The organism is Allokutzneria sp. A3M-2-11 16 (assembly GCF_024213555.1).
Classification (GTDB): Bacteria; Actinomycetota; Actinomycetes; order Mycobacteriales; family Pseudonocardiaceae; genus Allokutzneria.
In genome coordinates, this window is sequence record NZ_JANAVO010000005.1 from 222,042 (window position 1) to 278,024 (window position 55,983).

The 55,983-nt window shown below is 69.3% G+C and carries 57 protein-coding genes and 2 riboswitches (2 of these 59 running past the window's edge); of the genes, 27 read left to right on the plus strand and 30 right to left on the minus strand.

Annotation, left to right across the window (positions count from 1 at the left end; genetic code table 11):
- Positions 1–93: the final stretch of a FadR/GntR family transcriptional regulator gene (locus NLX83_RS27415; RefSeq protein ID WP_254238062.1), read on the plus strand. Its footprint begins 609 nt before the window's first position; only the last 93 of its 702 coding nucleotides appear in the window; its start codon lies beyond the left edge, outside the window; the stop codon is at positions 91–93.
- Here NLX83_RS27415 and NLX83_RS27420 read toward each other — a convergent pair.
- Positions 44–664: a TetR/AcrR family transcriptional regulator gene (locus NLX83_RS27420; protein WP_254238063.1), complete on the minus strand. Its 621-nt coding sequence runs from the start codon at positions 662–664 to the stop codon at positions 44–46. The genes NLX83_RS27415 and NLX83_RS27420 overlap by 50 nt on opposite strands.
- Positions 665–742: 78 nt before the next feature.
- Between NLX83_RS27420 and NLX83_RS42010 the strand changes: the two genes are divergently transcribed.
- Positions 743–1,798 (plus strand): DUF418 domain-containing protein, encoded by a 1,056-nt coding sequence (locus tag NLX83_RS42010; RefSeq protein WP_254238064.1) that lies wholly within the window; start codon positions 743–745, stop codon positions 1,796–1,798.
- On the opposite strand, the gene NLX83_RS27430 is transcribed toward NLX83_RS42010, so the two are convergent.
- The 5 genes from NLX83_RS27430 to NLX83_RS27450 all read right to left on the minus strand — a co-directional run bounded on the left by NLX83_RS27430 (position 1,789) and on the right by NLX83_RS27450 (position 5,673).
- On the minus strand, positions 1,789–2,487 hold the full coding sequence (locus NLX83_RS27430; RefSeq protein WP_254238065.1) for a bleomycin resistance protein: 699 nt from the start codon (positions 2,485–2,487) through the stop codon (positions 1,789–1,791). The two genes, NLX83_RS42010 and NLX83_RS27430, sit on opposite strands and share 10 nt — an antisense overlap.
- Before the next feature lie 43 nt (positions 2,488–2,530).
- Entirely contained in the window at positions 2,531–2,980 is a 450-nt protein-coding gene (locus NLX83_RS27435) for a TIGR03618 family F420-dependent PPOX class oxidoreductase (protein ID WP_254238066.1), read from the minus strand.
- A gap of 280 nt (positions 2,981–3,260) precedes the next feature.
- Positions 3,261–3,629: a VOC family protein gene (locus NLX83_RS27440; protein ID WP_254238067.1), complete on the minus strand. Its 369-nt coding sequence runs from the start codon at positions 3,627–3,629 to the stop codon at positions 3,261–3,263.
- A gap of 57 nt (positions 3,630–3,686) precedes the next feature.
- On the minus strand, positions 3,687–4,880 hold the full coding sequence (locus NLX83_RS27445; RefSeq protein ID WP_254238068.1) for an FAD-dependent oxidoreductase: 1,194 nt from the start codon (positions 4,878–4,880) through the stop codon (positions 3,687–3,689).
- Between the two features lie 148 nt (positions 4,881–5,028).
- The gene (locus tag NLX83_RS27450) at positions 5,029–5,673 is read right to left on the minus strand and encodes a PadR family transcriptional regulator (protein ID WP_254238069.1); all 645 of its coding nucleotides are present in this window, start codon (positions 5,671–5,673) and stop codon (positions 5,029–5,031) included.
- 238 nt (positions 5,674–5,911) lie between these two features.
- Between NLX83_RS27450 and NLX83_RS27455 the strand changes: the two genes are divergently transcribed.
- From NLX83_RS27455 to NLX83_RS27490, 8 genes are all read left to right on the plus strand, one after another.
- On the plus strand, positions 5,912–6,868 hold the full coding sequence (locus NLX83_RS27455; RefSeq protein ID WP_254238070.1) for an ATP-binding cassette domain-containing protein: 957 nt from the start codon (positions 5,912–5,914) through the stop codon (positions 6,866–6,868).
- Positions 6,865–7,614 (plus strand): ABC transporter permease, encoded by a 750-nt coding sequence (locus NLX83_RS27460; protein WP_254238071.1) that lies wholly within the window; start codon positions 6,865–6,867, stop codon positions 7,612–7,614. The genes NLX83_RS27455 and NLX83_RS27460 overlap by 4 nt, the downstream gene beginning before the upstream one ends.
- Positions 7,615–7,665: 51 nt before the next feature.
- A riboswitch (cobalamin riboswitch) is annotated at positions 7,666–7,877 on the plus strand.
- A gap of 438 nt (positions 7,878–8,315) precedes the next feature.
- On the plus strand, positions 8,316–12,233 hold the full coding sequence (locus NLX83_RS27465) for a ribonucleoside-diphosphate reductase subunit alpha (RefSeq protein WP_254238072.1): 3,918 nt from the start codon (positions 8,316–8,318) through the stop codon (positions 12,231–12,233).
- Positions 12,187–13,326 (plus strand): ribonucleotide-diphosphate reductase subunit beta, encoded by a 1,140-nt coding sequence (locus NLX83_RS27470; RefSeq protein WP_374118817.1) that lies wholly within the window; start codon positions 12,187–12,189, stop codon positions 13,324–13,326. Before NLX83_RS27465 ends, NLX83_RS27470 begins: the two co-directional genes overlap by 47 nt.
- Positions 13,327–13,386: 60 nt before the next feature.
- On the plus strand, positions 13,387–13,548 hold the full coding sequence (locus tag NLX83_RS27475; RefSeq protein WP_254238074.1) for a DUF6886 family protein: 162 nt from the start codon (positions 13,387–13,389) through the stop codon (positions 13,546–13,548).
- Between the two features lie 497 nt (positions 13,549–14,045).
- Positions 14,046–15,401, plus strand: a complete 1,356-nt coding sequence (locus NLX83_RS27480; RefSeq protein WP_254238075.1) for an AAA family ATPase — start codon at positions 14,046–14,048, stop codon at positions 15,399–15,401.
- Positions 15,398–16,123: an HNH endonuclease gene (locus tag NLX83_RS27485; protein WP_254238076.1), complete on the plus strand. Its 726-nt coding sequence runs from the start codon at positions 15,398–15,400 to the stop codon at positions 16,121–16,123. Before NLX83_RS27480 ends, NLX83_RS27485 begins: the two co-directional genes overlap by 4 nt.
- A gap of 111 nt (positions 16,124–16,234) precedes the next feature.
- A complete protein-coding gene (locus NLX83_RS27490; RefSeq protein WP_254238077.1) occupies positions 16,235–16,672 on the plus strand; it encodes a YciI family protein in 438 nt (145 codons plus the stop codon).
- Positions 16,673–16,694: 22 nt separating this feature from the next.
- Here the strand turns inward: NLX83_RS27490 and NLX83_RS27495 are convergent, their stop codons facing one another.
- From NLX83_RS27495 to NLX83_RS27515, 5 genes are all read right to left on the minus strand, one after another.
- On the minus strand, positions 16,695–17,087 hold the full coding sequence (locus NLX83_RS27495; protein WP_254238078.1) for a VOC family protein: 393 nt from the start codon (positions 17,085–17,087) through the stop codon (positions 16,695–16,697).
- 69 nt (positions 17,088–17,156) lie between these two features.
- Complete coding sequence (locus NLX83_RS27500; RefSeq protein ID WP_254238079.1) at positions 17,157–17,687, minus strand: hypothetical protein; 531 nt, start codon at positions 17,685–17,687, stop codon at positions 17,157–17,159.
- A 9-nt stretch (positions 17,688–17,696) separates the two neighbouring features.
- The gene (locus NLX83_RS27505; protein ID WP_254238152.1) at positions 17,697–18,821 is read right to left on the minus strand and encodes an APC family permease; all 1,125 of its coding nucleotides are present in this window, start codon (positions 18,819–18,821) and stop codon (positions 17,697–17,699) included.
- 56 nt (positions 18,822–18,877) lie between these two features.
- Entirely contained in the window at positions 18,878–19,366 is a 489-nt protein-coding gene (locus NLX83_RS27510; RefSeq protein WP_254238080.1) for a DUF4232 domain-containing protein, read from the minus strand.
- A 42-nt stretch (positions 19,367–19,408) separates the two neighbouring features.
- Positions 19,409–19,942, minus strand: a complete 534-nt coding sequence (locus NLX83_RS27515; protein WP_254238081.1) for a CGNR zinc finger domain-containing protein — start codon at positions 19,940–19,942, stop codon at positions 19,409–19,411.
- Between the two features lie 86 nt (positions 19,943–20,028).
- Between NLX83_RS27515 and NLX83_RS27520 the strand changes: the two genes are divergently transcribed.
- Positions 20,029–20,712: a GNAT family N-acetyltransferase gene (locus NLX83_RS27520; RefSeq protein WP_254238082.1), complete on the plus strand. Its 684-nt coding sequence runs from the start codon at positions 20,029–20,031 to the stop codon at positions 20,710–20,712.
- Positions 20,713–20,758: 46 nt separating this feature from the next.
- Here NLX83_RS27520 and metE read toward each other — a convergent pair whose 3' ends face one another.
- Entirely contained in the window at positions 20,759–22,993 is a 2,235-nt protein-coding gene (gene metE / locus NLX83_RS27525; protein ID WP_254238083.1) for a 5-methyltetrahydropteroyltriglutamate--homocysteine S-methyltransferase, read from the minus strand.
- Between the two features lie 124 nt (positions 22,994–23,117).
- Positions 23,118–23,337: riboswitch (cobalamin riboswitch) on the minus strand.
- Positions 23,335–24,369, minus strand: coding sequence for an enoyl-CoA hydratase/isomerase family protein (locus tag NLX83_RS27530; protein ID WP_254238084.1), 1,035 nt, complete (start codon positions 24,367–24,369; stop codon positions 23,335–23,337). It overlaps the preceding riboswitch by 3 nt.
- 284 nt (positions 24,370–24,653) lie before the next feature.
- Here NLX83_RS27530 and NLX83_RS27535 point away from each other — a divergent pair, with 284 nt between their 5' ends.
- Positions 24,654–25,148, plus strand: a complete 495-nt coding sequence (locus NLX83_RS27535; RefSeq protein WP_254238085.1) for a GNAT family N-acetyltransferase — start codon at positions 24,654–24,656, stop codon at positions 25,146–25,148.
- 187 nt (positions 25,149–25,335) lie between these two features.
- On the opposite strand, the gene NLX83_RS27540 is transcribed toward NLX83_RS27535, so the two are convergent.
- Positions 25,336–26,040 (minus strand): hypothetical protein, encoded by a 705-nt coding sequence (locus tag NLX83_RS27540; protein WP_254238086.1) that lies wholly within the window; start codon positions 26,038–26,040, stop codon positions 25,336–25,338.
- 50 nt (positions 26,041–26,090) lie between these two features.
- On the opposite strand from NLX83_RS27540, the gene NLX83_RS27545 reads away from it, so the two are divergent.
- The 3 genes from NLX83_RS27545 to NLX83_RS27555 all read left to right on the plus strand — a co-directional run bounded on the left by NLX83_RS27545 (position 26,091) and on the right by NLX83_RS27555 (position 28,956).
- Positions 26,091–26,975, plus strand: a complete 885-nt coding sequence (locus tag NLX83_RS27545) for a universal stress protein (protein ID WP_254238087.1) — start codon at positions 26,091–26,093, stop codon at positions 26,973–26,975.
- 357 nt (positions 26,976–27,332) lie between these two features.
- On the plus strand, positions 27,333–28,244 hold the full coding sequence (locus tag NLX83_RS27550) for a hypothetical protein (RefSeq protein WP_254238088.1): 912 nt from the start codon (positions 27,333–27,335) through the stop codon (positions 28,242–28,244).
- Positions 28,237–28,956 carry a hypothetical protein gene (locus NLX83_RS27555; protein WP_254238089.1) on the plus strand — a complete coding sequence of 240 codons (720 nt, stop codon included), beginning with the start codon at positions 28,237–28,239 and terminating at the stop codon, positions 28,954–28,956. Before NLX83_RS27550 ends, NLX83_RS27555 begins: the two co-directional genes overlap by 8 nt.
- Before the next feature lie 6 nt (positions 28,957–28,962).
- On the opposite strand, the gene NLX83_RS27560 is transcribed toward NLX83_RS27555, so the two are convergent.
- On the minus strand, positions 28,963–29,412 hold the full coding sequence (locus NLX83_RS27560; protein WP_254238090.1) for a hypothetical protein: 450 nt from the start codon (positions 29,410–29,412) through the stop codon (positions 28,963–28,965).
- A 65-nt stretch (positions 29,413–29,477) separates the two neighbouring features.
- On the opposite strand from NLX83_RS27560, the gene rnhA reads away from it, so the two are divergent.
- Positions 29,478–29,930, plus strand: a complete 453-nt coding sequence (rnhA, locus tag NLX83_RS27565; protein WP_254238091.1) for a ribonuclease HI — start codon at positions 29,478–29,480, stop codon at positions 29,928–29,930.
- Positions 29,931–29,935: 5 nt separating this feature from the next.
- Here the strand turns inward: rnhA and NLX83_RS27570 are convergent, their stop codons facing one another.
- Positions 29,936–32,653: an AfsR/SARP family transcriptional regulator gene (locus NLX83_RS27570; RefSeq protein WP_308209387.1), complete on the minus strand. Its 2,718-nt coding sequence runs from the start codon at positions 32,651–32,653 to the stop codon at positions 29,936–29,938.
- A 139-nt stretch (positions 32,654–32,792) separates the two neighbouring features.
- Between NLX83_RS27570 and NLX83_RS27575 the strand changes: the two genes are divergently transcribed.
- Both NLX83_RS27575 and NLX83_RS27580 read left to right on the plus strand, forming a co-directional pair.
- Complete coding sequence (locus tag NLX83_RS27575) at positions 32,793–33,149, plus strand: peptidase inhibitor family I36 protein (RefSeq protein ID WP_254238093.1); 357 nt, start codon at positions 32,793–32,795, stop codon at positions 33,147–33,149.
- Positions 33,150–33,204: 55 nt separating this feature from the next.
- A complete protein-coding gene (locus NLX83_RS27580) occupies positions 33,205–34,035 on the plus strand; it encodes a hypothetical protein (protein WP_254238094.1) in 831 nt (276 codons plus the stop codon).
- On the opposite strand, the gene NLX83_RS27585 is transcribed toward NLX83_RS27580, so the two are convergent.
- On the minus strand, positions 33,999–34,988 hold the full coding sequence (locus NLX83_RS27585) for a FecCD family ABC transporter permease (protein ID WP_254238153.1): 990 nt from the start codon (positions 34,986–34,988) through the stop codon (positions 33,999–34,001). The genes NLX83_RS27580 and NLX83_RS27585 overlap by 37 nt on opposite strands.
- Positions 34,988–35,677, minus strand: coding sequence for an iron chelate uptake ABC transporter family permease subunit (locus tag NLX83_RS27590; protein WP_374118818.1), 690 nt, complete (start codon positions 35,675–35,677; stop codon positions 34,988–34,990). Before NLX83_RS27590 ends, NLX83_RS27585 begins: the two co-directional genes overlap by 1 nt.
- A gap of 25 nt (positions 35,678–35,702) precedes the next feature.
- Between NLX83_RS27590 and NLX83_RS27595 the strand changes: the two genes are divergently transcribed.
- The 3 genes from NLX83_RS27595 (at position 35,703) to NLX83_RS27605 (ending at position 37,436) form a co-directional block, all read left to right on the plus strand.
- Entirely contained in the window at positions 35,703–35,882 is a 180-nt protein-coding gene (locus NLX83_RS27595) for a hypothetical protein (RefSeq protein WP_254238096.1), read from the plus strand.
- Positions 35,883–36,216: 334 nt separating this feature from the next.
- The gene (locus tag NLX83_RS27600; protein ID WP_254238097.1) at positions 36,217–36,639 is read left to right on the plus strand and encodes a DUF222 domain-containing protein; all 423 of its coding nucleotides are present in this window, start codon (positions 36,217–36,219) and stop codon (positions 36,637–36,639) included.
- Complete coding sequence (locus NLX83_RS27605) at positions 36,636–37,436, plus strand: HNH endonuclease signature motif containing protein (RefSeq protein WP_254238098.1); 801 nt, start codon at positions 36,636–36,638, stop codon at positions 37,434–37,436. Before NLX83_RS27600 ends, NLX83_RS27605 begins: the two co-directional genes overlap by 4 nt.
- Positions 37,437–37,561: 125 nt before the next feature.
- Here NLX83_RS27605 and NLX83_RS27610 read toward each other — a convergent pair whose 3' ends face one another.
- Both NLX83_RS27610 and NLX83_RS27615 read right to left on the minus strand, forming a co-directional pair.
- Positions 37,562–37,801, minus strand: coding sequence for a hypothetical protein (locus tag NLX83_RS27610; RefSeq protein WP_254238099.1), 240 nt, complete (start codon positions 37,799–37,801; stop codon positions 37,562–37,564).
- 213 nt (positions 37,802–38,014) lie between these two features.
- Positions 38,015–39,625: a C40 family peptidase gene (locus NLX83_RS27615; protein ID WP_254238100.1), complete on the minus strand. Its 1,611-nt coding sequence runs from the start codon at positions 39,623–39,625 to the stop codon at positions 38,015–38,017.
- Positions 39,626–39,780: 155 nt separating this feature from the next.
- On the opposite strand from NLX83_RS27615, the gene NLX83_RS27620 reads away from it, so the two are divergent.
- Positions 39,781–42,786, plus strand: coding sequence for an AfsR/SARP family transcriptional regulator (locus NLX83_RS27620; RefSeq protein ID WP_254238101.1), 3,006 nt, complete (start codon positions 39,781–39,783; stop codon positions 42,784–42,786).
- A gap of 4 nt (positions 42,787–42,790) precedes the next feature.
- Positions 42,791–43,663, plus strand: coding sequence for an NAD-dependent protein deacetylase (locus NLX83_RS27625; protein WP_254238102.1), 873 nt, complete (start codon positions 42,791–42,793; stop codon positions 43,661–43,663).
- Here NLX83_RS27625 and NLX83_RS27630 read toward each other — a convergent pair.
- The 7 genes from NLX83_RS27630 to NLX83_RS27660 all read right to left on the minus strand — a co-directional run bounded on the left by NLX83_RS27630 (position 43,656) and on the right by NLX83_RS27660 (position 48,534).
- Entirely contained in the window at positions 43,656–44,393 is a 738-nt protein-coding gene (locus NLX83_RS27630) for an SDR family NAD(P)-dependent oxidoreductase (protein ID WP_254238103.1), read from the minus strand. The two genes, NLX83_RS27625 and NLX83_RS27630, sit on opposite strands and share 8 nt — an antisense overlap.
- On the minus strand, positions 44,390–44,599 hold the full coding sequence (locus NLX83_RS27635) for a DegT/DnrJ/EryC1/StrS family aminotransferase (protein WP_308209391.1): 210 nt from the start codon (positions 44,597–44,599) through the stop codon (positions 44,390–44,392). Before NLX83_RS27635 ends, NLX83_RS27630 begins: the two co-directional genes overlap by 4 nt.
- 111 nt (positions 44,600–44,710) lie before the next feature.
- Positions 44,711–45,667: an ankyrin repeat domain-containing protein gene (locus tag NLX83_RS27640; protein ID WP_254238105.1), complete on the minus strand. Its 957-nt coding sequence runs from the start codon at positions 45,665–45,667 to the stop codon at positions 44,711–44,713.
- A 13-nt stretch (positions 45,668–45,680) separates the two neighbouring features.
- Positions 45,681–47,408: a DUF2339 domain-containing protein gene (locus NLX83_RS27645; protein WP_254238106.1), complete on the minus strand. Its 1,728-nt coding sequence runs from the start codon at positions 47,406–47,408 to the stop codon at positions 45,681–45,683.
- A gap of 44 nt (positions 47,409–47,452) precedes the next feature.
- Complete coding sequence (locus NLX83_RS27650) at positions 47,453–47,671, minus strand: helix-turn-helix domain-containing protein (RefSeq protein WP_254238107.1); 219 nt, start codon at positions 47,669–47,671, stop codon at positions 47,453–47,455.
- Positions 47,671–48,150 (minus strand): DUF2975 domain-containing protein, encoded by a 480-nt coding sequence (locus NLX83_RS27655; protein WP_254238108.1) that lies wholly within the window; start codon positions 48,148–48,150, stop codon positions 47,671–47,673. Before NLX83_RS27655 ends, NLX83_RS27650 begins: the two co-directional genes overlap by 1 nt.
- A gap of 75 nt (positions 48,151–48,225) precedes the next feature.
- Positions 48,226–48,534: an NIPSNAP family protein gene (locus NLX83_RS27660; RefSeq protein WP_254238109.1), complete on the minus strand. Its 309-nt coding sequence runs from the start codon at positions 48,532–48,534 to the stop codon at positions 48,226–48,228.
- Between the two features lie 23 nt (positions 48,535–48,557).
- On the opposite strand from NLX83_RS27660, the gene NLX83_RS27665 reads away from it, so the two are divergent.
- Complete coding sequence (locus NLX83_RS27665; protein ID WP_254238110.1) at positions 48,558–49,430, plus strand: LLM class flavin-dependent oxidoreductase; 873 nt, start codon at positions 48,558–48,560, stop codon at positions 49,428–49,430.
- Here NLX83_RS27665 and NLX83_RS27670 read toward each other — a convergent pair.
- Positions 49,412–51,073 (minus strand): serine/threonine-protein kinase, encoded by a 1,662-nt coding sequence (locus tag NLX83_RS27670; protein ID WP_254238111.1) that lies wholly within the window; start codon positions 51,071–51,073, stop codon positions 49,412–49,414. The two genes, NLX83_RS27665 and NLX83_RS27670, sit on opposite strands and share 19 nt — an antisense overlap.
- A 78-nt stretch (positions 51,074–51,151) precedes the next feature.
- Positions 51,152–51,943, minus strand: a complete 792-nt coding sequence (locus tag NLX83_RS27675; protein ID WP_254238112.1) for a PE-PPE domain-containing protein — start codon at positions 51,941–51,943, stop codon at positions 51,152–51,154.
- A gap of 104 nt (positions 51,944–52,047) precedes the next feature.
- Between NLX83_RS27675 and NLX83_RS27680 the strand changes: the two genes are divergently transcribed.
- Together NLX83_RS27680 and NLX83_RS27685 are read left to right on the plus strand one after the other, a co-directional pair.
- Positions 52,048–54,477: a tetratricopeptide repeat protein gene (locus tag NLX83_RS27680; RefSeq protein ID WP_254238113.1), complete on the plus strand. Its 2,430-nt coding sequence runs from the start codon at positions 52,048–52,050 to the stop codon at positions 54,475–54,477.
- Positions 54,478–54,547: 70 nt separating this feature from the next.
- Positions 54,548–54,925, plus strand: a complete 378-nt coding sequence (locus NLX83_RS27685; protein WP_254238114.1) for a hypothetical protein — start codon at positions 54,548–54,550, stop codon at positions 54,923–54,925.
- 324 nt (positions 54,926–55,249) lie between these two features.
- Here the strand turns inward: NLX83_RS27685 and NLX83_RS27690 are convergent, their stop codons facing one another.
- On the minus strand, positions 55,250–55,804 hold the full coding sequence (locus NLX83_RS27690; RefSeq protein WP_254238115.1) for a TetR/AcrR family transcriptional regulator: 555 nt from the start codon (positions 55,802–55,804) through the stop codon (positions 55,250–55,252).
- A gap of 53 nt (positions 55,805–55,857) precedes the next feature.
- Here NLX83_RS27690 and NLX83_RS27695 point away from each other — a divergent pair, with 53 nt between their 5' ends.
- Positions 55,858–55,983 carry the 5' portion of a glycosyltransferase 87 family protein gene (locus NLX83_RS27695; protein WP_254238116.1) on the plus strand. 1,188 nt of this gene lie beyond the right edge of the window, so the window shows 126 of its 1,314 coding nt (coding positions 1–126); it begins with the start codon at positions 55,858–55,860; the stop codon falls past the right edge of the window.

The following is a 55,983-nucleotide window of genomic DNA, read 5'->3' on the forward strand; positions in this document are numbered from 1 at the left end:
GCGGGCGATCCGCGTGCGGCGAGCGCGGCGATGCGCCGTCACCTCAAGACGGTCGCCCGGGTCCGGTTGCTGGACTGGACGCCGGAGGACTGAACCCCGCCGCGGGCAGGATCACTTCGTCCACAATGGACTCCAGGTACTCCCGCGGCGGTTCCGCGCCGTGGTCGACGGCGTACTTCATGGTCAGTGCCTCGCCGATGTCGAGGACGGCGGGGGTGAGCCTGCGGGCGTCGACCTCGCCGCGCTCGGCGTAGTGGCGCAGCACGGTCGCGCAGAACCGCCCGCCCGCCGGGTCGAAGACCCGCTCGTAGAGCGCTGCGACCAGCTCGGGGTTGCGGGTGCGCTCCATCAGGATCGCCTGGACCGCCTGCGCGGTGGGGTGCCTGCTCCACTCCAGCAGCCGGTGCAGCGACGCGATGAGGTCACCGCGCAGGTCGTCCCCGGAGGCACCGACGCGGTCGGCCGGGTAGGCCGCGCCGATGGCGTCGAGCAGGACCTCCTCCGGGCTCGCCCAGCGCCGGTAGAGCGAGGTCTTCGCGGTTCCGGCGCGTCGCGCGATGCCCTCCATGCTCAGCCTGCCCAGCCCGCCCTCGGCCAGTTCCGCCAGCGCGGCCTGGTGGATCGCCGTGATCAGCTCCTCGCCGCGCCGACGCGTCGGGCCCACCGCGCACCACCCCTTGTTAGCTACGGTTGCGTATCTTACGCTAGCTACGCATCCGTATCTTACATTCGAGGGGGACCCGTGCAGCTCTCCACCCGGCGCGATCTGGCGCCCGACCTGGCCAGGGGCGTGATGCTCAGCCTGATCGCGCTCGCGCACGCGCAGTTCCTGGCCGGCGGTGGCGCGTTCGGCGGTGCGACCGCGGCCGTGACGGCGCCGGACAAGCTCGTGCAGGCGCTGCTCACGTTGTTCGTGGACAGCCGCGGTTATCCGTTGTTCGCCGCGCTTTTCGGCTACGGCATGGTGCTGATCCTGCGCAGGCGCGATCCGAAACAGCTCCGGAAGCGCAGCCTGTGGCTGATCGCATTCGGTTTCCTGCACGTGGTGCTGTTGTTCCCGGGCGACATCCTGGCGTCGTACGGAATCCTGGCGCTCTGTTTCGCGGGCGCGGTGCACTGGAGCACGCGGCGCATCTTCCTCACCGCGGGGATCGGCGCCGTTCTCGGCGCGGTCGTCTACGGGCTCGTCATGTCCTCGCCGATGCCGATGCCCGAGGGAGCGCTGCCCACCGATCCGATCTCCTCGGCGCTGATGCGCGTCACGACCTTCCCGTTGCTGACCCCGTTGAACGCGATCATGTCGATCTGCCCGCTGCTCATCGGCGTCTGGGCAGCACGGGAGCGGGTGCTGGAGAACCCCGCGCTGCTGCGCCGCGCCGCGAGCATCGGCATCGGCATCGGAGTGCTCGGCGGCATCCCGCAAACCCTTGTCACGACTGGGTTTCTGGCACCTAACCTGGCCTCGGGCGCGCTGCACACGTTCTCCGGTTACGCGGTCGGCATCGGCTACGGCGCGCTGTTCACGCTGATCGCCCGCAGGCTCCGGCCGGGCCCCGTGGTCACCGCGCTCACCGCGTGCGGGCAGCGGTCGCTGACCTGCTACCTCGCCCAGTCCGTCGCGTGGTTCATCATCGCCGAGCCGTACCTGTTGAACCTCAACGGCCAGTTCAGCGTGGTCGCGGCCGCGGCGCTCGGGGTCGGCGTGTGGGGGCTGACGGTGCTGGTCGCGGCGTGGCTCGGCAAGGCAGGGCGCCCCGGACCGGCCGAGGCGCTCCTGCGGCGGCTCGCCTACAGCTGACGGAGTTCGGCGATGCGGCGCTGCTCGTCCGGTGACTCGACGCCCATGGCCTCGGCCCGGTCGAGCAGCTGCCCGACCCGCGCGTCGTCTCCGAGCCGCACCGCGAGGTCCGCGCGCAGCACCAGCGCGCGGAAGAGCACCTCGTCCGGGGTGGGCTCCCCCGCGCCGAAGGCGGCGTCGAGGATGCGCGCGGCGGACTCCGGGTCCTGGCGGGAGTCGGCCAGCATCGTCGCGGTGTGCAGCGCCCGCTCCAGCCTGGACTGCCCGGCGCGGGTCTCCTTGGTGGCCAGGCCGTTGCTCGCCGGGCCGATGGCCTGGCCGATGCGGACGTGGTTGCCGCTGGGGTCGATCACGATGAACTGCCGCACTCCGAAGGACATGTCCTTGAGCGGGTTGATCCGCGGGTAGCCCCGCGCGGGCACCTTGCCCAGCGCCGCGCGCAGGCCGCCGGTGAACGCCGCGTAGAGCGCGTCGACGTCGTCGGTGTGCACGTAGCAGGTGCTGTAGTTGTCCGAGGGCTCCTGCTTCAGCGTGAAGAAGTCGAGCACGACGTCCTCGCCCCAGCGCAGGCTGACGTAGGTGTTCGGACGTGTCTGCTGGTAGGCCACCTCGAATCCGAGTGCGGTGTAGAAGGTGACGGTCTCGGTGATCGATCGGCTGGGCAGCATTGGCCTCATCCGCTCCGGCATGCGGCTCCCCTCAAGTTTGAGTGGCCGACCCTAGCCCGGGTGCTCAAGCTTGAGCAAGGGTGGTGCCGGTGACGCTGTCCGCCTTGACGCGCAGCACCAGCCGCTGTTCGGCGACCATCTCGGCGAGGAAGGCGGCCTCGTCCGGGACCTCGCCCGCCATCGCCAGCAGCTCGCGTCCCGTCGCGTCGCCGGGCGTGGTGCTCACCTCGGAGACCTCGCCGACGCCTTCGACCACGGTAAAGGTCATGTGGTCCGGGGCGGCCACGTGCAGCGCCGCCCGCGGGTGCCGTCGCACGTGCCCCGGCTTGGCCCGGCTCGCGGTGGTGGAGATCCGCACGACGCGCTCGGCCGGGTCCCACCGGTAGAGCATCGTGGTCAGGTGCGGCGTCCCGTCCTTCTTGACGGTCGCCACCACACCGAACTGGTGTGCTGCGAGGAGTTCGTCGATCTCGGTCTCGCCGAGGGACCGTGGCTTCGGCTTGTCGTCGCTCATGCCCCAGATCCTGCGCTCCGGACGCACCGCCGTGAAGAAGGCACTTTTCTGTGACGGGGTAACACCGATGTGACCGCCCCCGTCCCGCACGCCCACCTCCACCCCCGCGCGCCTGATCCCGCGCTGAGGTCGCCAAATAACCCGTTTCGTACTCTTGTCGGGATTTGGGAGCGCTCTTTTTCCCGTTATGAGTACGAAACGGGGTTCTCTAGGTTGCGTCCGCCTCGTGTTGGGTCTGGGGGCGGTTGGGGCGCATGGGGTCAGTTTACGTGGTGGCGGGCTAGGAGTCGTGTTTGCGGCTCAGGACGCAGAACTCGTTGCCTTCGGGGTCGCCGAGCACGGCCCAGCCGGTGCCGTCCGGTTCGCGCTTGTCCTCCAGGAGCGTCGCGCCGATGCCGAGCAGGCGTTCGATCTCGGCGTCGCGCGGGCGGTCGGGGCGCAGGCACACGTGGACGCGGTTCTTCACGGCCTTTCCCTCGGGCACGCGTTGGAAGTACAGGTTCATCCCGGTGGGCAGTTCGATCACCGTCTCCTCGTCGCCGGGCCGGTCCTCCTCGTGCTGCGGATGGCCGACGACCTGTTCCCAGAACGCGGCGAGCTCGTACGGGTTCGCGCAGTCGAAAGCGACGTTGTAGACGGTCGATGCCACAGGTCCTCCCAGAGCCGGGTGGCGCGATTGTGGCGCGCCACCCGGCCGGTGTCTCGTCTATTTCGCGACGCGCGCGTCCCAGTCGATGCGGTAGTCGTACTGCCACGCGAGCTGGTCCGGCTTGGTGAACAACCGCATCATCGGCGGCATCAGCAGATCGCGCAGGACCCGCGCCACCGGTCCCGCGGCCTTGTTGCGGTTCGTGCGTTCGGCCGCGGCCGTGATGCGCTCGACGCGTTCGCGCCGCAGTCCTTCGTAGGCGGGGAAGGCGTCCTCGATCGGCAGATCGCGCAGGCACCGGGCGAGGTGGATCGCGCCTTCGATGGCCTGCGAAGCACCCTGGCCGGAGCTGGGTGAGGGCACGTGCGCGGCGTCTCCGATCAGCACGACGCGGCCGCGGTGCCAGCGCGGTGCGGGGCGCATGATCTCCAGGGTCCCGGTGGTCACGCACAGCTCGGGTGAGCTGCCGCGCAGGATCGGCACGGCCGGAGTCCTGTCCCCGGCGAAGGTCTCCTCCAGCACGCGCAGCCACGTGTCGAGGCCGACCGCCTGCGCGTCGGCGATGGTCAGGAACTCCTTGCGCGGGAGGTTGGCGAACCACCCGACACGGCCGCTGGGCGCCACGGTGTAGCTGAAGAAGGCGCGTTTGCCGAAGACGAAGTTCATCGCCCCGTCGGTGTAGGGGATCTTCGCCTCCGACCAGCCGCCGAAGCCGACGAGGCCGGTGGAGCTCGGTCCGGGTGCGGACGGGTCGATCATCGCGCGCACCGAGGAGCGGACGCCGTCGGCGCCGACGAGGATGTCCGCGGTCGCGGTCGATCCGTCCACAAAGGACGCGGTGACGCTGTCGCCGTTGTCGTGCAAGGATTTCAGGCGCGCCCCGAACTCGATCTTCACTCCGGCGCGCGTCGCGGTGTCGCACAGGGCGCGGTAGAGGTCCGAGCGCCAGACGGTGTGCATGATCGGCGGCCCGCCGGTCTCGCCGAAGCGGGCGAGTTCCTTGCCGGTCCAGCTGCGCATCACCATGGACGGGACCGGGATGCCGATGTCGCGGACCGCTTCGTCGGCGCCGACGAGGCCGAGCGCGTGCAGGCCGTTGGGCGCGAGGCCGAGGCCGCCGCCGACTCCGTCCGCCGGGCCGGGGTGGGCTTCGTAGACGGTCGCTTCGATGCCGGCTCGCTGAAGTGCCATCGCGGCGACCGGTCCGGCGATGCCGCCGCCGATCACCAGTGCTGTTCTTGCCTTGGGCATGTCTCCCCTTCACAGGTGCGCGCGAGGGGAGCCCGGCTATTGTTGCGGTTGCCACCTTGTGGCCGGTTCCCCCGCGCGGGGTTTCGGTTCGAGGTCGAGGGCTCCGGCGGCGGTGTTGCAGCACCCCCGCCGGGGCCCGTTCTTCTTGTCAGTCCTTGACGCTGCCCCTCTCGGCCATCTCCGCCAGCTCGGCGGGCAGCTCTCCGGTCTCGTGGAAGCGCCGCCACACCTCGATGCCCGCGAAGGTGCCCGCGCCCAGTTCGTCCAGCAGCGCCCGCACCCACGTGAGTTCGGCGTCCAGCAGCGCGAGTTCGTACTCGTTCTCGATGAGGAACAGCCGGGGCATCTCGCCGGAGTGGCGCTCGTGGGCGGCGCGCTTGTCGTCGGTCTCCTCTTCCAGGAGCGCGAGCCGTTGGCGCAGCAGGCGTTCGACCTCGTCGGGGGCCAGCGCGGCGAGCACCGAGAGCCCCGCCTGGAACCGCGTGCGCTCGCGCTCGGGCACCGAGATGAGCTCGCGCACCCAGTCGACCATTTCCGCGCGGCCGTCGTCGGTGATGCGGTAGATCGTGCGTTCCGGGCGTGCGCCCTGCCGCACGGTCTCCACCGCTTCGATCAGCCCGTGCTTCTCCATGTTGCGGACCACCGTGTAGAGCGAGCCCCACTTGATGCCCATGTCCGCTTCCTTGCCGCGGGCGCGCAGCATCGAGGCCATCTCGTAGGGGTGCATGGGGCGCTGCACGAGGACCGAGAGCACCGCGAGCGCCATCAGGTTGCCGACCTTGCGCCGCGCCATCCGGACCACCTCCTTACTCGTTGACGAGTATACGTCTGCGAGTACTGCTGGGCCAGTAATTTTTCTTCACCTGGGAAAACGCATTCGTGCCATCCTGTTCGCGCAGGTCAGAGCAAACATGAATGGCGTCTTCACGTTTGACAGCGGCTGCGCGGCCATTCAGGATGAATTCCTCGCCCACATAACCCCTCACCAGGGGTTTCTCGCCATGCCCAGAACCACTCGCAAGGAGGGGTAGATGATCCATGCCCGAAAACTGGCCAAGCGCTTCAAGGTCAGACGGGGAGGTGTCGTCGAGGCCGTCCGCGGCATCGACCTGGACGTCGAGCGCGGCCAGCTGGTCGCCGTGCTCGGTCCGAACGGCGCGGGGAAGTCGACCACGCTGCGCATGCTCACCACGCTGTTGCCGCCGACGTCGGGCACAGCGACCGTCGCGGGGCGCGACATCGCCACCGATCCCGCCGGGGTGCGGGATCGGATCGGCTACGTCGGCCAGCTCTCCAGCGCGGGCGAGAACTACCGCGTGCGCGACGAGATCGTCACGCAGGGGCTCGCCTACGGACTGTCTCGGTCCGCCGCCCGGCGCCGCGCGGACGAGATGCTGGACCTGCTCGACCTCCGGCCGATGGCGCTGCGCCACCCGGGCAGCCTCTCCGGTGGCCAGCGGCGGCGGCTGGACATCGCGATCGGCCTGGTGCACCGGCCGGAGCTGCTGTTCCTGGACGAGCCCTCGACCGGCCTGGACCCGCACAACCGGGCCAACGTGTGGGAGCACGTGCTGCGGCTGCGGGAGCAGTACGGCACCACGATCGTGCTCACCACGCACTACCTGGAGGAGGCCGACACGATGGCCGAACGGGTGGTGATCATCGACAACGGCCGGATCATCGCCGACGGCACGGCCGGTGGGCTCAAGAGCGAGCTGGCCGGGGACAGCCTCGAAGTCACCACGGCGACGGAGGCCGACGCGCTGCGAGCTGCCGACGTCGGGGTGTTCTTCGGTGATGTGACAAGGGAATCGACGACCGTGCGGGTCCGGGTGACCCGCGCGGACACCGCGTTGCCGGAGTTCCTGCGCGTGCTCGGCGAGAAGGACGTGCGGGCGGTGACGGCGACCTCGGCCCGTCCGACGCTGGACGACGTGTTCCTGGCGCTGACCGGGCGCAGCCTGCGCGAGGACGAGGTGGCGGCATGAAGAAACTGTTGTGGGACACCAGGACCGTGTTCCTGCGCGAGCTGATGCCCACGTTGCGGGCGCCCAGCTCGCTGATCTGGACGATGGGCCAGCCGCTGCTGTTCCTGATCCTGTTCGGGTCGCTGCTGGCCGGTTCGCAGGGCGGGGTCTCGCCGTGGCAGTGGTTCGTCCCGGGAATCCTGATCATGATGTGCCTGTCCGGGCCGATGATGTCCGGCTACACGTTGCTGACCGAGCTGATGAGCGGGTCCTTCGAACGCATCCTGGTCAGCCCGATCGACCGCTCCGCGCTGCTGTTCGGCCGCACGCTCAAGGAGTTCCTGCTGTTGCTCGTGCAGGCACTGCTGATCATCGCGGTGGCCACGCCACTGGGGTTCGAGCTGTTCCCGCTCGGCGTGCTGGCGGGGCTGATCCTGTTGGTGGTGTTCGGTTCCGGGCTGATCGCGCTGTCCTACGTGCTGGCGATCGCGTCGCGGCCGAGCGGGGAGCTGTTCTACGGCGTCACCCAGATGGTCATGTTCCCGGTGCTGCTGCTGTCGGGTGTGCTGTTGCCGGTGCAGTCCGGGCCGGACTGGCTGCGGGTGATCGCGTCGCTGAACCCGGTGTCCTACCTCGTCGACGCCGAACGGGCGTTGTTCGCCGGGAACTTCGCCGAGCCCGCCGTGCTGCACGGGGCGGTGACCGCCTTCGGTTTCGCCGCGGTCGGGCTGTTCTTCGGGACCCGGGCCATGCGCAAGGGGATATGAGCGACGACACGCGGTATCTGGGGATGAGTTGCGGAGGAGACCACTAGATGTAGTATTCCCCGCGTCGATGGTTCGCGGTCCCCAACGGGGCGGCGAGGCAACAGGGAACCCGGTGCGACTCCGGGACTGCCCCGCAGCGGTGAGTGGGAACGAACGCCGTCATGAGCACTGGGCCGCGGCCCGGGAAGCGACGGCAAGTAGGACGGCCGGTTCTCCGGTGAGTGCCCACGAGTCCGAAGACCTGCCGTCGATGGGTGCGCCGACCGGCGCGCCCGGATCCGTGGCCTCGCGGGAGGGCCGAGCGGACGACCGTCAGCCCTGCACGGGCTCGGGTCGGCCCTCTCCCCCGCGCGGCCTTCCCAGCGAACGAGGAGAGCGCCGTGCACACCGCCCCGGCCCGTCCAGGCATACCCGGCTGTTCTGCCTCGCCCCTCACTGTGGCGCTCTTCTAGTCGTCACCGGGGTAGGCCGGTCTTCAAGACCCCCGAACCCCCTCCCGCAGCGTCTTCAACCGCCCCCAACCCCGCGCGGGGTGTGTAGCGGTTAGCGACCTCTGGGACGGGGGTGCGGCGTACTTGAAGACCGGCGGACCCCGGCGTTTCGTTCGACCTCCCAACGGGTTTCGCTTGCCGACGCTGCTGTCCGGGCGCTCGGCGGGTGGCGCCTGCCCTCATCCCGGCGACCTTTCTGGAGTTCCTTCTGTGACCGTGCATTCGACGGAGCCCGTCACACAGTCCGCTGTGTCCCCCGTCGCGGTGATCCGCCGCGACGGCACCTCCTCCCCCTTCGACTCCACCAAGATCTCCGTCGCGGTGACCAAGGCGTTCCTGGAGGTCGAGGGCCGCGACGCGGGGACCTCCACCCGCGTCCACGAGCTGATCGGCGAGCTGACCCTCCAGGTGGAGACCGCGCTGCTGCGGCACAGCGGACCCGACAACCCCCTGCACATCGAGCAGATCCAGGACCAGGTGGAGCTGGCGCTGATGCGCGGCGGCCACCACAAGGTCGCCCGCGCCTACGTGCTCTACCGCGAGGAGCACGCCAAAGCCCGTTCGCGGCAGCCCGTCGCGGCGAAGCCGGTCGCCCCGGCCTTCTCCGTGCGCCACCCCGACGGCCGCACCGAACCGCTGGACACCGACCGCCTCGCGCTGGTGATCTCCGAGGCGTGCGCGGGCCTGGAGGCGGTGTCGGCCGACGCGGTGCTGGCCGAGACGCTGCGCAACCTCTACGACGGCATCACCATCGCCGAGCTGGCCATCGCGCCGGTGATGGCCGCGCGCACCATGGTCGAGACCGACCCCAACTACTCCTTCGTCAGCGCGCGCCTGTTGCAGGACAAGCTGCGCAGGGAGGCGCTGGAGTTCGTCTACGGCGGTTCGCAGCAGGCCAGCCACGCCGAGATGGACCAGCGGTACCCGGCGTACTTCGCCGAGTTCGTGCACCGGGGCATCGCGCTGGGCCAGCTCGACCCGGAGCTGGCGAACTTCGACCTGGAGCGGCTGGGCGCGGCGCTGGTGCCGGACCGCGACCTGCGGTTCCAGTTCCTCGGGATGCAGACGCTCTACGACCGCTACCTGCTGCACAGCGACCAGCACCGCTACGAGCTGCCGCAGGCGTTCTTCATGCGCGTGGCGATGGGCCTGTCGCTGCTGGAGGACGAGCGCGAGGCGCGGGCGGTCGAGTTCTACGACCTGATCTCCACCTTCGACTTCATGTGCTCCACGCCGACGCTGTTCAACGCGGGCACCACCCGCCCGCAGCTGTCCTCGTGCTTCCTCACCACGGTCGCCGACGACCTGGAGGGGATCTTCCACGGCATCAGCAACAACGCGCTGCTGTCGAAGTACGCGGGCGGCCTCGGCAACGACTGGACCCCGGTCCGCGGTATCGGCGCGCACATCAAGGGCACCAACGGCCAGTCGCAGGGCGTGGTCCCGTTCCTGAAGATCGCCAACGACACGGCTGTAGCGGTGAACCAGTGCTTCGCGCCGGACACCCCCGTCTACACCGCGGACGGCACCAAGGAGATCCAGGACATCCAGGTCGGTGATCTCGTCCTGGGGTTGAGCGGCAACTACCGCGAAGTGACCGGTGTGCTCGCCTATGACCAGACCGAGCCGATGGTCGAGGTCAACATCAAGCACTCGGTCGAGAAGTTGAAGGTCACTGCGGGGCACCCGTTCTACGCGATCCAGAACGTGCCACTCGGGCAGGAGGGCAAGCGGACGCTCAAGTGGCTCGCGGAGGACAAGGTCCGGCCCGAGTGGGTGGAAGCGGGCAAGCTCCAGAAGGGTGACTACGTCGCCCAGGTCGTTCCGAAGGAGGTCGTGCCGGTCGCGGGCTTCAGCGAGGACGACGCGAGGCTCTACGGCATCCTGCTCGGTGACGGACACCTCTCCAAGGACGGCTGGCAGTGGGGAGTCTCTGGTAACCCTGAGCTGGACGTGCACCTCGACTTCGTGCGGACGTATCTCACCGAGCGCGGCATCCACTTCTGGGAGTCCGGTCGCGACGACACATATCTCCAGATCCACTGGGCGTCCGGCCGACTCACGGGAGCGGGAGAGGCAACACTTCCCTTCACCAAGGCCGATCTCTACGACGAAAGCGGCAACAAGCGCATCGCTCGTCGGTTCACCCACCTGCCGCACACGCAGACTCGTGCGCTGCTGCGTGGTTTGTTGGAAACCGACGGTGGAGTCTCTCGTGGGGTGGAGATCTACTTCACCACGACCTCCCGTCCGCTGGCTGCGGGCATTCGGTACCAGCTGCTGCGCCTGAGCGTGCCGTCGGCCGGTCAGTACCGTGAGCGCGAGCAGGACCACACCGGACGGCGTTCGGACGGCACGGAGATCACGTTCTCCGGCGTCGTGAAGGCGTTCGACATTCGGGTTCCCGCGGTTCCAGGGCTGGCGGAGCTGGTCGGGTGCCGTCCCCTCACCAAGCGGAACTGGATCGAGCACGCCGGAATGGTGTTCTCCCGTGTCCGCGACGTTCAGGCCACGGATGTCATTCCGACAGTCTTCGACCTCAAAGTCGAGACTGACGAGTCCTACATGACGGCCGCCGGGCTCGTGCACAACGGAGGAAAACGCAAGGGCGCGGTCTGCGCGTACCTGGAAACCTGGCACATCGACGTCGAGGAGTTCCTCGACCTGCGCAAGAACACCGGCGACGACCGGCGCCGCACGCACGACATGAACACCGCGAACTGGGTTCCGGACGAGTTCATGCGCCGCGTGCGCGCCGACGGGGACTGGACGCTGTTCTCCCCCGACGAGGTGCCGGACCTGCACGACTCCTACGGGCCGGAGTTCACCGAGCGCTACCGCGCCTACGAGCTGGCCGCCTCGCACGGGGAGGTCCGGGTCTTCCGCACGGTCAAGGCGAAGGACCTGTGGCGGCGCATGCTGACCATGCTCTTCGAGACCGGGCACCCGTGGATCACCTTCAAGGACCCGTGCAACCTGCGTTCGCCGCAGCAGCACTCCGGTGTCGTGCACTCCTCGAACCTGTGCACCGAGATCACGCTCAACACCACGGTCGATGAGGTCGCGGTGTGCAACCTCGGCTCGGTGAACCTGGCGCAGCACGTGGGCCCGGACGGCATCGACCACGCGCGCCTTGAGAAAACCGTGCGCACGGCGGTTCGCATGTTGGACAACGTGATCGACGTGAACTTCTACACGATCCCCGAGGCCAAGCGCTCCAACATGCGCCACCGCCCGGTCGGCCTGGGCCTGATGGGTTTCCAGGACGCGCTGTTCACGCTGCGCGTGCCGATGGCCTCCGAGGCGGCCGTGGAGTTCGCCGACCGCAGCATGGAGGAGATCAGCTACTACGCGATCTCCGCCTCCGCGGAGCTAGCCGCCGATCGCGGAAAGTACGAGACCTTCGAGGGTTCCTTGTGGAGCAAGGGAATCCTGCCGATCGACTCGGTGGAGCTGCTGGCCGGGGCGCGCGGTGCGGACCTCGACCTGGACCGTTCGTCCACATTGGACTGGGCGGCGCTGCGGGCGCGCGTGGTCGAGGTCGGCATGCGCAACTCCAACGTCATGGCGATCGCGCCGACCGCGACCATCGCCAACATCACCGGTGTCGGCCAGTCCATCGAACCGCTCTACCGCAACCTCTACGTGAAGTCGAACATGTCCGGCGACTTCACCGTGGTGAACCCGGCGCTGGTCCGCGAGCTCAAGGAACTGGGCCTGTGGGACGAGGTGATGATCGGCGACCTGAAGTACTTCGACGGCAGCCTCGGCGCCATCGACCGCATCCCCGCGGAGGTCAAGGCCCTCTACGCCACCGCGTTCGAGCTGGACAGCCGCTGGCTGATCGAGTCCGCGGCGCGCAGGCAGAAGTGGATCGACCAGGCGCAGTCGCTCAACCTCTACATCGCCGCGCCGAGCGGCCGCAAGCTCGACGAGCTCTACCAGCACGCGTGGCTGCGCGGCCTGAAGACGACCTACTACCTGCGCTCGCAGAGCGCGACGCACGTGGAGAAGAGCACGCTGCGCGGCACCGACGGCAAGCTCAACGCCGTCTCCCCCGTCGTGCCCGACCCCGAGCCCGGTGTGGCGTGCTCCATCACCGACCCCGACTGCGAAGCCTGCCAGTAACCCTCCACAAAGGACTCAACTCACCGTGACGAACACCGAAATCGCCAGCGGACTCGGCGAGATCAACCGCGAGGGCGGGCGGGTCAGCGTCGACGACAAGCGGATGATCAACTGCCGCGCCGACGTGAACCAGCTGCTGCCGCTGAAGTACCACTGGGCGTGGGAGAAGTACCTGGCGGGCTGCAACAACCACTGGATGCCGACCGAGGTGTCCATGCAGGCCGACATCGCGCTGTGGAAGTCCCCCAACGGCCTCACCGAGGACGAGCGGCGTGCGCTCAAGCGCAACCTCGGCTTCTTCGCCGCGTCGGAGTCGTTGGTGGCCAACAACATCGTGTTGGCCGTCTACCGCAACCTGACCAACCCCGAGTGCCGCCAGTACCTGTTGCGGCAGGCGTTCGAGGAGGCGGTGCACACCCACACCTTCCAGTACATCGTGGAGAGCCTCGGCCTGGACGAGGGCGAGCTGTTCAACATGTACCGCGAGGTCCCGTCGATCACCGACAAGGCCGCGTGGGCGCTGGCCTACACCCAGCACCTGGAGGATCCGGACTTCCGCACCGGCACGCCCGAGACCGACCAGGCTTTCCTGCGCGACCTCATCGCCTTCTACGTGGTGTTCGAGGGCATGTGGTTCTACACCGGGTTCGCCCAGATCCTCTCGCTGGGCAGGCGCAACAAGATGGTCGGCATCGCCGAGCAGTACCAGTACATCCTGCGCGACGAGTCGATCCACCTGAACTTCGGCATCGACGCGATCAACCAGATCAAGATCGAGAACCCGCACCTGTGGAGCCCCGGGTTCCAGGCGGAGGTCCGCACCATGCTGGCCGAGGCGTGTGAGCTGGAGGTGGCCTACGGCCGCGACACCATGCCGCGCGGGCTGCTCGGGCTCAACGCGGACCTGTGCGAGCAGTACATGCATTTCATCACCAACCGCCGCTGCGCCCAGATCGGCTTGGCGCCGGTGTTCGCGGAGACGGAGAACCCGTTCCCGTGGATGTCGGAGATGATGGATCTGAAGAAGGAGAAGAACTTCTTCGAGACCCGGGTGATCGAGTACCAGTCCGGCGGCGCCCTCGACTGGGACTAGCGGTTGTGCCGTGGTGGCCCCGAACCCTCCCACGGGGCCACCACGGTGAAAACTGGTGCGATGCGAGCAGCGGAGGGCGAAGTACTGCATTTCTCCGAGGACCCGGACATCTCGCGGTTCGTGCCGCATGTGGCCGCGACCGCGCGCCAGCCGGAGGCGTACGTGTGGGCTGTCGACGCCGCGCGGTCACCGGACCACAAGGCCCTGCTCGCCGCCCAGTGATCCCTCGCCCACCACGCCGCGGGCGAGCACGGCGCGATGTCCGTCGTCTACGACCGCCTCCGCGCTTAGGACTCACAACGGGCAATCAGAGCCCCGCAAACCCCGTCACGAGCACGAAACTCCACTAACCCCTAAGCCGCACCCTGCAAACCATCCAAGCACTCCGCACACCAAGTAAACTCTCGCCCATGCATCACATCCGCCCGTTCACCCCATCCCCCGCGGGCGCCGTCTAGAGAACCCCGTTTCGTACTCATAACGGGAAAAAGAGCGCTCCAAAAACCCGACAAGAGTACGAAACGGGTTCTTCGGCGACCTCGGGGTGGGATGAGGGGGTGTGGGGGGTGGTGTGATCGGAGGGGTTGGGGGCGTGAATTCCCGGGAGCGGCAAAGCATTTCGCGAGTGGGCGACACGCGGGTTGCACCTCGGTTTCATTCCCGATGACACATCACCCGAAGCGATACAGTCGAGGGCGACGTCGAGCCTTGGGGACCGGATGTACATCTCGCGGGTCAGGCTGAACAACATCCGGGGGTTCCACGACTCCCGGCAGGTCGACCTGGAGCTGACGCGGCCGGACGGGACGCACGCCGGGTGGACGGTGATCGCCGGGCGCAACGGCTCGGGGAAGACCTCGTTGCTGCGGGCGATCGCGCTGGCGGTGAGCGGGCCCGCGGTGTCGCGGAACCTGGTGCCGGACTTCGAGAACTGGATCACCTCGGGGCGCGACACCGCGAACGCGCGGGTGCAGCTGGCCTTCGACCCGGACGTGGACCGGCTGATCGGGCAGGGCCGCACACCGAAGAACGAGTTCTGGGTGGGGCTGGCCTGGACCCCGCCGGAGAAGGACACGCAGGTCCACCGCGCGAGCGTGCAGCCGTCGCTGCACGAGGCGATCCCGGAGCGGCAGCGGGCGATGCCGCGGCGGGGGCCGTGGCAGGACAACCCGACCGGCTGGTTCTGCGCGGCCTATGGCCCGTTCCGCAGGCTCGCGGGTGGGGCGAGCGAAGCGCAGCGGTTGATGCTCAGCCCCGGCCCGGTCGCCCGCCTGGCCAGCCTGTTCCACGAGGACGCCTCGCTGTCGGAGGGCGTGAGCTGGCTGATCGAACAGCACCTGCGGTCGCTGGAGCGCCGCCCGGGTGCGCGGGAGCTCAAGAACACGGCGCTGCGGGTGCTCGCCGACGGGCTGCTGCCGGACTCCTACCGGATCGAGGGCGTGGACTCCGAAGGCCTGTGGGTCGTGCGCGGCGGGCACAGGTTCCCGTTGCGGGAGATGAGCGACGGCTACCGCACCGTCGCCGCGCTGGTGGTGGACCTGCTCAAGCAGATCCACGAAGCCTTCGGCAGCCTCCCGGTGGAGGGCGAGAACCCGGTGATCACCGTCCCGGGCGTGGTGATCATCGACGAGGTGGACGCGCACCTGCACGTCTCCTGGCAGAAGCGGATCGGCGGCTGGCTCAAGGAGCACTTCCCGAACATCCAGTTCATCGTGACCACGCACAGCCCCTACGTGTGCCAGGCCGCAGACGAGGGCGGGCTGATCCGCCTGCCCGGCCCGGACGGCGAGGACCCGCCGCTGGTGGTGGACCAGGACCTCTACGAGCGGATCGTCTTCGGCAGCGGCGACGACGCGGTGCTCTCGGAGCTCTTCGGCCTGGACACCCCGTACTCCGAGCGCGCGCAGCAGCTGCGCCGCGAACTCGTCGAGCTGGAGGTCGGGGTGCTCGCCGGGGAGATCAGCGAGGCCGCGAAGTACCGCTACCAGCAGCTCAAGGACCTGCTGACCAGCTCCCCGGTGGCCAGGGTGGACGAGGTCGCGGCGCGGTTGCGCCACGGCTGGTCCGAGGAATGATCCGGCTCGCCCGCGCCCAGCTGCCCGAGGAGGTCGCCGGGCGGCTCGCGGCGCTGACCGAACGCCTGCGCATCGCCCCGCGCGGCAGCCGCACCGCGCACGCGCGCAGGCTGTGGCGGGCCAACCCCGACCGCAAGGCGCTGCGGTCCGCGCTGGCCGGGATGGCGCCGGGGCGGCAGCACTGCATGTACTGCGGCGACAACCAGGGCACCGACATCGATCACCACGAACCGTTGTCGCGCAACCCTTTGCGGACCTTCGACTGGCTCAACCACCTGCTCGCGTGCTCGACCTGCAACAGCCACGAGAAGCGCGACCGGTTCCCGCTGGCCGCCGACGGCACCCCGCTGCTGATCGACCCGACCGTGGAGGACCCGTTCGAGCACCTGGTGCTGGCGCTGTCGCTGGGCGAGTACTACCCGTTGACCGCGAAGGGCCGCGCGACGATCGAGGTGTGCGGGCTCAACCGCCCCCTGCTGACGCGCGGCCGCGTCCAGGCGCAGCGCGTGGTCGTGTACTGCCTGCGCGAGTGGAGCCGGGCCCGTGACGCGGCGTCACGAACGCGGGCGGTGCTGACGGTGCGGGAGCAGCCGTTCGCCGACGTGTGCCAGTCGATGCTGCGCCAGGCGGTGCTGTCCAACGCCGATCTGCTGTTCTCCGACTCCCCCGGCTTGGTAGAACTGCTCCGCAGGCCCTCGCTGCGCGCCGCCCTGCTCGCCTGACCTGCGGTAACAAAAAAGTCCCCAAATCCAGGGTCGGCGTGTCGATCCGCCCCGCCACCGATCGACGCTCGGGTAGAAAGCACGAACACCCCTTCAGGACGGAGACAGGCGATGCGTTTCATGGTGCTGGTCAAGGCCACCAAGGACTCCGAGGCCGGCGTGATGCCGACCGTCGAGGAGCTCAACGCCATGGGCAAGTTCAACTCCGAGCTCGTCGAGGCCGGCGTCATGCTCGCCGGTGACGGCCTGCAGCCCAGCTCCGAGGGGGCCAGGGTGCGCTTCGAGAACGACAAGCGCAGCGTCATCGACGGCCCCTTCGCCGAGACCAAGGAGCTGATCGCCGGGTTCTGGATCATCGACGTGAAGTCGCTGGAAGAGGCGGTCGCGTGGGTGAAGCGGGTCCCGTTCAACAGCCCCGAGGCCACCGAGATCGAGATCCGCAGGGTCACCGAGGCCGCCGACTTCGCCGCGGTGATGACCCCGGAGATGCAGGCCCAGGAGGACCGCCTGCGCGAGAAGGTCGAGCAGCAGGCGGCCGAGCGCCCCTGACCCGGTGTCGAGGACCCCGGCGTCAGTCGTTGGGGCAGAAGAGGTCCGCGGTGTTGCCGTCGGGGTCCTCGACGACCGCGTACCGCTGGCCCCAGAACGCGTCCCAGGGCTCGCGGTGCCCGTGGTAGCCCAGGCCGACCAGCTTCGCGTACACCGCGTCGACCTCGGCCGGGCTCCCGCACTTGAACGCCAACGACATCCGGATCGGCCCGCTCGGGTGCACGTAGTCCGGCTCGAACGAGCGGACCGTCTCCACGGTGTCCCACGCCAGCCGCATCCCGCCGGGCAGCGCCACCTCCACGTGCGGCTGCTCGTCGGCCCCGGCCGGGATGTCCAGCCCGAGGTGCCGGTAGAAGGCCAGCGACTTCCCCATGTCGGCGACGACCATGCCCACGAGGTCCAGTTGCACGTTCATAGCTCTCCGTTCTCCGAGTGCGACCACGCTAACCACGGCCGCCGGACGGGAGCTTGAACAAACCGGACATCAGTCCAGCCTCTCGGTGTCCAGCCCCAGGTCCTCGCGCAGCTCCCGCCGCAGCGCCCGGTACTCCCGCTGCGCTTCGTCCCACAGCTGCTTCTGCTCCGCCCCGAACTTCGAAGCCAGCAACGCGGTCGACAGATCCGAGCGGCGGATCATCGACTCCCGGAGCACGGACCGGATCTTCTCCGGCGCGTGCACGTTCACGCCACCGAGGGAGTTGCGGGCCTGCGTGGTCACCGCACGCAGCTCGGTCGCCACGTCATCGGCGATGACTTTCTTTTCCCGCAAGGACTTCCGCGCCTGGTAGAGCACCCAGTCGAAGGCTTCGATCGCGCCGACAAGCTCCGCGTACGCCTGGGAACGGGCCTCGTAGCGGCGGGCCTCGCGTTCGCGTTCCCAACGCCGGTCCTCACGCTCGACCTCGCGACGCCACCGCCGGTCCTCCCGCCAGCCACCGATGAACTGCGCGCCGAGAGCACCGACGAGACCGAGCAGACCGACGACGATGGGCACCCACAACGGAACCGACGACATGATCGCAACCTAACGGACGGCGTACAGCACGATCCCGACGACCACCACCGCCACACCGCTCAGCACCGAAGCCAGCGGCAACGTGCACGCCAGCACAACGCAGCCGACGAAGCCCACGACCGGCACGACCCGCCGCCCCAACGTGAACGCCGACGCGTTCGCGATCGCGTAGTACAGCAACACCCCGAACGACGAAAACCCGATCACCCCACGCAAATCCGCGAATCCCGCGGCGAGCGCCACAACACAACCCACCACGAGCTCGGCGCGGTGCGGCACGGAGAACCGGGGGTGCACCACCGCCAGGGCGCCCGGCAAATGTCGATCACGAGCCATCGCCAGCACCGTCCGCGACACCCCGAGGACCAACGCCAGCAACGCCCCGAGCGCGGCCAGCGAAGCCCCCACGGTCACCACCGGCGCCAAACCCGGCATCCCCGCCGCGACCACCACATCCACCAGCGGCGCCTTCGACTCCGCCAACCGCGCCGGACCGAGCACGGACAACACCGTCACCGCCACCGCGGCATACACGAACAGCGTGATCATCAACGCGAGGAAGATCGCCCGCGGAATGGTCCGAACCGGGTCCCGGACCTCCTCGCCCAACGTCGCCACCCGCGCATAACCGGCGAAGGCGAAGAACAGCAGCCCCGCCGCCTCCAGCACGCCGAAGCCGCCCGTCACGCCCAGATTCCCCAACGCGACGGCGGAACTGCCGAGCCCGGTCACCACCACGACGGCCAACACGACCAACACCACCGCGACGATCACCCGCGCGGCCTTCTTCACGCCCACGTAGTTCAGCGCCGTCAGCACCACCACCGCGGCCACCGCCACGACGTGCGCTTGCGAAGGCCACACGTGCAACCCGACCGTCAACGCCATCGCCGCGCACGACGCCGTCTTGCCCACGACGAACGACCACCCGGCGAGGTAACCCCAGAACGGGCCGAGCCGCTCACGCCCGTAGACGTAGGTCCCACCCGACGTCGGATACAGAGCGGCCAGCCGCGCCGACGACGTCGCGTTGCAGTACGCCACCACCGCCGCGATCCCCAAACCGACCAGCAACCCCGACCCGGCCGCCGCCGCGGCGGGAGCGAAAGCGCCGAAGACCCCGGCGCCGATCATCGCGCCGAGGCCCACCAGCACCGCGTCACCCAGACCGAGCCCGCGACGCAGCTCCGTCACTTCTTCGGCATCCACGCCGTCACATCGACCCGGCTGGTGTTGCCCAGATCGAGCTTGGTCTTCGGATCGACCTTCTGCCCCGGCATGCCCTCCAACGGAGCGATCTCCAACGCCGTCGCCGTGTACGGCACCCGATCGATATCGGTCACCGTGTTGCGCCACGACAAATGCGCCACCAGCCGCTCAGCGGGCCTGATCGTCAACGGCTTCGCACCCGGATCGTCGGTGGCGCTGTGCCCCACCGTCAGATCGAGCAGGTTCCCCTCCGCGTCGAAGAACTTGATCGCGGGATACCCGTTGACCTCAAACGGTTTGCCACCGCAGTTCGCCAGCTCCAATCCCATCTGTCGGAACCCCAACGCCGCGTCCACGATGCCCGTCGTGACCTTCAAGCACGGATCGGGAACAGGCGGGGGAGGTGGCGGCACAGGCGCGGACGTACACGCGTTCAGCAACAGCACCACGGCGACCAATGCAACTCTCACGTAGTGGACATTGCCATGCCCGCCACCCGCTAACCCAGTTCTTCACGGAACGTTCACGACCTTTCCCCGCCTGCGGTAAGCAGCGGCCTTCACCCGGTTCTGGCACGCCACCCCGCAGAACCGCTTCGTCCGGCCCTGACTGGTGTCGATGAACACGCGATCACAGCGCGGCGCCTCGCAACACCCGAGCCGCTGCGCGGAGTCATCCCCCAGCACCGCGGCGAACGCCACCGCCAGCCCAGCCGTCCACTTCCGCACGAAGTCCGCGCCGGGCGCGTGGAACGTCAGGTGCCACGCCTCATCACCTTCGCGCCGCAGACGCGGCCGGGCATCGCTGTCCGCCAGCAGGCGGTTGAGCACACCCGCCGCCCCATCATGATCATCACTGATCAGCGCCACGATCACCGCGCGCAGGTCCACCGCCAGCCCGGCCAGCCGCTCGACCTCCTCCGCGCTCAGGTACGCGGGCATTCCCCCGCGGTTCTCGCCGGTCAGCGCGTTGACGAGATCGACGGCGGTCTCCAGCCGAAGCGCGTGGTGGCTGTTGCCGATGTCCATGCCGAACCCCTCCGTCACTGGCTCACGGCGCTTGACCGGTGACGCCCGTCCGGGCTAACGTCACCACCTCAACATATCCAAGCAGTGACGCAAAGGGCAACGCCATGACCACCGAGGCGATCACGGACTGGGCCCGCGGCTGGGCCGCCCTCCGCGAACTCCCCGAAATCCGGCCCACCTTCGCCGCCGCCATCGCCGTCCGGGTCGGCCGCGGCGGACGCACCGTCGAATACATCGTCACCACCCCCGGCCTCGACCCGGAATGGCTCCGCACCGCCATCCTCGACGATGCTCGATCCCGCGAGCGGATCTTCGGCGAAGACGGCGGCACACCCGCCCATGACTGGGTCACCATCCCGCTCACCGACGACCAGCCCGAGGAACCACCACCCGGCTTCGACTGGGCACGACCCGACGTGGAATGGCTGATGGCCCACGAACCCACCACCACAGCCCCACTCCCGCCCATCGAGGGCTACACCTTCGCCACCGAACACCTGCCCAGCGGCGCGGTCCGGATCACCTGCCAGTCCACAAAGGACGGACAGGAAGCCGGAGTGGCCTCCATGATCGTCCGCTGCGGAACCGGCGTCATCGACGGCGTCGAAGTCTCCGAGGAACACCGCCGCAAGGGCCTCGCCTCACGACTCATGAACCACCTGCATTCCCTTGCCGCAGAACAGCAAGCCACGAAGCTGCTGCTCATCGCCAGCCCCATGGGCAAACACCTCTACGAATCCCTCGGCTGGCGCGTCATCACCCGCGTCCTCGTCGCGACGGTCGTGTGAAGCCACACCATTCAGGCAATACAGCCTCACACGACCGCCAACGCACCTACAGCCGCGCGCGAACCTTCCTCGCCGCGGCAACCATGTGCCTCAACGCGGACTCGACCTCGGCATAACCCCGCGTCTTCAAACCACAGTCAGGATTCACCCACAACCGCTCCGCCGGAATCACCCGCACGGCAGCGCGCAGCGACTCCACGATCTCGTCCTCGCCCGGCACCCGCGGCGAATGGATGTCATAGACACCAGGCCCGACACCCCGGCCGAACCCGACCGCACGCAGATCGCCGAGCACCTCCATCTTCGACCGCGCCGCCTCGATCGTCGTCACATCCGCGTCCAAACCGTCGATCGCGGAGATCACGTCACCGAACTCCGAATAACACAGGTGCGTGTGGATCTGCGTGCTCTCCGCCGCCCCGGCCGTCGCCAACCGGAACGACTCCAACGCCCAAGCCAGATACCCCGCACGATCCCGCTCCCGCAACGGAAGCAGCTCACGCAACGCGGGCTCATCCACCTGCACCACACCGATCCCCGCCGCCTCCAGGTCACGGACCTCATCCCGCAACGCCAACGCCACCTGGCGCGCGGTCACCCCGAGCGGCTGGTCATCACGCACGAACGACCACGCCAGAATCGTCGTCGGACCCGTCAACATCCCCTTCACCGGCCGGTGCGACCGCGACTGCGCATAAGCCGCCCACTCCACCGTCATCGGCTCCGGCCGCGACACATCACCGAACAGAATCGGCGGACGCACGCACCGAGAACCGTACGACTGCACCCAACCGAACTCCGTCGCCGCGAAACCCTCAAGCAACTCGGCGAAGTACTGCACCATGTCGTTGCGCTCAGGCTCACCGTGCACCAGGACATCCAAACCAATGGACTCCTGAAGCCGAACCACACGCTCGATCTCCGCACGCATCAAACGCCGATACTCATTCGGACCGAGCCGCCCCGCCCGGAAATCCGCACGCGCCTGACGAATCGCACCAGTCTGCGGGAACGAACCGATCGTCGTAGTCGCCAACGGCGGCAACTCCAACCGCTCCTGCTGCGCCTTCGCCCGCGTCGCATAATCAGCCCGCCGCGAATGCTCCGGCCGCAACGCCTCCAAACGCGCACGAACGCGCGCATCGCGAGGACGCGGCGACACCTCCGGCACCTCACCGATCACCTCAGCGCCCTCGCGCAACACACGACCGAGCAGCACGACCTCCGCCAGCTTCTGCCGCGCGAAAGCCAACCGCGCCCGCACATCCGGATCGAGATCCGGCTCCGCCTCGACGTCATAAGGAACATGCAGCAGCGAACACGACGTCGACACCTCCACGCGCTTCGCCGAGCCCAGCAACGTCGCGCACTTCGCCAACGCACCAGAGAGATCCGTCCGCCACACATTGCGACCGTCCACCACACCGGCCACAACCGTCTTGTCCCGCAACGCCGTCACCGAGGCGATGCCATCAAGACCACCAGCGACGAGGTCAACCGCAATCGCCTCCACCGCACTCTCCGCGAGCACCGGCAACGCCGCCCCCAGAGAGCCGAAGTACGACGCCACAAGCACCTTCGGCCGATTCGACAACCTGCCCAACCGGTCATACGCCGCAGAAAGCGCCGCCAGCTCGACTGGACTCCGATCAGCGCAGAACGCGGGCTCATCCAACTGAACCCACTCCACACCCGCATCCGCCAACGACGCCAACAACCGCTCATACGCGTCAAGCAGTGAATCGAGCAAACTCAGCGGCGCGAAACCCTCCCGCGACGCCTTCGACAACAACAAGAACGTCACCGGCCCGAGCACCACCGGCCGCGTCGTCACCCCGAGCGCCAACGCCTCCCGGTACTCCCGCAACGGCTTGTCGTCCGCCACCGAGAACACCGTGTCCGGCCCCAACTCCGGCACCAAGTAGTGGTAGTTCGTATCGAACCACTTGGTCATCTCCAACGGCGGCACCACGTCGTTGCCCCGCGCCATCGCGAAATAGGTGTCCACATCGGACAGACCAAGCTCCCGGTACCGCGCCGGAACGGCACCCAGCATCACCGCGGTATCGAGCACCTGGTCGTAATAGGAGAACGTGTTGCCAGGAAGGGAATCCAGACCCGACGCGGCCAACTCCGCCCACGTCCTCGCGCGCAACTCCGCCGCGACGGACTCCAGTGTCCCCACCGAACTCCGACCGGCCCAGTAATCCTCAAGCGCCCGCTTCAGCTCACGTCGCGGACCGATCCGCGGATAGCCGAGCACCGTGCTTCCAACGTTCAAAGCTCTCTCCTCGCGAGCCCGCGCTGACGAGCCACAACGACTCACGAGCGCGCGAGGACAGGCGCCATCACGGCGCCGCCGTCCGCACAGGCCACCCGCGAGGCCGTAGGACCCACGCACACCGTCGGTGCGCGTACCGGTGGCAGGTCTTCGGACTCACGGGCAACTCCGGCTCAACACCGGCACTCCTACTGACCGTCGCTTCCCAGGCCCTCGCGGACCCAGTGCTCATGACGGCGGTCGTTCCCGTTCACCGCTGCGGGGCAGTCCCGGATTCCCACCGGGTTCCCTCTTGCGACGACCGCCCTGGACGGACGGCCGAACCACCAGCGACGCCGACACTAGCGGACCGCGAGCCCGAGTTCACCCTCCCCGAGCCACGCGAAGCACCGGTCGACCGACGACCTGTCGACCTCCTCCAGCCGATCCGGGCTCCACCGCGGGTTCCGGTCCTTGTCGATGATCGCCGCCCGAATCCCCTCGACCAGGTCCGGCTTGGCCAGCAACGCGCACGCCACCCGGTACTCGAGATCAAGGCACTCGCCCAGCCCATCGAGCACCTTCGCCACCCGCAACGCCTTCAACGTCACCTTCAACGACAGCGGAGACTTCGCCAGCAACTCCTTTGCCGCGGCCTCCCCCGCCGCCTCACCACTGGTCCGCAGCCGGTGCGCGATCTCCTCGACCGAATCCGCCGAGTAGCACGGATCGATCCACCGCCGCTCCTCCGCGAGCTGACTCGCCGGCGGCTCCTCCGCGTACTCCCGCACCGCGTCCTCGAAGCCGTCCGCCACCGCTTCGACCAGCTTGGGCAACCGCTCCGACCGCACGTAGTGATCCGCCAACCCCATGTGGATCGCGTCCGCCCCGGTCAACCGCGCCGCCGTCAGCGCCGCATGCGTACCCAGCTCGCCGGGCGCGCGGGAGAGCAGGTAGGTCCCGCCGACGTCCGGCAGGAACCCGATGCCCACCTCCGGCATCCCCACGATCGAGCGCTCCGTGACGATCCGGACGCTGCCGTGCCCGGAAACCCCGACGCCGCCACCCATCACGATCCCGTCCATGACGGCGACGTAGGGCTTCGGGAACTCCGAGATCCGGTGGTTGAGCAGGTATTCCTCCCGCCAGAACGTCTTCGGCCCGTCCTGCCCAGCCCTCGCGTGCTCGTAGATCCCGCGGATGTCACCACCCGCGCACAGCCCACGCTCCCCCGCGCCGTCGATCAGCACGCCGCGGACACCGCTGTCGCTCGCCCACTCCCCGAGCACGGCGTAGATCTCGCGCACCATCTCCGGCGTCAGCGCGTTCAGCGTCCTCGGCCGGTTGAGCGTGATCCGGCCCAGCCCACGCTCAACCCGCAACACCACGTCACCCATGCGCCAACCCTATTCGCGTCCTTGCCGCGTTGTTGTCTTGGTACTGGAGCATTGATTTCACTCGTCACTGAAGCTATCGGGCCCAGAAAGATTTACAACGCCAAGGTGAGCCCGGACCGACGTCTGCATCCGTCCACTGTGGACAAGCTCGGCGGCTGGCCGCCTCCGGCATGGAACCGAACTCCGGCCAAGCGCCCCCTGCTGCGGCCAGCCTCTCCCCCGCCTCCCTGGCATGGTTGTGGTTTTGGTCCGTTGGGTCCGTTTCACTCGACACTGAAGGAATCATGCAGAGAAAAATCGTGCGAGACGCCTCGCCGAGCGACACGACGGCGATCTGCCGCTTCGGCGAGGCGCACATCCGCTCCCACTACGCCCCGCTGATCGGCGTCGAGGCCGCGGACGCCCAGGTCCGCAACTGGTGGAACGAGACGCACATCGGCACAGCCGTGGCTTCAGGTCTGGTGGTCGTCGCCGAGGCCAGTGGAGAGATCATCGGCGTCGGCCAGCGCGGCCGACGAGGAGCCGACCACGTCGTCTACAAGCTCTACGTCCACGCCCACCACCGCGGAAGCGGCTTGGGCCCTCGGTTGCTGGACGCCCTCACCAGCCAACTGCCCGCCGACACCGATCGCCTGTACATCGAGCACTTCGTGGCCAACGAACGCGCCGGCGCGTTCTACGAGCGTGAGGGCTTCACCGTCGAACGGATCGAACCAGGCCCCACGCCCGCCCTCGGCGTGGTGTGGCGCGTCCGCACTCCCGCACACCGCGTAAACTGAGCCCATGCATCCCGCCCGCCGGTACACCCAACCTGCGGCGGCCACAACCTAGAGAACCCCGTTTCGTACTCATAACGGGAAAAAGAGCGCTCCAAAAACCCGACAAGAGTACGAAACGGGTTCTTCGGCAACCTCAGCGCGGGATGAGGGCGTGTGGGGTGAGGTGGGTAGGGCGGGGGGCCGCGGGTTAGGACCAGGTCCAGGTGTTGCGGAGATCGGCCCGCCAGTTGATCGGCTTCCCGCCACCGATCGTGGAGTGGATGGACAACCCCATCCCCAAGCCCTTGCCGAGGTACTGCGAGCGCTCGATCCGCAGCTGGAAGGGATGCCCGTTGTCGTCCCACCAGCTCTCCGTCTGGCGGACGCAGCGCACCGCTCCGTGGAACCGCGTCTGGCAGGTCGTCGGCGGCGCCCACACCTGGCGGTGCCGGAACCGGACGACACCCTGCGGCGTGGTGATCGTGCCCTCGGCGATGAGGCAGTACGCCTGCGCGGGGACCGTCCACTGTGCATAGTGCTGCTGGCCGTTGTGGCTCGGCAGCGGCCGCAGGTTCGCGCAGTCGCCGTCGCCGATCTGCTCCGAGGTCACCCGCTGCGGGTTGTAGGTCCCGGTGGACTGGTTCTCGTAGCCGTCGAGGTAGAGCCAGTCCCCGTCGCGGACGAAGTGCTCCTGCCCGTCGCCCGGTCGGTTCCAGTTCGCGGGCGAGTCCCACCTGATCACCGACTTGCCCGCGCCCTCCGGACGCCAGGCCCACTGGCTCGCGGGGGTGCCCGCGCTGTCCACGAGGAGCCCGGCGGACTTGTCGTACATCATGGAGAACTCGTCGTAGGTCTCCGCCGCAGGCCCCGGCAGGACGCTCAACACCATTGCGACGACGATGCTCGTTCTCATGGCCGCGAACCATATCGGCATATCCGGCGCCGCACCGGGTATTCGAGGACATGGCCAGTGGAACGGTCGTCGTGGGCTACGACGACTCGGAGCGAGCGCGGCGTGCGGTCCTTTGGGCGGCAAGGGAAGCGGCGAGCCGAGGACGTCGATTGCTGATCGTGCACGTGCTGCGCGAATCGATGCCCCAGCTCGTCTACGTCCCCATCACCACTCCCCTGCCCGAGATCGTCGGTGAGGAGGCGGTGCGCGCGCACGCCGAGTCCGAGCTGTCCACGCTCGTCACGGAGTGCGAAAGCCTGTGCCCGAATGTGGACGTCGAGACGTCGTTGTGCTTCGGCCATCCCACGGAAGTCCTCAGCCAGCTGGGCGCGGACGCCGAATTGGTGGTGCTCGGCCCATCCGGGCGCACAGGGCTGGCCCGCGCGCTGCTCGGGTCGACGACCGCGCACCTGGTGAAGACTTCTACGCGGCCGATCGTGGTGGTGCGCGACGGGCTCTCCGAAGGCGGGCGCGTCGTTGTCGGCGTGGACGGATCACCGACGAGCGTCAAAGCCATTGAGTTCGCGTTCGAGTTCGCCGGCCGCCGCGGTGGCGATGTGATCGCCGTACACGCGTGGTCGGATCTGCCCGTTGACGCGCTCGCTCCGGTGCGCGCGTGGGACTACAACTGGCGGCAGGTGCGCGCCGAGGCCGAAGGCATGATCGACAAGTGCCTCGAAGAGCCGCAACGCGCGCACCCGAACGTCCGCGTCGAGCGTGTTGTGTCCTTCGACGGACCTGCGCACGCGCTCTTGGAGGAGGCGAAAGACGCGGCGCTGCTTGTGGTGGGCAGTCACGGCCGTGGGGTCCTGCGGCGCGCGCTGCTCGGATCGGTCAGCCACGCGGTGCTCTACCACGCGCCGTGCACGCTCGCCGTGGTGCGCGTCGAGGACTAACGCCCGACACCATGTCCTGTAAGTCCTCCAAGCACTCCGCACACCAAGTAAACTCTCCCCATGCACTCCACCCGCCCGCTCACCCCTTCCCCCGCAGGCGTGGTCTAGAGAACCCCGTTTCGTACTCATAGCGGGAAAAAGAGCGCTCCAAAAACCCGACAAGAGTACGAAACGGGTTCTTCGGCGACCTCAGCGCGGGATGAGGGTGTGTGGGGTGAGGCGGCCCGGCTTGTGCCGTTTCGTACTCATAACGGGCTTTCGGGGCTGCCGAACCCGTTATGAGTACGAAACGGGGTTCCTGGGCTGACCAGGTGATGTTCGGGAGCCCTCCCGGGTGCCGTGGCTACGGTGCACCGCATGACTCTCCGTTGGATCGGCGTCTTCGCGCTGCTCGGTGTCGGCGTCGCGCCCACCGCACACGGGGCGGAGGTGGTCGACCGCTTCACGCTGAGCTCGGGCGCGCGGTTGCCCTACCACCACACCCACTCGCTCAACGGGGCCACCGAGCCCACGGCAGCGGTGGTCGTCGTGCACGGGACCGGACGCAACGCGCGGGGCTACTTCGACGCGACGGTCAAGGCCGCGGAGCACGCCGGAGCGCGCGGCACCCTCGTGATCGCGCCGCACTTCCAGACCTCCGACGACAAGCCCGCCAAGGGCGACGTGTACTGGACCAACGGCGACGCCACCTCGTGGAAGGACGGCGGCGACTCCGTCTCGAAGGGCGACATCAGCTCCTTCGCCGCGATGGACGAGGTCCTGGCCCGGCTCTCCGACAAGTCCCGCTTCCCGAAGCTCAACCGCATCACCGTGATCGGGCACTCCGCGGGCGGCCAGTTCGTCCAGCGCTACGCCGCGGGCAGCCCGGCAGCGACGCCTTCGACGCGGTTCGTCACCGCCAACGCCTCGTCGTACCTCTACTTCACCGCCAAGCGCCCCGCGCCGATCGGGAAGTGCCCGGAGTACGACAACTACAAGTACGGTGTGCAGCGCCTCAACCGCTACATGGCCGGCAAACCGTTGCAGCAGCAGTACACCGACCGTGCGGTGACGTATCTGCTCGGTGGCGACGACATCCACCAGAACCACAGCATCGACGACTCGTGCTCCGCGAAGGCGCAGGGCAAGCACCGCCTGGAGCGCGGCCGCAACCACTTCGCGGCGTTCCCCTCGGCCGCGCACAAGCTCGTCGTGGCTCCCGGCATCGGGCACGACCACGCGAAGCTGTTCGACTCCGACCAGGGACGAAAGGTGATCTTCGGTGACTGATCTCGGTGACCTCCGGAGCACGCACGCGGTGGCGAACCGGCGCATCCTGACCTTCGGCGTCTTCGTGCTGCTCATCGGGATCGTCGCGGCCGTGTTCGCCGCTGTGCTGGTGACCGACGGGCCCCGGCGCTGGGCGGGCAACTCCAGCGCCATCGACCAGACCATCGGCTTCTCCCTGGGCGCCGCGATCGTCGGCGTGGTCGGTGGGGTGCTGCTGCTCGTGAAGGCGCTTCGCAGCGGGCTCAACGAGGTCTTCGAGGTCTACGAGCACGGCATCGCGCGCGGCTCCCAGTCCTGGCGGTGGGAGCAGGTGATCAGCATCGACACCCACCGCGCCCCGCGCGACACCGGCGCCACGCGGTTCCTCGGCACCAACCACCGCTGCGTCGTCCGGTTCACCGATGGTGCCCGGATTCGCTTCGACGGCCTCACTGAGGAGTCCGAGCAGCTGGAACGCGTTGTGCGCCAACACTGTCCGTCTGCCGGGCCGCAGCCGCACGGCGAGCAGCGGTGGCGCCGGTTCGGTGTTGGCTGGCTCGTTGTCGGGATCGTGTTGCTGGGGGCGGTCGTGGCGATGTTCGCGCACCTGGTCGCGGACGATCCGGGGTACGGGGACGGGACGCTCGCGCTGATGTCGGTCGGTGCGATCGTCGCGTTCGCGGCGGGCGTCATGTGCATCACCACGTTCTTCATGGCTCGCCGCAAGGGATAGCGGTCCTCACGCTCGGTGCCACCACTTCCGTGGCAGTCCCGGTGAAGCGGCGTCGGGCCGTTGGGCGAGCAGCGTGCCCGCGAGGAGCGGGCCGTCGACGGCGGTGCGGTGGATCACCAGGCGCGTGCCGTCGGAGAACCGGACGACGCACCGGGACAGCCTCCGCCGCCGCGGATCCCACCGGACGTGCAGCGTCGCGACCTCGCACCACGTCCAGCTGCGGTGGCCACCGCGGGCGTGGTGGACGATCCCGTCCTCGTGGACGTCGAACCGCTCCCGCAGGCCGCCGCGGAGCACCCGGGACAGCGGCACCAACGCGAGCGGAACACCAAGCCCCGCAACGACGATCCCCAGCTCGGCGGTCAACAGCGTGCCGACGATGATCACCACACCCGTAGTGAGGTGGCAACGGTTGTCGACCGGGTGCGTACTGAGGAGTTCACCGAGCCGTTCCACCTGCACATCCTGCTCGGACGCCCCGGGGACCGGTCCCGAGAACCACCGCGCATAGGCTGGCGAACGTGCAGCCTGACCAGATCGTGGAGATCTACACCGACGGTGCGTGCAGCGGGAACCCGGGACCGGGCGGCTGGGGTGCCGTGCTGCGCTACGGCGAGCACGAACGGGAACTGCACGGCGGCGACGCCGGTCCGACCACGAACAACCGCATGGAGCTCACGGCGCCGATCAAAGCGCTGGAGTGCCTGAAAAGGCCGTCCACTGTGCACATCTACACCGACAGCACGTACGTGCGGAACGGCATCCTGTCGTGGCTGCCGAAGTGGAAGCGCAACGGCTGGATGACGAGCTCCCGGGAGCCGGTCAAGAACTCGGACCTGTGGCGCGAGCTGGACGCGGCCGTGGCTCAGCACGAGGTCGAGTGGCACTGGGTGAAGGGGCACTCCGGCCATCCGGAGAACGAGCGGGCGGACCGGCTGGCGGTTCTCGGGGTTGCCGAGGCGCGGGGATTCTGACCGGACTACTGCGCGAGCCCGGCGTGGTCGAGCGTGTCCAGCTGCTGTCGCACGCGCCGCACGTCCTCGTCACGTCCGAGTTGGCGGTAGAGCTCCACCGCCTCCTCCCACACCGCCCGCGCCTCCGAGTGCCTGCCGAGCGCGGCGTGCGCGTGACCGAGGCCGTCCAGGGGATCGACGACACCCAGGCGGTTGCCGAGATCGCGGTACATCGCCAGTGCCTCGCGGTAGTAGGTGATCGCTTCCTCGTGGTTGCCCGCTCGGCGCTCGATGTAGCCGAGGCTGTCGAGGGTGTTGGCCTGTTCCGCGGACGGCGCCGACTGCCGGAGCAGCGCGAGCGCTTCCCGGCAGTGGTCCCTGGCCCGGTCGTGGCGCCCCAGCTTGGCCAGGTCCCAGCCGACGGTGTTGAGGCCGGTGGCCTCCCAGGTCGGGTTCCCGAGCCGCCGGTAGAAGCTCAGGGACCGCTCGGAGTGCTCCAGCGCTTGGTGGTGGTCGCCCTGCTGCTCCCACGCTCGCGCCAGGGCGCGGTGCACGTGGCCCTGGTTGACCTCGTCATTGTGTTGCTCCGCAAGGGAAAGCGCCTGTTGGAGGTACCGGGTCCCCTCCTGCGAGCGGCCCAGGTCGGAGTGCGCCAGCCCGAGGTACTGGTGGGCAAGGACGCGCATGGCCGGTTCGGCCAAGTGCTCGGCGGCCCGCCACGCTCTCTGCCAGACGTCCAGCCAGGTGCGGGTGAGCACCCGCACCTGGAGGAAAGTGTTGAGCGCCCAGGCGATTCGCCACGTGGTGTGCTGCCATCCGCGCTCGAGGGACACCTGCTGGACGGCGAGCAGGCACTCGTGCTCGGTCTCGAACCACACCATCGCCGCCGCACGGTGGTCCGGCGGTTGGAGGTGGACACCCGGGGCGGGTGGGTCGAGCGTGACGGGCTCGCGGGGCGGGGCGAGCAGCCGATCACACGCGTATGCGGTGTGCAGGTAGAAGTCGGCGACGCGCCGCAGTGCCGCCTCGGGCACTTCGTCCGCGATTTCGGCCGCATAGCGCCGAACCAGGTCGTGCATGACATAGCGACCACGCGCGTCCCGGCCGAGCAACGACGCCTGCTCCAACCCGCGAAGCAGTGTCCTGGTGGCGTTGATCGGCAGTCCGACAAGCGAAGCGGCCGCGTGAATGCCGATGTCCGGGCCGGGGGCGATGCCGAGCAACGCGAACGCGGACGCCTCGTCAGGTGTGAGCGCGCGGTGGGACCACGAAAGCACGCTGGGCAGGCTCGCCGTGGGGTCGTCGTCGTCCAACGCGCTCAAGCCGAGGTCGTCCAGCTCGTCGGCCAACGCGGCCAACGGCAGTAGCGGCCGGGTTTGCGCGTGCGCCGCGATGATGGTGAGCGCCAAGGGAAAGCCGCCGCACAGGGCGATCAGCCGGTCGACCGCTGTCCTCTCGGCCTCCGCCCGGGTCGCGCCGAGCCGGTCGCGCAGCAACTCGCGGGCTTCCGTCTCTCCCAGCATGTCCAGCGGCACGTGGTGCGCTCCGTGCCCGGTGACCAGCCCGGTGAGCCGGTAACGGCTGGTCACGATCACCGTGCACTGCTCGCTGCCGGGCAGCAGTGGAGCGACCTGCGCGGTGTCGACGGCGTTGTCCAGCACCAGCAGCATCCGCCGATCGGCGACGAGGCTGCGGAACAGGGCTGATCGCGCGTGCGGGTCCGCGGGCACCTGTCCGGGGTCGACGCCCAGTGCGCCAAGGAACCCGCGCACCGCGACAGCGGGGTCCATCGGCGTGCTGTCCGGGCTGAAGCCGCGCAGGTCGACGAACAGCTGGCCGTCGGGGAAGCGGTCGACGTGCCGGTGCGCCCAGTGCAGCGCCAACCAGGTCTTGCCGATGCCACCGACCCCGGCGATCACCACTGTGTCGCCGAGCCGGTCAAGCTCGTCGGTGCGGCCGACGAACGGCGCCGGCGCGGCGGGCAGCTGGCGGGGCACGACCCGTTCGCCGGGAGCGACGGTCAGCGCGGGATCGGCCGCCAGCAACTTCCGGTGCAGTGCCCCGAGCGCGGCTCCTGGTTCAGTGCCCAGTTCCTCGACGAGGCGGGCGCGGGTCCGCCGGTAGTGCTCCAGCGCGTCCGCGGTCCGCCCGGCCTGGTTCAGCGCTCGCATGTACTGTCCGGCGACGCGCTCGTCGAGCGGGTGCTCCTCGGCCTGCGCGGCCAGCTCGACCACCAGCCACTCCCCCTGTCCCAGGCGCAGCCGTGCGTCGACCAGATCCTGTTGCGCGGTAAGCCTTTCACGTTCCAGCCGGGCGCGTTCGGTCTCCGCCCACTCCCCGTCCAAGCCGGTCAGCGCCTCCCCGCGCCACAGCTCCAACGCGTCGGTGAGCAACCGCGCCGCACTCGTGTCGTCGGCCTCCTCGCGCGCGGCGGCACGCAGGGCTTGGAACTCGTGCAGGTCCACCGCGTCGCTGATCAGGGCGTATCCGCTGGAGCGCCGCTCGATGGCCACACCGTCCACATCGGCCAGTGCCTGCCGCAGGCGGGAGATGTAGCTGTGCAGCGTCGCCCGCGCGCGTCGCGGAACGTCCTCGCCCCAGACCCGGACGGCGAGGCGCTCCGCGGGCACGACCCGACCGACCTCGACGGCGAGCGCGGCCAGCACGCACTGCTGTTTGGCGGGGCCGAGGTCCACCGGCCGCCCGTGGACGTCCGCGGCCACCTCGCCCAACAGACGCAACACCCTGCCGCCCCCTGTTCCGTGCATGTGCGGACAACAGAAATAACGCTCGGACCTGCGCTTTGCAGAATCTCGCAAGCGAATCACACGATAGAGGTCCCAGGGTGGGCGCAGCTCCACCAACCCACCGAGGGGAACGAACATGAAGTCACGAGTCCTCAGCGCCGTGGCGGTCTCCGCCCTGGCCACCGCGGGCCTGCTCTCCGCCGCCGCTCCGGCCACCGCCGCGCCGCTGAAGTGCGCGACCGGCTACTTCTGCGCCTACGAGCACATCAACTTCACCGGTGCCGTGCTCATCCAGTCCCGCGCCGGGAGGGGTGCGCGGGTCGATGCGCCGGACAACCGGACCTCGTCGGGCTCGAACAACACCGGCAACCAGTGGGTGGGCGTGAACATCCGCCTCGGCATCCACGACGACGTCTACAAGTGGGCTCCCTACACCGACGCCAGCACCATCCCCGGCGCCAACGACAAGATCGACTTCTTCGACGTCAAGTAGTCCGGTGACCAGGGGGCGCCAGGGCGGCGCCCCCTGGTTCGGTGAGGGGGAAGGCGTGGTCCGAATGATCGCGGCTCTGCTCGTCCTGCTGACGGCCTGCGGCGGAGCACCGACGATGCCCGCCGCCGACCAGCTCCGTGAGCTGGTGAACCGGCCCGCCGCGCTGGACGAGGCGGAGAACCTGCTGATCGGCGAGTGCATGAGCCGCGCGGGGTTGTTCTTCCCGCGCGTTCCGCCGCCGCGCGACGAGCGCCCCACGGTCGGCCTGGTCAAGGCCGCGGCGCCGCTCCGCCTCGAAGACGCCCGCCGCGACGGATATCCCGACGCGCCCCGTTCAGCCAAGGGCCCGGTGGAAGCGCACGCCGACACGCTGTCGCCCGACGTCCGGGAACGCTTCTACCAGCTGCTGCGCGGAAACACCGGCAACGACGTCCGCGTGACGTTGGCCGGGAGCTTCGAAACGGCCGCCTCGTCCAGCGGATGCGTTGGCAGCGCACGGAAGCGGCTCTACGGCTCCGTGGCCAACTTCCTCACCGTCTACTACCTCCCCGAGCTGGCACAACGACAGGCCGCCAAAGCCGACGACGACCCGGATGTCCGTGCCGCGTACGGCTCATATGCGCAGTGCATGAACACCAAGGGACACCGCGCCGCGACACCGGCCGAAGCCGTGGCACTGGCGAAGACCCGCGAAGCCGATGAGATCGCCATCGCTTCGGCCGACGCCGAATGCCGGGCCGCCACGCGGTTGCACGATCGCCGTGCCGTCGCGGCCGATCGCATCGTGCGGAGCTGGCTGGCGGACAACGAAAGCGACGTCGTCCGAGCACACGCGCTGATGACCGAAGCTCACCGCACTTCCTTGAGCAGCAACCACAACAGGTAGCAACCGCCGATCGCGGTGGTCACGACACCGACCGGGAGCGCGACCGGTGCCAGCAGCACCCGGGCGACGATGTCGGCTGCGAGCAGCAGGACGCCGCCGGTCAGCGCGGCGGGCAGCAGGCCGACACCCGGCGTCGCGAAGAGCCTCCGGCCGATCTGCGGCGCGGCCAGCGCGATGAACACGATCGGCCCGGTCACTGCCGTCACCGTGGCGGAGCATGCGACCGCCGCGAGCACGGTGACCAGCCGCAACCTGCCCAGCTGGACACCGGTGGCGATGGCCATCTCATCGCCGACCGTGGACTGGTTCAGCTCGCCTGAAAGCGCCACGAACAGCACCATCAGCGCGCCGACGACGACCAGCGGCACCTGGAGGTCGTCCCAGTCGATCCCGTTGAGGGACCCGGCGCTCCACCCGGTCGCCGCCATCGCCACTTCAAGCTCCGCACGCAGCACGATCCACGCGTCGACCGCCACGAGCATGGCGTTGACCGCGATCCCGATGACGACGAGCCGCGTCCGATCGAGCCCCGATCGCACCGACAGCACGTACACCACGGCGGCGCTGAGCACTCCGCCGAGCATCGCCGCGCCGGTGAGCAAGCCCGGGGCGACCCCCGCTCCGGTGATCACCAGCAGCGCCCCGGTGTAGGAACCCGCTTCGATACCAAGCACATCCGGGCTGCCCAAAGGGTTGCGCGTCAGGTTCTGGATCACCGCCCCGGCCAACGCGAGCGCGGCGCCGAAGACGAGGGCCGCGACCACCCTCGGCAACCGCCACTCCAGCACCACCACCGACGCGCGCCCGGAGAACAGCTCCGCCGGGGACAACCACACGGCACCTTGGCAGAGCCCGAGAACGCCGAGCGCGCCCGCGATCACGAGCAGCACGACGGAGGCGTGAGCCGTCCGCCGCCGGAACCTGATCGAGAAGGAACCACGGCGCAGCACTATCACAGCGAAACCGTCCTTCGGCGGCGCACCACGGAAATCAGCACCGGCCCACCGAGCACCGCGGTCACGATCGACACCGGCACCTCCCCCGTCGGCAACAGGACGCGCGCCGCGACGTCCGCCACCAGCAACAGGACCGAAACCTGCTTGCTCACCGCGAGCGCGCCGATCAGCGAACCGACGATCACCACGACGGGCACGGTCAGCGGGATCTGCTCGCGCCCGGCAAGCGACCCCACCGACCAGAACCGGTACCTGTCGAAGACCTCCGGCGTGATCAGCCTGAGCCCCAACGAGATCCCGGCCAGCACGGAGCTGAGCGCGACCCCTGCGAGCAGCAACTGCAACGGCGAGGACCGCCCGACCGCGTACACCGCCGCGGCGGCCACACCGGCGCCGACGACGGCGAGAACCAGCTGCCCGTACTGGGTTCCGGCCATTCCGAGCACCATGCCCAGCGTGATGCCGAACCCGGCTCCCGCGGTCACCCCGAGAATCCCCGGCTCGGCCAGCTCGTTGCGCGTCGTCGTCTGCATCAACGCCCCGGCGGCTGCCAGAGCGGCGCCCACCGCGATCGCGAGGAGCATCCTGGGCAGCCGGACGTCCCAGACGATCAGGCTGGCGTCATCCACCCCTGGCGTCACCAGCGCCGCCCGCGCCGTCGCGCCGCGCGGCCTCCTGCTCATCATCAGCCACGCCGGTTGGCCGTCGTGGATGGAAACCCCGCCCTTCGAACACCACTTCCCGACCACTGGCGAGCTGCTCGCCTCGCTCGGCCTGCCGCCGGAGGGGTGGGAGGTTGAGCTGGAGGACCTCGTCGAGCGCTCGCTGCCCGGACCGGAAGGACAGGAAGGGACGCGTTCGGATTCCGTGCTTCGCTTGCGGCGCTCTTAGTTCCAGCGGTGGGTCGGCTGGGTTTCCAGCGTGGGGGTCGGCTTGACCTGGGGCCCCTTGCGCGTGCCCTTGGGCCTCACGGGGGCACGGGATGAAACCCCGGCCCTCGCGGGAAGCGTATGGCACGCGCACCCCAGGTAAAGCCTCGATTCCGTTGCGCCCCTTACGTTTCGCCGGTTGTGGCGATTGGTGTCGCCCGGTTGGGGGACCCTCCCCGAATGCCGAATTCGGTGACACGCTGGAACCGTTGACGGGCAGGGATTTACCCGCTGGTACTTGGATGTCGATCTTGCGTCTTGAGATAATGGAGGTATCCACACAGAGGGGGTGAATCATGTTGGATACCAAAGCAATCACAGACATGCTGACCGCCGAGATCCAGGTCAACGACAGCTACCGACTCTCCGAAAAGGACCACGTCGCGCTGTTGAAGGAGCTGGAGCGGATCAGCAACCTGCTCACCGCCGTCAAGACCGATGTCGCCACCCACGCCGAAGAACGTGGCCTGCACACCTCGCGCGGGTGTAAGGATCTCGCGATCCTGCTGCGCAGCGAACTCAATATCACCCCTGCCGAAGCCAACCGCCGCAGCCGCTTGGTGCGCGAGCTACCGAAACTGCCCAACACCCGGCAAGCCGTCTACACCGGAGCGATCAGCGGCGAACACGCGCTGGTGATCCCGATGCCATCAAGCGCATCCCCGAGCAGTACGCGGGTAAGGCCGACGCGGCTCTGGCGAAGGCGGCACGCAAGGTGAACCCGCGTGATCTGATGGTGGTCGGCAAACGCGTGCGACAGCACGTCGACCCCGACGGCGTCTACCGCGACGAACAAGAAGCCATCGCGCGGCGATCAGCGCGGATGGGTCGGGATCAGGACGGGTGCCTGCATCTCAAGGCGATGATTGATCCGATCAACGGCGAGAAGGTGTGGAACTTCCTCTCGGCGTTGGCCAAACCGAAGTCCGTCAACGGCGAGAAAGACCCCCGGACCTTCGAGCAGCGGTTGGCCGATGCCTTCATCGAAGCCATGACCATGGCGATGTCGATCCAGGACATCCCCGGACTACCCCGCTCGCTGCTGATCGTCACGATGGACTTCGACAACCTGCAGCACAAGACCGGCTGCGGGGAAACCCACACCGGCCAGCCGATGAGCGCGGACCTGCTGCGGCAGACCGCCTGCGACACCACAGTCATCCCGATCGTGCTCGGCGGGGAGGGCGAACCCCTCGCCTACGGACGCGAACGACGCCTCGCCTCACTTGCCCAGAAACGGGCACTCGCGGTGCGGGACAAGGGATGCGCCTTCCCCGGATGCGATCGGCCACCCTCGTGGACAGAAGCTCATCATGTGGTGCATTGGATCGACGGCGGGCCGACCGACCTCGACAACCTCGTCCTGCTCTGCGTGCATCACCATCACGTGATCCACGACCAAGACTGGGAGATCATCTTCGAACACGGGATACCCAGCTTCATCCCACCGAAGTGGATCGACCCTGACCAGGCACCGCTGCGGAACATCCGAGTCGATCACCCACTGAAGCTATAACGCCGGGACGTCCGAAATGGACGGACGCCCCGGGATCAGCGCAACGCTGGAACGTGACGGCTCCAGCGTGGTACAGGCGTGGGCTGGAAGGCAAGGCGCACCAGGTCAAGCGACCCCACGCCGGGTCAGGACTCCCAACCCCACAGGTCGACGGTGGCGCCGGTGTCGCTGTTGAGCTTGCAGTCTCCCTTGGCGACGTTGACCACGGCGTTGCCACAGTCCCGCCACCCCTGAGGCGTCGCGGGATAGGTGGCGAAAACCTTCCAGTGCCCCTCGGGGGCGGCGGACGCGGCGGCCACACCACCGGTCATCGCGGCCACCGAACCCGCGACCAGAAAGGCGGCGGCAAGCTTTCGTGCGCGCATGGCAACTCCTTCAGCCCAGTCCTCTGCTGACCCCCAGCAGGTTTCCGAACGCTAATCGCGTTTCGCCTGACGCACAACGGTTTCACATATGCCTGACGCGACGCGCCAAACGTCGTGCCGGACACAGCGGCCGCGTTGACATGAAATCTCCGGAGTGCACAGGAAGGAAGCCCCCGTGAGCGCGACTGGGGAACCGCGCCCACGGGGACAGATTCAGTGCTTGGTCAGGAATGTGCCAAGCGTGGCCCACCCGGTACCGAAGTGGGTGTACGGGGCGAGGCTGGTCCGCCCGTCGGCGCTGGTGTTGCGCCACGCGAGCAGGGCGTCTCCGGCGCGGCCGAGGATGTCGGTCTTGCCGTCCCCGTCCCAATCACCCAACAGGTGCCCGGAGACGTTCGACCACCCGTCGGAGACGTGATAGCTCCCGCCGCGGGTGAGGTTCCCTGGTGTGCTGGTGTTGGGGGTGACCCAGAAATGGTGACCCGTGGCCCGGTCGAACCCGCCGATATCGGGTTTGCCGTCCCCGGTGAAATCCGCCACTACCAGGACACCGATGGCGTTCCACCCCGACCCCAGACGCGACAACGGCGCGAACGACGGACGACCACCACTACCGGTGTTGCGCCAGGCGACCAGGTCATCCCCGCCCCGACCCAGCAGATCGGCCTTCCCGTCACCGTCGTAATCAGCCACCAGGTAGGTGTCGATGGTGTGCCAGCCGTTGCTGACATGGATACTCGGCCCCCGACCCGGGACCCCCGGACGGGAGTTGTTCGGCACCACCCAGAACTGGTCACGACTGCCGGTGTTCCAGCCCCCGACATCGACGAACCCGTCCCCGGTGAAGTCCGCGAACACCAACCGCTCCAACGCATTCCACCCCGCGCTCAGGTGCACAAACCGCCCAAACGACGGCTTCCCCGGGATGCTGGTGTTCAGCCACACCAACAGGTCATCCCCCGACCGGCCCAGGATGTCGAGCTTCCCGTCACCATCCCAATCAGCCAGATGATGCTCAAACACCCCCTGCCACCCATCACTGACATGCACACTCAGCCCCCGCGACAAACTCCCCGGAGCACTGGTGTTCGGCACAAACCACAAACTCTCCCGACTACCGGTGTTGAGCCCCAACACATCCGGCTTCCCATCACCATCGATGTCAGCGACATGCCGAGCGACCTTCACCGTCGCAGACGGCGGAGGCGGCGGAGGCGGCGGTGCTTCGTCGTCGATGATGTGGTTGTAGCGGTACGGCTGGTACGTGGGATAGGTGCGCGACCACGTGTACTCGGCGTAGATGGCGTGCGGCGGGGTCTGCTCATAGACCCAGTAGCGGGACATCGCCCCGTCCAGCCAGCCGCCGAAGATCCGCACGTGCCCGTATTCCGCGGGCCAACGCGGGTTCTGCCACAGCAGCATGTCGCCCGCGCGAAGATCGTCTTTTGAGATTCGGTGGGCGATGTCGTCGAGGCTGTTCGTCGTATAGCTCTGATCGGCCGCCCAGGCGAACGAGACGAATCCCGAACAATCTCTTCTATATCCATCTTGATAAGGCGGGTGATTGCTGTATGGAACCCGCATGTCCACCCACCTCTTGGCGGTGGCCATGACCGCGGTCCTGGTGACGGGGCGCGCAGGAGCGCGCATCCCCGGCACGGGCGTGTTCTGGTGCGCCTCGTGTTGTGTACCGGGGGCGGGATGCTGCGAACCAGGTGGGACGACGGGTGTCTCGGAGGCTGATGTTGCCGTGGGGGCCGTGATCACGGCCGCTCCGACAATGATTGCGGCGAGCAGGGCTCGCGTTCGGGTCTGGAGGTTCATGCAGGGGGTCCTTCCGAAACGCAGAGGCGCACAGCCTCGCGGTCGCGCCTCCAGCTTCCCTTCAGGTTCACTGTTCGCGCTGCACGATAGAACCAGACAACCGCTTTCGTTCGTCACATTGTTCGACGAACTCACTTGCAGCTCCGGGAGGTGGCGTGCGCATTCTGGCCCTGGGCCCCGTCGAAATCAGGTCGGGTGGCGAGGAAGTCGGCTTACAAGGCGCCAAGACGAAGTCGTTGCTGTCCGCCCTCCTCGTTCAACTGCGGCAGGTCGTGCCGACGAGCCGGTTGATCGACCTGCTCTGGGACGACGCCCCGCCGCGCTCCGCGGCCGCGCTCGTGCACACCTACGTGTCGCAACTCCGGCGCGCGCTGTCCGAGGCGGGCATGCCGTCCGCGCTCATCACGCGAGCACCCGGCTACCTCCTCGACATCGGTCACGCCGACAGCGACGTCACGAGTTTCCAGCTGCACGTGGACAACGCTCGACAGGCTGAACGCCAGGGTGATCACGACACCGCGATCACCCACTACGAGCGAGCGATCGCGCTCTGGCGCGGCCCCGCTTTCGGCGGCGCGGACGCGAGTTTCGTGCGACAGCGAGCGGCCTGGCTGGAGGCGGAACGCCTCGGCGGCGAGGAGGGGCTGGCCCGCTGCATGCTCCGCCGCGGCCAGACCGAGGAGGCGTTGTCCCGGCTGGGGCGCCTGACCGGCGAGCACCCGCTCCGGGAGGAAGCCCACGGCCTGCTGATGCGGGCGCTCTACGTCGCGGGCAGGCAGGCCGACGCGCTGGCCGTCTACCGCGGCGTGCGGCAACGCCTGGTGGACGAGCAGGGAGTCGAGCCTGGGGCGAAGCTCCGCGAACTCCACGGGGCGATCCTCGAAGGCGCAGTCGAATCGGACGCGCGGCCCGCGTCCGTGCCGTCGCACCTGCCGCCGGACATCCCCGACTTCACCGGGCACGAGCGACAGCTGGCCGATGTGCTGCGGCTCGGCAGGCGCACCGTCGTCATCTCCGGTTTCGGCGGGGCCGGGAAGTCAGCGCTGGCCGTGCACGCCGCGCACCGGCTGCGCGCCGAGTACCCGGACGGCCAGCTGTTCGCCGACCTGCGCGGGACGTGCCGCGATGCCAGCCCGCACGAGGTCCTCGGGCGTTTCCTCGGTGCGCTGGGCGTCAGCGCGGCGGCCATGCCCAACGCCGTGGACGACCGCGTCGACCTCTACCGCAGGATGGTCAGCGGCCGCAGGCTGCTGATCGTGCTCGACAACGCCCGCGACGAGCGCCAGGTGCGCGCCCTGCTGCCCGGCGAGCCGAACTGCATGGTGATCATCACCAGCCGCTCCCGGCTGACCGGGCTCGACGGGATCGACCTGGTGGAGCTGGACGTCTTCCCGCTGGAGACGGCGATCCTGATGCTCGGGCGCGTCATTGGCGCACGCCGGGTCGCCGAGGACCACCGCGCCGCCGCCACCGTCGCCGAGCTCTGCGGGGGCGTCCCGCTGGCCATCCGCACCGCCGCCGCCAAGCTCCTCGCCCGCCCCCACTGGCCCCTGCGCGCGTTCGCGTCCCGGCTGACCGACGAACGCCGCAGGCTGGACGAACTCGCGGCGGGAGATCTCGTGGTGCGGTCCAGCCTGTGGCTCAACTACGCGGAGCTGGACGGCACGCACCGCCGCGCGTTCCACCTCCTGGCGCTGCTGAACCTGCCCGACTTCGGCTGGTGGGTGGCCGCCGAGCTGCTGGAGATCCCGTTGGAGGACGCCGAGGACGCGGTCGAGCGGCTGGTCGAACTCCGCCTGCTGGACGTGCTGGGCATCGACGCGCTGGGCCGGGTCCGCTACCGCTTCCACGACCTCGTGCGGTTGTTCGGCGCCGAGCGCGCCCGCGCCGAGGAGTCGGCCGAGACGATCACCGAGGCGGTGGGGCGGACGTTGGCGGCGTGGACGGCGCTGGTGCAGGCCGGAGCGCGCCGGATGCCCCGCATCACGTTGGGCCTGTGTCCGCCGATCCCGGTGCGCGTCGACCTGGACCCGCGCCTGCTCGCCGAGGTCGAGGAGCGGCCCCTCGACTGGTTCCGGTCCGAGACCGCGGCAGTGGTGCGTGCGGTGGAATGCGCGCACGACCTCGGGATCGACGGCACCACAACGATGTTGTTCACCTCGCTGCTGTCCTCGCCGTTCGCCGTGCGCAACGAGTTCGACGGGTGGCAGCGCACGCACGACGCCGCGCTGGCCACGGCACGCGACTGCGGCGACCACGGCGCGGAGGCCGTCGTGCTCGCCGGGCTGGGGCAGCTGCACTACGAGCGGGACGACTTCTCCGCCGCGATGAGCCATTTCCGGCGGGCGGGCGAGCTGGCGTCGGCAGCCGGCGACGGCCGGACGCTCGCCGTCGCGCTGGCCGGGACCGGGACCGTCTGGCAGGACCTCGCCGAGTTCGACGATGCCCGCCAGGACCTCCTCCGGGCCGCCGAGCTGGCCGACCGGCACGGCATGCCCTGGGTGGTGGCCGCGACCGATTACCAGCTCGCCGCGATCAGCCGGGACCGCGGCGACGTCGCGGAGGCGATCACGCACCTGCGGCGCTGCGTCCGGTTGTACCGGGCGCTCAACGATCACCGCGGTACGGGGATGGCGCTGCGCGGGCTCAGCCTCTGCCACCGCGCGCTCGGGGACGCCGACGCCGCTGTCGAGCTGAGCGAACAGGCCAGGACCGTACTCCTGGCCGCCGGTGACGAACTCGGCGCGAGCTATGCGACGCAGGCCCTGGCCAAGGCGCGGATCAGGCAGGGCCAGGCGTCCGGGGTCGCGGCCCTGCTGGACTCCTGCCGCGAGGTGTGCGTGCGGCAGGGCGACCGGTTCGGCTCCGCGCTGGTCGCCAGGACCAGCGGCGAACTCGCCCTCGCCACCGGTGACGGGGAGCTGGCGAGCGCGCTGCTGCGCGGCTCCCTCGCCCGGTGGACGGAGCTCGGGCTGCCGCTGTGGCGGGCGCGCACCCTGCGGGACCTCGCCGCCGCCATCGCCGCGGACCACCCCGACGAGGCCACCGCGCACTGGGACGAGGCGCTGGCGCTGTTCCAGGCTTCGCGTGCCCGCGAAGCCGCCGAGCTGGCCGACCAGACTCCGATGAGCTGGCTGGCCGCCGCACGTGATCTAACCTGAGGGCGTGCGCATGCGGCCGACCTTGAGCTGGACTCCCACCGGGGAGCCCCCCGCCGCCGTGGCCAGTCTCGACGACGTGGCCGAGGTCGTCGCGGCGGGCGGGGTCCTGGTGCTCAGCGGCGCCGGGCTGTCCACCGAGTCCGGCATCCCCGACTACCGCGGCGACACCGGCAGCCTGAACCGGCACACCCCCATGACCTATCAGGAGTTCGTCGACAGCGTGGACGGGCGCCAGCGCTACTGGGCCCGGAGCCACCTCGGCTGGCGCACCATCGCCCGTGCCCGGCCCAACAGCGGGCACCTCGCCGTCGCCGAACTCCAGGCCCGCGGCCACCTCGGCGCCGTGCTCACGCAGAACGTGGACGGCCTGCACCAGGCCGCGGGCGCGACCGGCGTGGTCGAGCTGCACGGCAGCCTGGACCGGGTGATCTGCTTGGGCTGCAAGCGAATCAGCCCTCGCGAGGACCTTGATCGGCGACTCCGCGCCGCCAATCCGGGGTTCACCGCCGAGACGACGAGGATCAACCCCGACGGCGACGTGGACCTGCCCGCGGCGGCCGTGCGCGGGTTCGCGCTGGTGGACTGCGCCTCCTGCGGCGGCGTGCTCAAGCCCGACGTGGTGTTCTTCGGCGAGAACGTGCCCGCTGCCCGGGTCCGGCAGTGCTACGACCTCGTGGACGCGGCCGAGGCCGTGCTCGTGCTCGGTTCCTCGCTCACCGTCATGTCCGGGCTGCGCTTCGTCCGCCACGCCGCCAAGGCGGGCAAGCCCGTGCTGATCATCAACCAGGGCCGGACGCGGGGCGACCGCCACGCCAGGGGCCGAGTCGACATGCCGCTCGGCATCGCGCTGACCGACCTGGCACGCCGCCTCACGTGAGCGTGTTGCCGCCGTTGACGGTGATGCGCTGCCCTGTGACGAACCCGGACGCCGGGGAGGTCAGGAACGCGACCGCCTCCGCGACCTCGGCCGGTTCGCCCAGCCGCCCCAGCGGGACGCCGCGCGCGTAGTCGTCCAGCTCCTCCCGCGGCAGGTCGTCGTGGCGGTCGGTCGGGATGAAGCCGGGCGCGACCAGGTTGACGGTGATGCCGTCCGGCCCGAGCTCCCGCGCCCACGACCGCATGAGACCGACCTGAGCCGCCTTCGCCGCGACGTAGGCGCTGCTCTCCGGCACACCGAGATCGACGACCTCCGAGCCGATGAACACGATCCGCCCGGCGCGCCGCTCCCGCATCCCCGGCAGCACGGCCTGGACGAGCGCGAGCGGTCCGAGGACGAAGAACTCCAGCTGTGCCAACACATCCGCGCGGTCGAGGGCTTCGATCCCGATGGACGGCTGCGGGCCGGTGGCGTTGAGCACGAGCACGTCGATCCCGCCGAGCGCCTGCTCAACGGTCCGGCACATCCGCGCGATGTCCTCGGCGTCGGTGGCGTCCGCGCGCACAGCCTCCGCGATGCCGCCGGTGGCGCGGATGTCGTCGCGCACGGCCGCCGCCGCGGCGGCGTTGCTGTGGTAGTTCACCGCGACCGGACGGCCCTGAGCCGCCAGCCGCCGGGCGATCGCCGCGCCGAGGCCGCGAGAGGCTCCCGTCACCAGTGCCGTGGTCATCGTCCGCTCCGCAGGGTCGCGATCGACCGCCGCACCGCGCCGATCATGTGGTCGATCTGGTTGTCGGTGAGGTGGGCGTAGATCGGCAGCTGGACCTGGCGGTTGAAGTACGTCTCCTCGGCGACCGGGCATTCGCCGTAGTCGTGGCCGAGCGCACGGAACTCGGGCAGCAGGTGCAGCGGGAAGTAGCGCAGCACGATCTCGATTCCCTCGACCTCGGCGCACCGACCACGTCCGGATCGTAGAACAGCGTGTAGAGGTGGTGGACGTGCGGCTGTTCAAAGCCGCCATGGTCGACATCGCCGCGCCCTGAGCACTCAGTGCCAGTAGTCGCGTTCCGGCAGGCGCAGCCACACATCCGGCTCGCCTACGATCGCGCGGGCATCGGTCAACCGCAGCCCGGCGAACGCACAGCTGTAGGCGACCGCATTGTGCCGGTAGAGGTACGAACTGAGGATTTCCTCTGGTGTGTCACGGTCATCGGGGCTTCCACCGGGGCTGAGGTCGCGGCCGACGAACTCACCGTCGCGGTAGATGCTGCCCTGATTGCCGCTCTTCGGGTTGCAGTACAAGCCGTAGCACACGGTGTCGACGGACAACCGTTCGAGGACTCCTGGCATCGACGGGGCGAAGCCCCACGGCTGGGCGAAAACGCACCCGCCGGGCACATCGGTGGCCCACACGGTCAACGACGCCACCGTGCCCAGCGGATCGAGCTCGATCTCCTTCTCCGCAGCCGAAACGTCCTCGACGGCCTCCGCGCCCAGCCTCCACGCGGACTCCTCGACGTCGAAGTCCGCGACGCATGCCAGGCCCAGTCCCTCGACCCACAGGTCGCCCAGCGCCGACTTCAGGCGCCGGGCTTCGACTGCCACCGCACTCTCCTCTGTGGACAGTGCGGAACCGTTGGGCGCGAACAGATCCGGCGTAGGGCCTGCCAGGCTGAGGCGTCCGGGCGACCATCCGGCCATCATCGGCCGCCACGGGTCCGCGCCCGCGGCCACCAAGGCCCGCGCGTTGTCCGGGCGGTCGGCGTGAACGGCCTGCCACAAGGCGGTCCGCCCGGCGCGCTCCGCGTCGATGTCGTCGACCCGCCCGGCCAGCTCCGCGACCACATCAGCCGAACCGCGCTCCGCGGCGGCGAACAGCGGCGGAGGGGAATACTGGCCCGCGCTACCGGGATCAGCTCCCGCGGCCAGCCGTTCGCGGACCCACGCGAGGTTCCGCCAGCTGTCCCAACCCAGGCCGTCCCAACCGCCTCTGTCCCCGTTCACGACGCGCAGCCTGTCAGGTCCGCTGCGCTCCGACCAGCCGCGCGTATCGAGTTCCCGCAACCAGCAGGACCAGTCCGGCGCCGAGGAACGCGGCAACCCTTGCCATCCCGTCAAGCGCGGACAGGTCGAACATGACCAGCTTGACCACCGCCGCGCCGACCAGGACCAGACCGCTCACCCGCAGCACCGCCACGTTGATCCCGCGAACCAGCAGCACCAGCGCGATCACCGTCCACGACACCGTGACCGCCACGTGGCCCACCAGGAAACCGGACCGGCCGGGCATGATCAGCAACGTCGCGCACAGCACGGCACCGGCCGCCCCGTAGAGCGCGGTGACCCCGGCGAGCACCCACGGCGCCAGCACCTCCGAGGGAGCGCGCAGCTCGCCGAGCCGCAACGCCACCCACGGCAGGAGAAGCGCGACGGCGACGATCAGCACGGCCACCGCACACGCACCGGCGAGCTGGCCGGACGTGCGGGCACCGACCAGGACGAGCAGCGACGGCGGGAGATCCCTCGCCACCGCGATCACCCCGCCGAGGACGGTGAAGCCCACCGCCCCGACCAGTGCGAACCGGTTGCGGCTCCACAACGCCACGAGCAACAGCAGAACCGCCTCGCCGAGCAGGACCGCCGCGCGAGCCGTCCCGTCGAACTGGGTCACCGTCGCCTGCATGGCCGCGACCAGACCGGCCAGCCCGGCGAGGTCTCCCGCCCGGCCGGGCAGCAGGCGGCCCGCGGCCCACACCCCGAGCAGCACCACGGCCGCCCCACCCGAGACGAGCACGGCATCGGGTTTCGGCAGCACCAGCGCGGCGATCAACGCTGGAGCCGCGGACGCGACGAGCAGCGTGAGCGCCGCCGGATCGGCCTGCCTGCGCCGCAGCACGACCAGCGCGAGGACGATCCCGGTCGCACCGGCGGCGACCGCCGCGATGGTATTCGCGGACGTGCCGGACATCGGCGCGTTCAGGGTGCTGAGCACCGAGGCGATCAGCGGCGGAACCCCCGCGGCGACGGCCACCGCGGACCAGTCGCGGCGCAGCTGCACCGGAGCCGTGGCCACCTGGAGCACCAGCAGGAACGTCACCAGATCCGGGGTGAAACCCTTGGTGATCAACGGCGCGCACACCGCGCACCCGGCCACCACCGCGACGGCCAGCAGGGACGACTCCCACCGCGAGGCCAACAGCAGCCCACCGACCGCGACGAGCAGGCCGACCGCTAGGCCGCCGAGCGGGGGCAGGTACTCGTAGAGCGTCGTCGCCGCGATCACGTCGAGGTAGAGCGTCGCGATACCCGTTGCGGCCAAAGCGAAAGCGCCGGTTCGGCCGACCGGGTCGCGGTGCAGCCAGAGCCCCGCGCCGACCAGCCCGGCGCCGAACGCCGCGCCGACCAGCACCCTCGGCAGCGGGCCGAGCCACCCGCGCTGGATCGCCAGCACGAGCAACAGCACGATCCCGAGCAGGGTGACCGCGCCACCGACCCAGGCGAGCACCCTGCTCCCGGCGCCCTCCTTGCCCAGCGCGCTCCCCCACGACTCCCGGTGCACCGGCGGCACCCACACGGGCGCCGCGGGCTCTTCCGGTTGGAGGTGCTGGACTTCCGGCTCGGCCTCCGGCTCAGCCCGCAGGTCCTCCCGCAGAGCCCGCAGCTCGCCGCCGACCCGACCCAGTCGGCGGCGAAGGTCATCGATCTCCGCGGCCAGGCGGAGAAGTCGATCTCCATCGTTGTGCATGCGGACCAGACTGGATGACCGGCCGCGCGGGCGACTCCGTACGACTACTCATCCGCGGGTTCTTCGACCCACTCCAGGAGGTCGCCGGGCTGGCACTCCAGCACCCGGCACATCGCCTCCAGGGTGCTGAACCGCACCGCCTTCGCGCGGCCGTTCTTCAGCACCGCCACGTTCGCCGGGGTGAGCCCGACCCGCTCGGCGAACTCGCCGACGCTCATCTTGCGCTTGGCCAGCTCGACGTCGATGCGCACCACGATCGGCATCAGATCACTTCTTCCATATCGGTGCGCAGCGCGGTGGCCTGCTGCAACAGGGCGCGCATGACCACCATCAGCATGCCGATCACGGCGAGCCCGACCACCAGCAGGAACAGCACCATCGGCATGCCGGGGTCGTCCGCCTGGAAGCCGACGTAGAGGAAGATCCCGACGAGCACCACCCAACCGGCGGCGATGGCCCAGACGATCGCGTCCACCCAGACCATCGAGGCCCTGGTGAAGATGCGGTCCTTCTTGACCAGGGTCAGCAGCTTCCAGGTGGAGACGACCACGACCTGCACGCACAGCAGGAAGAACACCGCGATCGCGGTCAGCGGCCACTGGAGGTGCGCGCGTTCCGGCTCCGTCTGCGCCATGTGCGCGAACTTGCCGGGGAACGACAGCACCTGGAACACGACCAGGATTCCGAAGAGCAGCACCAGGAAGACTCGAAGCGGGCCGACCGCCCGTTGCGCCAGGGACATAGCTCGAGTGTCGATCCCGACCTATCGAAAGTCAATCGATAGTTATCGCTCTGCGACATGCCCGTCCGGAAGCAGTCACCCAGGGAGCAGGGGCCGCATGAAGCTCCGTTCGTAGCGCAGCACGCAGCCGCTCTCGTCCCGGATGCGGTCGGCCTCGACGAAGTCGGGGTGGACGCCGAACAGCCCGCGGTACTCCTCGTACGCGGCCAGGCTGGGGAAGCTGAACAGCGCCAGCGCCTTGTCGCTGGCGCCCTCCCCCGGCAGGAAGTACCCGTGGTGGGTACCGCCGTGCCGATCGACGAGCTCCATCCACCGGCGGCCGAACCGCTCGAAGGCGTCGATCTGCTTCGGGTCGATCACGTACTCGACGACACAGGTGATCATGCTCGGCAGCCTATTCTGGGAGCGTGCGCTTCTCCGTGAACATCCCGAACTTCGGCGACTTCGCAGACGCCAGGACGGTCGCGCGGGTGGCCGCGGCGGCCGAACAGGCGGGCTGGGACGGCCTGTTCATCTGGGACCACGTGGTGCACGACAAGCAGCAGCGCCGGGGAAAACCCTTCGGTGACCCGTGGATGCTGCTGACCGCGGCGGCGCTGGCCACCTCGCGGCTGCGGCTGGGCACCCTGGTCACGCCCGTCGCCCGGCGGCGGCCGGAACAGCTTGCGCGCCAGGTGGCGACCCTGGACTCGCTCAGCGGCGGGCGGGTGATCTTCGGCGCGGGCCTCGGCGGGCCGGTCGAGGACGAGTTCGGCAGCTTCGGCGAACCGACCGATCCGGTCGTGCTGGCCGAACGCCTCGACGAGGGACTGGACCTGCTGAACCGCTACTGGTCGGGCGAAACCGTGGACCACGAAGGAAAGCACTACCGGGTCCGCGACGTCACCCTGCTGCCCGCCACCGTGCAGCGCCCGCGCCCGCCGGTCTGGGTCGGCGGTTTCTGGCCACACCGCAGGCCGATGCGCCGCGCCGCGCGCTGGGACGGCGTGGTCCCGTTGTTCACCAACGCGCGGCACGGGCAGGTTCCCGCTGTCGACGACGTCCGCGACCTGGTCTCCTACGTCCACGAGCACCGCGAGGACGGGCCGTTCGAGGTGGTCCTCGGCGGCGCCACTCCGGGCGATCCCGGCGCGGCGCACGACCTGATCGCGCCGCTCGCCGAGGCCGGGGCGACGTGGTGGGACGAGCGGCAGCTCCAGACCGGTGACGACCTCGACCGGCTCGCGCCGGTGCTGCGTCGCGTCGAGCAGGGTCCGCCCGCTCAGCGGTCGCCGGAGTAGTTGCTCGGCCCGGCCGCTCGGGTGGCTTCCTGCGCGGCGGCGTCGAGCCAGGTCTTGGCGCTGGCGTCGCGGGTCAGGTTGATGTACATGGCCACCGACTTGATCAGGTAGCGGTGGGTGTGGCGCTTCCAGCCGCTCCGCGTCGCGCGCGTGGTGTCCTTGTTCTGGTCGCAGATCTCGGAGCCGGGACCGCCGCCAGGGCACAGGATTCCCCACGAACCGCCGTCCACGCTCTTGTAGGCGGTGTCCGCGGCCGACTCGTCCGGCATCGGCACGACCCACACCATCACCAGGATCTGGTTCGAGTTGTCCACGTACGTCGCCGCGACGGCGTTGCCGCACCGCGAACGGAGCAGGATGTTCCTGGTCTCCTGGTCCATGTGCTTGGTGACGCACTCGCGGACGTCGCTGCTCTTCCTGGTGTAGCGCACGTTCTTCGCGTCGCTGAACGAAGTCGGCAGCAGCGCCGCGACGCTCACCGGGGTCTTGTCGGTGGACTCGCGGTCGAGGTCGGCCGAGGTGAACCTGCGGGTGGTGGTGGTGGTGGTCGTCGGGCTCGGCCTGGTCGTCGTGCTGTTCCTAGTGGAGGGCTTGGCGCTGGTACTCGACGGAGTCGACCGCGTCGAGCTGGGCGACGAGAAAGCCTGGTCCAGCAACGGTTTCAGCTCGCCGCTGACCGCGAGCAACACGACGATCACCGCGGCGAACGCCGCCAGCGCCCACCCACCGCGGTTGCGCACCACCGGCGGAGGGGTCCGCGGTTTCTCCTCGATCTTCTTGGTGGGCTTGAGTTTCTCCTTCTTCTCGTACTCCTTCGTCGGTTCGTGCGACGCCTCCAGCAGTGCGCGCGCCTCGGGCAGCGTCGGGCGTTTGCCGGGGTCCCGCTCCAGCAGCCTGGTGATCAGCGTCGCGAGGCTGCCCGTGCTCGACAGCGGGGGTGGCTCGCCGAGCAGGACCGCGGTGAGCGTCGCGGTGGGGGTGTCGCGACGGAACGGGGACAGCCCCTCCACCGCCTGGAACAGCGTCACGCCAAGGGAGTACAGGTCGCCCTCGGCTTGGCCGTCCGTGCCGTTGAGCCGCTCGGGAGCCATGTACTCCACCGAGCCGATCAGCATTCCGGTCGCGGTGAGCGCGGTGTCGGTGTGGTGCACGGCGATGCCGAAGTCGGCGAGGAGCGCGTCGCCGCCCGCCGTCAGCATCACGTTGGCGGGCTTCACGTCGCGGTGCACGACTCCGGCCGCGTGCGCCGCTTCCAGGGCGTTGAGCAGGTCCGCGGCGATCCTGGACACCTGGTCGGCGGGCAGCGGTCCGGCTTTGAGGCGCTCCTCCAAGGACTTCCCGGCGACCAGGCCCATGATGATCCAGGGGACGTCGTCCTCGATGACGACGTCGTGCACCGCGACGATGTTCGGGTGGTCGCGCAGCCGCGCGGCGTTGCGGGCCTCGCGCGTGGCGCGGCTCAACCGCTCGGCCTGCTCGTTCTCCGACAGCGCCGGGGGCAGCCACAGTTCCTTGACCGCGACGTCGATGCCCAGCACCTCGTCGCGGGCCTCCCAGACGCGGCCGAACCCTCCGGCACCGACGCGCCTGATCAGCCGGTAGCGGCCATCGACCACCCGGCCCGGCTGTGCCTCATCCGCCATGACCACCGCCTTTCGCTGCCACGGACGGGAAAACGCGCGGGTGGGAGCACAGGGCTCCCACCCGCGCGGTGGTTCCGGCTAGCGCGGGTGCGGCGGCCGGCAGTTCTGCCGCCCCAGCTCGTGCGAGCCGTTGATGTAGACGCCGTCGGCGAGGCTGTCCGCCATGATCGGGCGCTCCTGGTAGCACCAGTGCTGTGCGAAGTACCCGCCCGGCGCCTCGAGGGTGTTGAAGTGGCAGACCCCGTCGGTCTGGATGCAGTACCGGATGAACGGGATGCCGCCGAAGTCCCGCCGACCGGGGCCGGGCGAGACGTAGCCGCCGAACGGGATGCCGACGCCTGCCGGGACCACGGCGCCGATGCCGAGCCCGGGAGGCCCGACCGGGGCCATCGGGTCCGCGTAGATCTTGGCTTCGAAACGGGACTTGTCGACCCCGAGCCTCCCGTCGGCGATGTCGTTGAGAACGTGGTTCGCCACGATCGCGCCCTGCGAGTACCCGACGATGACGAACCTCCCACCCCGGTCGGCGTTGTAGCTGTCGATCACAACGCGCTTCGCGGCCTCGTGACCCTGCCGGACGCTGGCGTCCATCGGGGTCTGGTTGCAGTTGGGCAGTCCGGTGCCACCGGCCGGGTAATGCACCGTGCGCCGGACGCCGCCGCGCAGCCACGCGTCGTTGTAGACGGTGGCATCACCGTCGCAGGTTCCACCGATGAGGATGAAGTAGCGCGTCGCCTCCGCCTGCTTGGCGTTGGCGCTCACTGGCGTCGCCCCGAGAATCGTCGTGACCAGCGCTGTCAGCGCGAGGCCGACACCCCCGAAGCGGTTGGTCTTGTTCACCTTGATGAGGTCCTTTCGCTGTGTTCCCACCGGGTCCTCTGCTCCCCGGCGGGCCGCAGCACACCACCTTCTGGTCATCGCGATGGGTAAACTCTGGAAAGTCTGGAATTTCCGTGGGCGAGGGGGACTTTCACGTGCTCGTTCCGGATGCCGCCGACCGCCCGTCGGCGTCCGCCCCCGTCGTCACCTCCACCGATCTGGGCCGTGAGCTCAAGTCCTGGCTTCGGCACGGACCGAACCGTCGGATCAAGGTGGCCGCGCTCGCGAAGCGCCTTGAGGTCTCGCAGAGCACCCTCTACGCGTACCTGGCCGGAACGACCCTGCCGCCGAGCCACGTGCTCGACGACCTGTTGTGCGCGCTGGGCCTGCCCGCCCAGGAGCACCGCCGCCTGGTGACCGCCCGCGACGCGCTGCAACGCAGACGGGCCGCGACCGAACCGACCGCGAGTGCCGCGCAGACCTCACGCCAGCACCCGGTTCCTCGGGAACTACCTGCCGATCCGGGCCCGTTGACCGGTCGCTCGGCCGAGATCGTCGCGCTCGACCGCGTGTTGTCGAACGGCACCGGCCTCTCCGTGATCTCCGGGCCCGCCGGTGTCGGCAAGACCGCGCTGGCGGTGCATTGGGGCCACCGGGTGGCGGAGGAGTTCAGCGACGGCTGCCTGTACGCCGACCTGCTCGGCTACGCGCCGTACGACCCACGCGATCCCACCGAGGTGCTCGCGGGTTTCCTGCGCGGACTCGGCCTCGCGGATGCCGACATCCCGGCCGACAGCGATGAGCGGGCGGCCAGGTTCCGGAGTGCGCTGGCGGGGCGGCGGGTGCTCGTGGTGATCGACAACGCGCGCGACGCCGCTCAGGTCCGGCCGTTGCTGCCGGGCAGCCGCAGCTGCTTCGTCCTGGTGACGAGCCGATCCGACCTGCCCGCGTTGCAGATGCGGCCGGGCGCGCACCCGATCAGCCTCGCCCCGCTCGTGCGGCGGGATGGCGTGGACCTGTTGCGGCTGCACCTGATCGGCAGGCAAGCACCGGCGCAGGACGCCGTTGTGGCCCTTGCCGAACGCTGCGCCGGGTTGCCGCTCGCGCTGCGCATCGTGGCCGCGCTGGCATCCACCCGACGACAGCGCTCGCTGACCGAACTGGTGGAGGAACTGACCGGGGGCCTGCACCAGCTGGACGTCGGCGAGCCGGACGGATCGGTCCGCGCGGTGTTCTCCTGGTCCGAGCGGAGCCTTGAGCCGCAGACCGGTGAGGCGTTCCGTTTGCTGGGCCTGCACCCCGCGCGGGACATCGACTCGTTCGCTGCCGCGGCGCTGATCGGCGTGGACGTCGAGGCCGCCGCACAGGCACTCGACGAGCTGGCACACGCCTACCTGCTCGCGCGGTCCACGGAGAGCCGATTCGGCATGCACGACCTGCTGCGCGAGTACGCGGGCGAGCAGGCCGAGGCCACGCTCGCGGAGTCAGCGCGCCGGACCGCCATCACGCGGCTGCTCGACTACTACGTCACCGCGGGCGCCAAGGCGATGGAGGTGCTCCACCCGCCGGGCGCCAAGATCGAACCTGACTGGCTCGTCGACGTGGCCGTGCCACCGCTGCGCACCTCCGCCGAAGCCAAGTCCTGGATGGACGCCGAGTGGCAGAACCTCCTCGCGGCGGTCGCGTTCAGCGCGCGGCGCGGGTGGCCGCAGCACACCCTCCGCCTCGCCGCGGTGCTGCGGCGCCGACTCGTCGACAGCCACGGGCACGGCGACGCGATGGCCATCCACGGGCACGCGCTCGACGCCAGCAGGCTCATCGGTGATCGGCGGGCGGAAGGCACCGCCTTGCACCACATGGGGATGGCGCACACGCGACTCGGTCGGCTGCGTGAGGCACAGGAGCTGTTGCGGCACGCGATCGTCATCTGCCGCGAGGCCGGTGACCGCTACGACGAGGCCGGTGCGCTGAACCACCTGGGAATCCTCTACGAGCGGCTCGGCCGCTACGCGGACGCCGTGGAGTGCTACAGCGCCGCACTCCCCCTCGCCCGGGAACTCGCGTTCCGGCACGGGGAGGCCGCGTTGCGCACGAACATCGGTTTCGCCCGCGGTCGCCTCGGCGAGCACGAGCAGGCGATGCGGGATTGTCTTGCGGCCCTTGCCATCCACGAGGAACTCGGTGATCCGGGCAGCATCGCCGCCGCGCTCGGCAACCTCGGCGAGGTGTACCGCCTGACCGGGCGCCACGCCGAGGCTTTCGACCACTACGACCGGGCGCTGACCAAGGCGCGCGAGGTGGACGCGGTCGGCGTGGAGACCGAAGTGCTGCGCTACATCGGCGAAACGCACTTCGCCGCGGGCGACGGAGCCAGTGCGCGCGCGGCCTACGACGCCGCGCTGACCGCCGCGCGGATCACCGGCGATCGCTACGAGGAGGCGCACGCGCTGGACGGCCTGGGACGCGCCCACCACGCCGAGGGCAACACCGCTCAGGCCGACTCGTCTTGGCGCGAGGCCTTGGCGCTGTTCCGCGAGCTCGGCCTGCCCGACGCCCAACGAGTCGGCGCGCTGATCAGCAGCTAGGAGCGGCTGTCCCTGGATCAGGTGACCAGGTGGTGGGGAACCGTTCTCGGCGCCGCGCGCTCAGAAGGCCATGCTGAAGAAGTTCACCACTGCCGCACTCGCCGCCTCCGCCGTCACCGCGATGATGGTCGGCGGCGCGTCGACCGCGGTCGCGGGCGACACGTACCTCCTGCTCAAGCAGGCCAGCAAGGACGGCGTGACGGCGCGGCTGTGGCTCAACAAGCGCACCCGGGCGCTGCACGGGGAAGCCGTGAACATCCGGAAGGGCGAGATGGTCCGCATGGACCGCAACTACACCATCCGCGAGACGATCATCGCGCAGACCAACCGGGCGTCGCTGAACACCTCGTCCTACTCCACCTACCCGGACAGCTACAGCGTGTGCGCGGGCAGCCCCGTCGGCGGCCCGCGCTTCATCTGCACCCCCTACCACCGCCACAACGGCTGACGAAGCCCCCACTCGGCGGGGCACCCCTTGCCCCGCCGAGTCATCCGCCCACCCACACACCACGTAAACTGTGCCCATGCGCCCCAACCGCCCTCACACCCAACGCGAGGCGCACGCAACCTAGAGATCTCCCGTTTCGTACTCATAACGGGGAAGAGAGCGCTCCCAAATCCCGACAAGAGTACGAAACGGGTTATTTGGCGACCTCAGCGCGGGATGGGTTTTAGGCCTGCTTCGTCGTGAGGGCCTTGGTGGCGGCCAGCAAGGCGGTGGCGAGCCCGAGGCGGGCCACCGCCAGCAAACCCTTGCCGGACATGGAACTCCTTACGCAGTAGGGTTTTCGAGGAGTCGTTCGAGCTGGCCGAGCGCGTCGGCGGCGGCCTCCGGGGCGAAGACGGAGCCCTTGATCGCGGCGATGACCAGGTCCGCTCCCGCCGCGGGGTCCCCGCCCGGCCAGGCGCCCCGGGCGAGCCGCTCGCGCAGGGCCTCGCGCCACGCCTGATCGCTCCGGTCGAGGATCACGCGGATGGCGGGATCGCGCAGCGCCCGCAGGTTCAGCTCGCACAGCACGACGAACAGCTCTGATCGCTCCCGCAGCGCGCGGGCCATCAGCCGCAGGTGACGGCGGACCTGGTCGGCCGTGCTCCCCTCGGCCCGCACGGTCGGCCACAGCTGGGCGGTGGTGTGCTCGACCACGCTGGCGACCAGGTCCTCCTTGGTCGGGAAGTAGTGGTGCAGCGTCGAGTGGTCCAGCCCGACCGTCGTCGCGACCTGCCGCTGCCGCAGCCCTTCCAGGCCCTTCTTCGCGATCTGCGCGAACGCGGCGGCGACGATGGCCTGCCCGGCACCCGCGCCTCCCGCATTTGCTCCACCAACCACTTGGTGGAGCAAATAGCACGCGCGTGGACCCCGGGACGAGGCACCGCGTTGCCATGGTTCGGAAGTTCCACCACATCGGTTCCGCGTGCAACGCGGCGCGTCCCGGCGGGCTTTTCCTGGGCGTGAACACTGTTGAAGCACACCTGCGGCGCCCCGTCGTGCTGGTGGCGGGCGTCGTG

Excerpts from the sequence above, each read along its gene's own strand:
- NLX83_RS27520 (WP_254238082.1), top strand. The coding sequence starts at position 20,029 with ATGACCACCGAGGCGATCACGGACTGGGCCCGCGGCTGGGCCGCCCTC.
- NLX83_RS27600 (WP_254238097.1), top strand. The coding sequence starts at position 36,217 with ATGTTGGATACCAAAGCAATCACAGACATGCTGACCGCCGAGATCCAG.
- NLX83_RS27475 (WP_254238074.1), top strand. The coding sequence starts at position 13,387 with ATGCGAGCAGCGGAGGGCGAAGTACTGCATTTCTCCGAGGACCCGGAC.
- NLX83_RS27685 (WP_254238114.1), top strand. The coding sequence starts at position 54,548 with ATGCTGAAGAAGTTCACCACTGCCGCACTCGCCGCCTCCGCCGTCACC.
- NLX83_RS27435 (WP_254238066.1), bottom strand. The coding sequence starts at position 2,980 with ATGAGCGACGACAAGCCGAAGCCACGGTCCCTCGGCGAGACCGAGATC.
- NLX83_RS27595 (WP_254238096.1), top strand. The coding sequence starts at position 35,703 with ATGGAAACCCCGCCCTTCGAACACCACTTCCCGACCACTGGCGAGCTG.
- NLX83_RS27480 (WP_254238075.1), top strand. The coding sequence starts at position 14,046 with ATGTACATCTCGCGGGTCAGGCTGAACAACATCCGGGGGTTCCACGAC.
- NLX83_RS27610 (WP_254238099.1), bottom strand. The coding sequence starts at position 37,801 with ATGCGCGCACGAAAGCTTGCCGCCGCCTTTCTGGTCGCGGGTTCGGTG.
- NLX83_RS27575 (WP_254238093.1), top strand. The coding sequence starts at position 32,793 with ATGAAGTCACGAGTCCTCAGCGCCGTGGCGGTCTCCGCCCTGGCCACC.
- NLX83_RS27455 (WP_254238070.1), top strand. The coding sequence starts at position 5,912 with ATGATCCATGCCCGAAAACTGGCCAAGCGCTTCAAGGTCAGACGGGGA.
- NLX83_RS27500 (WP_254238079.1), bottom strand. The coding sequence starts at position 17,687 with ATGTCGTCGGTTCCGTTGTGGGTGCCCATCGTCGTCGGTCTGCTCGGT.
- NLX83_RS27615 (WP_254238100.1), bottom strand. The coding sequence starts at position 39,625 with ATGAACCTCCAGACCCGAACGCGAGCCCTGCTCGCCGCAATCATTGTC.
- NLX83_RS27535 (WP_254238085.1), top strand. The coding sequence starts at position 24,654 with ATGCAGAGAAAAATCGTGCGAGACGCCTCGCCGAGCGACACGACGGCG.
- NLX83_RS27485 (WP_254238076.1), top strand. The coding sequence starts at position 15,398 with ATGATCCGGCTCGCCCGCGCCCAGCTGCCCGAGGAGGTCGCCGGGCGG.
- NLX83_RS27460 (WP_254238071.1), top strand. The coding sequence starts at position 6,865 with ATGAAGAAACTGTTGTGGGACACCAGGACCGTGTTCCTGCGCGAGCTG.
- NLX83_RS27550 (WP_254238088.1), top strand. The coding sequence starts at position 27,333 with ATGACTCTCCGTTGGATCGGCGTCTTCGCGCTGCTCGGTGTCGGCGTC.
- NLX83_RS27540 (WP_254238086.1), bottom strand. The coding sequence starts at position 26,040 with ATGAGAACGAGCATCGTCGTCGCAATGGTGTTGAGCGTCCTGCCGGGG.
- NLX83_RS27645 (WP_254238106.1), bottom strand. The coding sequence starts at position 47,408 with ATGCACAACGATGGAGATCGACTTCTCCGCCTGGCCGCGGAGATCGAT.
- NLX83_RS27590 (WP_374118818.1), bottom strand. The coding sequence starts at position 35,677 with ATGATGAGCAGGAGGCCGCGCGGCGCGACGGCGCGGGCGGCGCTGGTG.
- NLX83_RS27430 (WP_254238065.1), bottom strand. The coding sequence starts at position 2,487 with ATGCCGGAGCGGATGAGGCCAATGCTGCCCAGCCGATCGATCACCGAG.
- NLX83_RS27630 (WP_254238103.1), bottom strand. The coding sequence starts at position 44,393 with ATGACCACGGCACTGGTGACGGGAGCCTCTCGCGGCCTCGGCGCGGCG.
- NLX83_RS27530 (WP_254238084.1), bottom strand. The coding sequence starts at position 24,369 with ATGGGTGACGTGGTGTTGCGGGTTGAGCGTGGGCTGGGCCGGATCACG.
- NLX83_RS27660 (WP_254238109.1), bottom strand. The coding sequence starts at position 48,534 with ATGATCACCTGTGTCGTCGAGTACGTGATCGACCCGAAGCAGATCGAC.
- NLX83_RS27545 (WP_254238087.1), top strand. The coding sequence starts at position 26,091 with ATGGCCAGTGGAACGGTCGTCGTGGGCTACGACGACTCGGAGCGAGCG.
- NLX83_RS27445 (WP_254238068.1), bottom strand. The coding sequence starts at position 4,880 with ATGCCCAAGGCAAGAACAGCACTGGTGATCGGCGGCGGCATCGCCGGA.
- NLX83_RS27490 (WP_254238077.1), top strand. The coding sequence starts at position 16,235 with ATGCGTTTCATGGTGCTGGTCAAGGCCACCAAGGACTCCGAGGCCGGC.
- NLX83_RS27450 (WP_254238069.1), bottom strand. The coding sequence starts at position 5,673 with ATGGCGCGGCGCAAGGTCGGCAACCTGATGGCGCTCGCGGTGCTCTCG.
- NLX83_RS27505 (WP_254238152.1), bottom strand. The coding sequence starts at position 18,821 with ATGATCGGCGCCGGGGTCTTCGGCGCTTTCGCTCCCGCCGCGGCGGCG.
- NLX83_RS27495 (WP_254238078.1), bottom strand. The coding sequence starts at position 17,087 with ATGAACGTGCAACTGGACCTCGTGGGCATGGTCGTCGCCGACATGGGG.
- NLX83_RS27655 (WP_254238108.1), bottom strand. The coding sequence starts at position 48,150 with ATGTCCCTGGCGCAACGGGCGGTCGGCCCGCTTCGAGTCTTCCTGGTG.
- NLX83_RS27670 (WP_254238111.1), bottom strand. The coding sequence starts at position 51,073 with ATGGCGGATGAGGCACAGCCGGGCCGGGTGGTCGATGGCCGCTACCGG.
- NLX83_RS27650 (WP_254238107.1), bottom strand. The coding sequence starts at position 47,671 with ATGCCGATCGTGGTGCGCATCGACGTCGAGCTGGCCAAGCGCAAGATG.